Below are 54,904 nucleotides of genomic sequence, written 5' to 3'. Positions count from 1 at the left end.
TATGAAGATGATGGGGAGAATGATGATGAGCCTGATCATGCGACACCCCTGCTCGAAGCGATTGCACCTTCCCCATATGTAGGAAGCGATTTGGCGGTTTTCAGGATGCCCCTCGCCGACAGTCCTGTGAGATGCCGGGTAACTGAAAACAGAGTTTTGTCTTTACTGGCGCAACAAATATGCTAACCGAAGCGCCGTGCCCTTGTAGCTCAGCTGGTAGAGCAGCGGTTTTGTAAACCGAAGGTCGGCGGTTCGATTCCGTCCGGGGGCACCAGTTTCCCAATGTGGAAGTTTCAAACCACTTTTCAGCGCTTTGAGCCATCCAGCAGCACCTCGATCAAGGCCTGCGCCCGATTGGTGTCGCGATGGGTGGCGCGTAGTCAACGTGCCAATGCGGCCCGCCAGTTGCGTCCCCTTCCAGGATGACATGCGCACCCCAACTTTCAAGCGCGCGCTGCACTTCGGCTTGCTGGTGATGATTTCCAAGCGGAATGGAAATATCGCGGGCGCGGTCATCCAAATGGTTGCTGACAGCAGCCCCGCGACTGCGGGCTCGGTGTATGATCTGTTCGAACGCCTCGGTGGTTTGCGATGGAGTAGCGCGAGGATGTTGAATGACCCACGCGTCCATCTCGCTAATATGCTGGGCTTGTCGGTATACCGTTAGAAACTGCGTCCGGTTCGAAAGCCGTCGTTCCGCCATCAATTCAGCTTGTCGGCGGACTGTCCTCACTCGTCCGGTAACACGTATGGCCGTGCGGGGAAATTGGCGCTGGAGTTCTCGAATAAGCCCGTCAAGGGTCGTCGGCGGCGAGACACGTTCCCACGTTTCAAGACTCGGCGTTTGAGCACCGTGTCGAATATGGCCGCCGCCAAAATCGGGACGAACCTCAACCGGTGCACGGGTTGAAGCGCCTTTGAGAAGAGTTCCCGAAATTCTAAGCATTGCTGAAATGGCAGCGCGGTTTGATTGCTGCTTATGCTAGCGTTTTGCGACGGGAAAAACAAATATTCATTGCTCTGCTCGGCATCAGCGAGCGGTTTAAGGTCGGATTTTTCTCGACCACACCGTCCGGGGGGCACCAGTTCCTATCAGGAATGGTCGAGAGCGCTCACGCTCCAAAATGTTCGAATTGCCCTGCTTCTATAACGCGCTCGCGACCTGGGCGGATGCCCTCACCCTGGTGAACGTGTTGCGTACCCTGACGGATTTGTAGACGTAAGCGACCCAGAGTCCGGTGAGAACAAACGAGACTATCGGCGCCGCAAGCGCGTCTCCGGTGACCACTTGCCCAACCGGAACCCCGAGAGCCGTGGAAACCCAGGCCGCGTCCAGGATGAAGACCACCGGGATTGCAAGCCATGGATGAGAAACAACTGCTTGAACCGACGGCTCCGCCTCAGCATGGCAACAAGCACGACCAGTTGAAGCACCAAAAATGCCAGCAACAGCGCAACCTCGCCATAGACCACCACGGGTCCATTCGGCACCAGCATGAGCTGGTTGTATCCATCGCTCGAGGAACCCAATGTGGCGAGCGTGCGCAACGGCGACAGGGTCTGGCCGATCGCAAGAAGCATCAGCCACCCTCCGAAGCCGACGAGCTCCGCCGGATTCTGCGAGGGCTTGCGGGCAGATCGGAGTGCAAAGAAGACAGGCACCCCGATGAACAGCAGAACTATTGCCCAATGCCAGACAGAAAACTGCATTCACCCCCCCCTTAGAAATGCACTCATGGGTTGTAACAGATGTCAGATTCGACTCAAGAGGGTTGAGCCGCGGCTTGGTCCAAAAATCGATGCTGCTGCCTGCTCCTGACAATCACACTGCAATCGCCGCCACCAATATCCGGTTCTGCCTGCGTATCGCCGCACGCAATTCGGCAATCCTCGCCTCGTCGCGTTTCACGAACTCGATGAACATCATGTTCATGTTGTTGAAGATCAATTCGCCCAGCGCTGCTCCGTCGATATCCTGGCGCACCAGGCCGAGCACCTGCAGCCGAGCGATCAGCGCTCGGATCTGTTCGGTCAGCGCCCGGTCGAGCGCGGTGTAAGCCTGGCCGAACGGGCTGTCGGGCAGTTGCGTCGAGATCGCCATCGCCTGCCGCCACATCTCCTTGCTGAGATAGTGCAGCGAGTGCTCGATGTAGATGCCGATCAGGGTGTCCAGCGCATCGCCGACATTGGCTGGCGGCCTGGCGACGACGCCTTGCCCGGCATTCAGCACCTCGTTGACTTCCAGCGAGACGATGGCGCCGAGGATGTCGCCCTTGTTCTGGTAGTAATTGTAGATGGTGCCGACCGAGACTTCGGCCTGCGCGGCGATCGTCTCGATCTTGGCGCCTTCATAGCCGGCCTCGCGGAAAAGCTCGGCCGCCGCCTCGATGATGCGCCTGTGCCTGTCCGCCTTTTGCCTTGCCCGCAATCCGCTCATATCAGCCTCTTGCCATAAAACAGAATTGACTCAATTTTAGAATTGGTTCAATTTTTTGCAAGAAGCCACAAAGGCAAGGGAGAACACTCGATGTCCGCAATATCCGCATCCAGGAATCCGCTTTCCATCCTGAAGAGCCATCTGCATGCGGCGTGCGCCGCCACGGCACTGCTGCTCGGCGCCGGCAGCGTCGCCCAGGCCGCCGATCTCAACGCGCTGATCTGGTGCGATCATTCCGATCCCGCACTTCTGCAGCCCTTCGAGGAGGCCAACAACGTCAAGGTCAACGTCAAGGAATTCGAGGGCACCGGCGCTGGGCTCGCCATCGTCGAGCAGTCGCAGCCCGGCGACTGGGACGTGATGGTGATCGACAGCATCGACATACCGCGCGGCGTCGAAAAGGGCCTGTTCGAGCCGCTGCCGGACGACAAGCTACCACTGGCCGACATGTTTCCGCAGGTGAAGATGGACGGCTCCACCGTGGTCGGCGGCAAGCGCTACGGCATCACCGAAAAGTTCGGCTACAACACGATCGGCTACAACAAGACCAAGGTCGATCCGGCCGACATGCAGTCGATGGCGGCGCTGACCGGCGACAAGTACAAGGGCAAGGTCGCCATCTACGACTATTATCTGCCGGTCATCGGCATGGCCGCGCTCGCCATCGGCAAGAAGACGGCGGATCTGACCGAAGCCGACCTGCCCGCCCTCAAGGAAGAGCTTCTCAAGATGAAGGCCAATGCCAAGCTGGTCGGCGAAGTGACCGCCAGCCAGACGGCGCTGGCGACCGGCGAGGTCGATATCCTGGTCGGCGGCGGCGAATGGGTGACGGCGGGGCTGGCCAAGGAGAACCCGGCGCTGGACTTCTCCATTCCCAAAGAAGGCGCTGTGCTATGGTCGCAGTCGCTGGCCATGTTCAAGGATTCCAAAAACAAGGACATGGCGCTGAAATTCATCCAGTACGTCATGAGCCCGGAGGGCCAGGCGCGGCTTGCCACCTCGTCCTGCTATTGGGGCATGCCGGCGAACACCAAGGCGGCGCTGACCGACGACCAGAAGAAGATCCTGCGTTTCGACGAGCAGCCGGGCTTCCTCGCCCGCGCCCAGGCCTACCCTGCGCCAAACGCCGATCTCGACAAGAAGATGCAGGACATGTGGACCGAAATGCTGCAGGCCAAGTGAGCTGCTGATGAGCACAGCCGGGAACAACGGGCGTGCCCTGCCCCGGGCGGGCCGAGCCCTGCCCTGGGCGCTGGTCACGCCGGCGCTTGGCTGGACGCTTTTGTTCTTCGTGCTGCCTTTCATCGCCATGGGGCTGTCCAGCCTGACGGCGCATGAGGGCGGTGGCTTCACGGCGTCCAACTACAGCCAGTTCTTCACCAACCCCGCCTACTGGCAAGCGATGGTGAACTCGCTAGAGGTGACGGCGATCGTCACTGTCGTCTCGGTGCTGCTCGCCTACCCCTTTGCCTGGATCCTCGCCGAACAGGTGCCGGAACGCTGGCAAAGGCTGGCGCTGATGCTGGCCGTCCTGCCGTTCTGGACCTCCTATGTCGTGCGCTCCTATTCCTGGCTGCTGGTGCTGGCGCAGAACGGCGTCATCAACCGGGCGCTGACGGGCTCCGGTCTGTTCAGCGAGCCCCTGCAACTCGCCAACACACGCTTCGCCACCGTCACCGGCTTCGTGCATTTCTTCGTCATGCTTTTGACGCTGACGATCTTCGCTAATCTGAAGCAGTTGAGCCCCAGCTATCGCAAGGCCGCCGCCGATCTCGGCGCCGGGCCGGTGCGCACCTTCCTGCATGTCATCCTGCCGCTGACCTTGCCCGGCATCATGGTCGGCGCCTTCCTCACCTTCGTGCTGTGCATCGGCGACTACATCACGCCGCAGATCCTCGGCGGCAACAACGAGCTTCTGATGCCGCAACTGGTGATGATGCAGATCGGCCGCCGCGGCGACTTTCCGCTGGCATCGGCGCTGTCGATCATCCTGATGGCGGTGGTCACCATCGCCTATCTCGCCTGCGCCCGCTGGCTGAAGATCGAGCGGGCCTGAGATGCGTCGGATTGTCCGCATCGCTTCCTGGCTCTACGCGCTTGCGGTCTACGGTTTCATCTTCCTGCCGGTGGTCGTGCTGGTGCTGTTCTCGCTCCAGGCGACGTCGTTCCCGATCCCACCCTTCACCGGCCCGTCACTGCGCTGGTACGACGCGGTTCTCTCGGACACGCGGCTGACCTCGGCGCTGGTCAACTCGCTGCTGGTTGCTTCGATCTCGTCGCTTGCTGCCGTCACGCTCGGCTTCCTCTCCGCCTGGGGTTTTGCGCGCTTCGTTCTGCCGGGTTCCGGCCTGCTGCGCGGGCTGATCACCCTGCCCTTGACGGTCAGCTATCTCATCATCGGCATGGGGTTGCTGGTGCTGTTCAACTGGGCCGGCGTGCCGAAGTCGCTGCTTGCCGCCGGCATCGGCCATGTCGTGATCAACCTGCCGCTGTGCTTTGCCATCATCTACAGCCAGATGGGCGACCACCAGATCAACATCGAACGCGCCGCGCGCGACCTCGGTGCGCCGGAATGGAAGGTGCTGCTCCTGATCACCGTGCCGGTCATGGCGCCGGCCATATTCGCCGGATTCTTCCTGTCGATGACCTTCTCCTGGGACGAGTTCGTCATCTCCTTCCTGCTGACCCGCTTCGATACCACACTGCCGGTGGAAATCTGGAACCTGCTGCGCTCCGGCCTCAATCCAAAAACCAATGCCGTCGGCTCGCTGGTCTTTGCTGTTTCCATCGTGCTGGTCGTGCTGTTCGAACTGACATTGCTGCGCAGGAGAAGAGCATGACCGCGCCCTTGGTCGACATCCGTGCCGTCTGGCATCGTTTCGGCCAGCAGACTGTGCTGAAAAACGTTTCGCTGCAGATCGAACCCGGCAGCTACACCATCCTGCTCGGCCCTTCCGGGTCAGGCAAGACGACGCTGCTGTCCATTCTGGGCGGCTTCGTCACCCCAAGCGAGGGCAAGGTGTTCATCCGCGGCGAGGACTGCACCTCGATGCCGCCGGCGAAGCGGCCGACGACGACCGTGTTCCAGGACTATGCGCTGTTCCCGCATATGAGCGTCGGCAGCAATGTCGGCTTCGGCCTGCGCATGCAGGGCGTCGATGGCTCGACACGGTCGGCAAAAGCACGCGAGGCGCTGGCGCTGGTTGGCCTCGCCTCCGCCTTCGACAAGAAGCCGCACCAGCTTTCCGGCGGCCAGCGGCAGCGTGTGGCGCTGGCGCGTGCGTTGGTGATCGAACCGGCGGTGCTTTTGCTCGACGAGCCGCTCGGCGCGCTCGACCTCAAATTGCGCCGGCAGATGCAGGGCGAGTTGAAGGCGATCCAGAAGCGCGTCGGCACCGCCTTCATCCATGTCACGCATGACCAGGAAGAAGCGATGGCGCTGGCCGACCACTGCGTGGTGATGAATGACGGGCGCATCGAGGATGAAGGCCCGCCCGAACGCGTCTATGCGCGGCCGGCGACGCGCTTTTCCGCCACCTTCATGGGCGAAAGCACGATCCTTGCCGGCACGGTCACTGAGACCAAGGACAGGGCAAGCACTGTCGCGACGCCGGTCGGGCCGGTTTGCCTGCCCAGCGCGTTGCCGGTGGGCTCGGCTGTCGGGCTCGCCATACGGCCGGAGCACCTTGTCCTTGGAGCGGCCGGCGGCGGTGTCAGGCTTGGCAGGGCTGAGGTAAGCGACGTCGTCTTCCAGGGCAGCTTCAAGCGCGTACTCGCCGTTTCCGTCGATGATCCCTCCCTACAGTTCATCGCCAGGCTTCCGGCGACAGCCTCCGTCCAGCCGGGCGACATGGTCGCGGTTTCGTGCGATACCGACCAGATCATCCTGCTGACGGATTGAAGATGGGCACGCTTCCGGTCATCGACGCTCCAGACTGGTACGAGACCATCCGCATGAGCGATGGCGTGACACTGATCCACGAGCCGTGGATCAAGCCGTTCTTCCGCTGCAACATGTGGCATGTGCGTGGCCGCGACCGTGATCTCCTGTTCGACACCGGCCTCGGCCATTTCAGCCTCAGGCGTCACGTGCCGCTGGTGACGGAGCGAAAGCTCACCTGCGTCGCCAGCCACACGCATTTCGACCATATCGGCTGTCACCACGAATTTCCCGACCGCTGCGTGCACGCGGCCGAGGCGGAGATCCTTGCCGATCCGCGCAACGAATGGACGGCCGCCGGCACCTATGCGACCGACGAGATGTTCGACGGTATGCCGCAAGGCTGGGACACGGCGCGCTACAGCATCCTGCCTGCACCGGCCGGCCGCCTGCTCGCGCATGGCGATGTCGTCGATCTCGGCGACCGCGCCTTTGAGGTGATCCACACACCTGGCCATTCACCCGGCGGTATCGCGCTCCACGAGAAGAAGACCGGCATCCTGCTTTCCGGCGACATCATCTATGACGGCCCGCTGATCGACGACGTCTACCATTCGGATATTTCCGATTATATGGCGACGCTGCTCAGCATGCGCGACCTCGATGTCGCGGTCGTGCATGGCGGCCATTTTCCGAGCTTCGGCAAGGTGCGCTACCGCCAGCTTGTCGACGAGTATCTGGCGCAGAAGCGGCAGGCCGGCTGCCATCTGCGGCCGGGTCCCTGAGGCCGATTAAGGTGTGTTGATATTCAGGTCAGGCCGAGTCGAAAACGGTGGCTTCCGAGAACCGGAGCGGAGCGTACTTTTCGTACGTGAGCACCGGAAGCGCAGAAAGCCATCGTTTGCAGGCCGGCATCACCTGAATAACAACACACCTTAGCGCATCAATTCGAAATGCCGCGGGAACGACTGATGCAGCAGCATTAGCATCGTCTTTCTCAGCACATCGGAATTGCCCGCCGGTGGGTTGAGGTGATCCCAGATCCATGCGCCATGGACGAGATAATTGAGGCTTTCAGCCAGTGTATCCGGGTCGACATCGGTGTAGCCACCGCTACGCTTGATTTCGATGAGCAAGTCGCGCGCCTCGGCATTGTAGCTGAGATCGCTGGGCAGGCCGATCTCGTTGTAGATCTGCATGCTCTTGCGGTCGCTGGAGAACACGACAAAGACCGAAACCCATTTCGGATGCTGCCGCGCGAATCTTTGTGCGCATTCGACCGCGCCCATCAGCCGTTCGACCGGCGACAGAGCGGGCACACGTACCAGCGTCGCCCACAATTCATCGTACTGATCGCTGAGATACTGCAGCACGGCGCGAAACAGGTTCTCCTTGCTGCGAAAGTGGAAAACCACCAGTGCGTTGGAAGAGCCGACATGCTCGGCGATCCGCTGCATGGTGACGCTCGCCAGGCCTTCGTCGGCGATGAGATCGATCGTGGCGTCGATGATGCGCTGAATGCTGGCTTCGCCGCGCTCGCGCCGGCGATCCCTGGGGGCCGGCTCGAGCCGCTTGTCGCCACCTTGGGCCACCATCGCCCTGGGTGTCTCCGGTGCCGCGGTAGCCTTGCGTTGCGCCATTCCTGTCCAGCCTTTCAAACCTTGCGGCGGAGATTTCCAACCCCGCGCGCCGGCTCACCATAAGCGAAGCGAGAGATCAAGCACCAGCGCGGCAAGGGCCACATGGCTGATCACAGCGACGGGCGCGTTTCGGCATTTCCGTACCATTGACCCTGTGACGTCTCATAGGCCAGCGCTGCCCGGAAAACATCGGCGTCGCAATAGGTGCGACCGACAATCTGGATGCCTGTCGGCACGCCGCTCGCCGCCCGGCCCGACGGTATGGTGAGAACGGGACAGCGGCTCAGCATGTTGAACGGCGTCGTCATCACCCAGCCAAGCGACGGGTTCACCTGCTTTCCGTTGATCTCGACAGTGTCCCTGGTGTGGTCGAACTCTGCCGGCACCGAGGGAAGCGCGTTGGTCGGGCAGATCAGCACGTCATATGTCTCCAGCAACGGCCCGAGCGTCTGGTACATCCTGGCCGCCACGTCGAGGGTTGCGACAAAGTCCGTGGCCTTCGATTTTTGCCCATCCTCGGCGAATTGCCGTGCATAGCTGGTCATGTCCTTGCCGTGCTGCTTGAGCAGTTGCGACAGCGAGGCGCCGAAGAGGTGCTCCAGATAAGCCATGCCGGCCTTGAGCACCTCGTCGCCCCAACCCAGATCGACCTCCTCGACGGTGGCGCCGAGTGAGCGGAACACATCGCAGGCAGCGAGTGTGTTTTTCCGCACCTCCGCGTCCACTTCGAAGGAGCCGAGGTCCATCGAGAAAGCAATCTTCCAGCCCTTGATCGGCTTGTAGTCGAGCGGCAGGCGCAGTTTCGGGCGCAGCGTGGCGATGTCGAGCGGGCTCGGTCCTGCCATGACATTCTGCAGCAGGATCGCATCCCGCACGTTTCGCGCCAGCGGGCCGGTATGGCAATAGAAGTCGAGATTGAACGGCGGCTCGTCCGGATTGCGGCCGTAAGGCGGCTTGAAGCCGACAAGACCGCAGGCCGAGGCGGGAATGCGGATCGACCCGGCAATGTCCGAACCGGTGGCAATCGACGATGTGCCCGAGGCAAGCGTTGCCGCCGCACCGCCGGACGAACCACCCGGCGTGAAGTCCGGATTCCACGGATTGCGGGTGACACCCCAGCGCCTCGACCAGGTGTAGCCGGCGCAGCTGAATTCGGGCGTTGCCGTGCGCGCATGGACGATGCCTCCGGCCTTCATGATGCGCTCGTTCATCGTCGAGGTGTGGCCGCCAATGGCATCCTTCGACAGCAACGAGCCGTGTGATGTCGGCTTGCCCTTGATGTAGCTCTCGTCCTTGATGCCGATCGGCAGGCCCTCGAGCGCGCCGGTCCTGGCGCCCCTGGCGTATTTCGCCTCGGCTTTTTTGGCCAGCTCCATCGCCTCGTCGAAATGCGTGAAGGTGAAGCAGTTGATCGCCGCTTTCGTCGCTTCGGCGCGGTCGATGGTCGCCTGCATCAATTCGACGGGCGATAGTTTCTTCGCCTTGAACAGCCGCAGCGCCTCGCTGGCCGGCAGATAGCAAAGATCGAGATCGGTCATGGGAAGTCTCCTGCGATCGCCAGATCGCCTTGGCATCAACAGACGCGAGGTGGCCGCGCCGCGATATCGCGGCGCGAGAAAACCCGGGCTGGGCTATTTCTGGAGGTCGGTCCAGATTTTCGTGTAGAGCGCCTGCACGTCCGGCGGACAGGCCTGCATGAACTGTCCCTTGGCCGCGAATTCAGCCGGAACGTTCACTTCCGGCGCGTTCTTCATGTCGTAGGGCATGAAGGCTTCCGAGCCTTTGATGCCGTTCGAATAGCGCGCGAAGGCCGAGATCAGTGCTGCGTTCTGCGGGTCCATGATGAAGTTCTGGAAGAGCTTGGCGTTCTCGACGTTCCTGGCGTCCTTGAGGACGGCGACGTTGTCCATCCAGATCGGGTAGCCTTCCTTGGGATAGCCATAGACGATCTTGTCGTTCTGCAACCGCTGGCGGAGCGAAATGCCGTTCCAGTTGACGCCGGCGGCGATGTCGCCCTTGCCCAGGCCATCGACGGCGCCGTAGTCGAAGGACAGCCATTTCGCCTTGGCCTCGACCAGCTTGTCGCGCACCTTCTTCAGCACCACCTTGTCAGCCGTACAGTATTGGCCGCCTTCGTAGGCGATGGCGAGAAACATGATGTCACCCATTTCGGGCACGACATTGATCTTGCCGACGAGCTCGGGCGGTGGGTCGAGGAAGATTGCGGACGTGTTCACGTCGCCGGAATAGACCGACTTGTTGACCGACACGCCTGTCGTGCCCCACTGCCACGGAACGGTATATTTGCGACCCGGATCGAAGGGGACATCGACCCATTTGGGATCGACGTTTCTGAAATTCTCCATCTGGTCCGGGCGCGATTCAAGCAGCAGCCCCTCGCTGATCCAGATCGGGACGACGCTAGCCGAAGGCACGACGATGTCGAAACCGGCACCGCCCTGGCGGATCTTGGCCAGCGCGGTGTCGTTGGAATCGAAGTCGGTGACGGTGACCTTGACCTTGTAGGTCTCCTCGAATTTCTTGATGAGATCGGGGTTGGTGTAATTGCCCCAATTGTAGATGTTGAGTTCGCCCTCGGCGCGGGCGACACCCGTCACGGCCAGCAGCGACAGCCCGATCGCCGTCGCGGTCAGTTTCCAGTTCATGCTCCATGCTCCCATTGTTGGGACCGTCGGCGTTGCCGCCTCAGGTCCGTTTCCTGCTGATGAAAAAGAAAGCCGTGACGATGCCGATCGACAGCACGAGGAAGGCCGTCGAGATCGCATTGACTTCCGGCGTCACGGTGCGCCGGAGCTGGCCGAGCATGTAGGTCGGCAGCGTGTCCTGGCCGCCCGATTTGACGAATTCGGTGATGACAACGTCATCCAGCGAGACGACGAAGGCGAGCATCAATCCGGCGAGAATGCCTGGCCAGAGCAATGGCAAGGTCACGTGCCGGAAGGTCTTCCACTTCGGCGCATAGAGATCGGCCGCTGCGGTCTCGAGCGACAGGTCCATGCTTTCAAGCCGCGCCCGGATCGGCAGATAGGCGAACGGGATGCAGAAGGCGGTGTGCGCGGCGACGAGGTAGCCGAGCCCGGAATAACCGGTCCAGATCTTGATGCGCGAGAACACGATCAGCAGCGCCACCGCGGTGACGATCTCCGGCACCATCAGCGGCTGGTTGATGAAGGCGTATTTGAGGGTCAATCCCGGATACGGCTTGGTCCTGGTCGTCGCCAGCGCCGCCATCGTGGCGGTGATGGTCGCCAGCACGGCGGCCACGGCGGCGATCTGGAACGAGCGGATCGACGATTCTATGACCAGCGCATTGTTCCAGGCGATGTGGAACCAGCGCAGCGAAAAGCCTTTCCAGATCACAACGGAATCATTGTCGTTGAAGGCGTAGACCACGAGCGTGGCGATCGGCAGGTAAAGCAGGAAGAAACACAGCATCGCCACGCTGACGAAGCCGTTCTGCCGCCGGACGTCGAAGCGATTAGCCATGAGCGCCATCCGACCTCGTCGTGTTGCGGACGTAGAACAGCAGCGCCATCATGACGATCGCCATCAAGGTGATCGACAGCGCCGCACCGAGCGGCCAGTTTCTGCCCTGGCCGAATTGCAGCTCGATCAGGTTGCCGATCATCAGATTGGTGCCGCCGCCGAGCACGCGCGGCGTCACATAGGCGCCGAGCGAGGGGATGAAGACGAGGATCGAGCCGGCGACGATGCCCGGCGTGACCAGCGGGATGATGATGCGCCTCAACACCTGGAACTGCGTCGCGTAGAGGTCGTAGCCCGCCTCGACAAGGCGGAAGTCGATCTTCTCCATGCTGGCGTAAAGCGGCAGCACCATCAGCGGCAGGAAGACGTAGACCATGCCGGCCAGGACGGCGAAATTGGTGTACATGAGCTGGACAGGATGGTCGGTGATCCCAAGCAGCTGCAGCACCGAATTGACGATGCCGTCATTGCGCAGCACCTGCTGCATGGCGAAGGTGCGGATCAGAAGGTTGGTCCAGAACGGGATGGTGATCAGGAACAGCCAGATGTCGCGCCGGTGATCCGGCCGTGTGGCAATGAAATAGGCGGTGGGAAAACCGAGGATCAGGGTCAACAAAGTGGTTGCCAGCGACAGCGACACCGAGCGCCAGAAGATCGACAGATATGCAGTGGCGAACGACAGCGTGTCGTCGAAGACGTCACGCTCGAACAGTACGCTCACCCAGGCATCGGTCGAGAACTGCCATTTCACGTCGCCGTAATTGCCTGGCGTCAGGAAGGAATAGACGACCACGATCAGCAGCGGCCCAAGGGCCGCGAGGAAGACGATCAGCAGTGCCGGGGTGGAAAGCAGCCAGCGTGACCTGATGTCGTCGCGTTCGGCCTTTTCGGCTACCTCTCTCGCGGTCGCCATGGCCCTAGTCCTTCAGCACTTGAGCAGCGTCGTCGCCGATCGAAATGCCGACCTTGTCGCCGTTTTCGAAGCCGCAGCTGGCGCTGCGTGAGTTCTGCTGGCGCACCATGAAGACGTCGCCTTCGTCCAGCCGGACATGGATGTGCGTGTCGGTGCCGAAATAGACGATGGTCTCGATCGTGCCGGTCAGGTCGCCGCGGCCTTTGACGAGCTTCGCATGCTCAGGCCGGACCATCAGCGTTGCGTTGCCGCCTGCGCGGAAACCCGCGGCGGCGGTCGCGCAGATCTTCGCACCCGAGCGCAAGGCAATCCGCGCCTGGCCATTGCCTGCACTTTCGACCATGCCGGTCAGGAAATTCGTCTCGCCGATGAAGTCGGCGACGAACCGCTCCGCCGGGTGGTCATAGACGTCCCAGGGCGTGCCGACCTGCAGGATGTTTCCCGCCGACATCACCGCGATGCGGTCCGACATCGTCAGCGCTTCTTCCTGGTCATGGGTGACGAAGATGAAGGTGATACCGGTCTCGTGCTGCAGCCGCTTCAGCTCGATCTGCATCTCCTTGCGCAGCTTGTAGTCGAGCGCCGACAAGGGTTCGTCGAGCAGCAGCACCTTGGGCTGCGGTGCGAGCGCCCTTGCCAATGCCACGCGCTGCTGCTGGCCGCCGGAGATCTGGCTGGTGCGCCGATTTTTGAGCTCTTGCATGTGGACGAGCTTCAGCATCGCGTCGACGCGCGCCTCGATCTCGGCGTTCGGCTTGCCCAGCATCTTCAGGCCAAAGCCGATGTTGTCGGCGACCGTCATGTGCGGGAACAGAGCATAGGACTGGAAGACGGTGTTGACCGGCCGCTTGAACGGCGGCAGCGGCGCGATGTCCTGGCCATAGAGCAGGATTTCGCCGTCAGTCGGATAGTCGAAGCCGGCGATCAGCCGCAGCAGCGTCGTCTTTCCACAGCCGGACGGACCGAGCAGCGTGAAGAATTCATTCTCGCGGATCGCGACGGAGACGTTGTCGAGCGCTCTAACCGATTCCTGACCGGTTCCCCGAAAGATCCTGGTGACACCCTTCGCCTCAACGGCGGGCCGTATGGCTGTCAAGATATTCCCCTCTCCTGCGTGGTCATTCACCGGCGGAAGCCGGCTGACCAACTTGATCCTCACCATCAGGGATAACTATGACTAAACATACAGTCAATATCTTTTTGCGGTCACGAGCAGGCACCGGTCATTGATGATGCGGCCGATGCGTCGGTGAACTCGTCATGATATGGCCAAGGACGAGGCCATTGATGAATTGGGGCAAGTCGTGGTGTGATTGCAGCGGCCTGCAGGGTTTGGTGCGCAAGCGCTTCTATGAAACCGGCGACCCGACCTATCTTGCCTATACATTCTACGGCGACGCCAATTTGCAGGTGGTGGCGCAGTGAGCGGTCGATTTTTGCGTCACATCCTAATGCATGTCGCCCAAAAGTGGCACCGGTTTTGGGGCAACGACATGCATAAAACAAAGACCTAAAGCGCGTCGCCTGAATCCGTTCAATCGCGACGCGCTTTAGACCGCATGGTCGCCGCGATCTGTTGGCGAAACCACTCGAACGTCCGCTCGATGCCTTCCTGGTAGCCGGTTTTCGCTTCCCAGCCAGGAAGGACATGCCTCGCCCAAGTCAGGTCCGGGCATCGGTTGGTTGGATCCTGGGGAACCGGAGGCTGGTGCTCGATGCGGCTGCCAGGAACAAGCGAGCTGACGAATTCAGCGATGCGCAGAACCGAAACCTCGTGATTGTTGCCGATGTTCAGCGGACCACGGTGCGAGATGCTGTCGCGCCAGAAGAAACGTTCCAGTCCTTCGACGATGTCGTCTACATAACCCCAGCTGCGCGATTGGGAACCGTCGCCGTAAACCGTCAGGATCCCTGTCGTCAGAGCCTGGATGACAAAGTTCGAAATGGCGCGGCCGTCGTCGATGCGGGTTCGCGGCCCATATGTGTTGAAAATCCTGACGACACGAACATCAAGCCCGCTGACGCGCTGCTGCTCGAACAGCAATGCCTCGGTGCAGCGCTTGCTTTCATCATAAGAGGCCCTGGGACCGGTGCAGTCCACCGATCCCCTGTAACTCTCGGGTTGCGGGGAAATCTCGGGATCGCCATAAATTTCCGAGGTCGAGGCAAAGCAGAAACGACCGCCGGGCTTGAGCAGCATCAGAAGATTGAGCGCGCCGCCTATGTTGGCCTTGATCGTGCGAACCGGCTCGCGCATGTACCATATCGGCGAAGCAGGCGATGCGAGATGGATGATCTCATCAAAGCGCTGACTGGATGAAAAGCTTTCGGCGTCGGCAATCTGGAGACTGAAACGCGGGTCGGTGACATGCGCAATGTTTTGTCGCGCCCCGGTCCATAGATTGTCGACGACGACCAGCTTTTCCAGATCGCTTCGCCGCAGCAGACGGTCGATCAGATGTGAGCCTACGAAACCGCAGCCACCTGAAACCAACACGCTGCGCGACATGGAAAATTCCCCTCCAGACACTCGGCCAGTCAACGAGCCGCAGGGCTTGTTTCCCAAGAACAACGGATATGAGGCTACCGCCACCGATCCAAAAGCCTATCCGCCGATCAATGCTCTCATCTACGCCGCGAAGGGCCGCAAGTGCAACGAGCAAGCTTTGGCGCACGCCATCGACGCGCGGTGGCCGACCGGCCCGTGCTGAGGAGAAAACTGCTGAGCGATGAATCTGTCGCGAACCGAAGCAGGGCGCCAACCCTGTCGGCCATCGGGCAGATGATCGGTATGTCTTTGGGAGTTACAGCGCCCTTTGCGGGCATGGCGTTCCGGCTGCATCGCCGCAGCGCGACGCGGTGGGCTGAGGCCGGAAGCTCATCTCTTCGGACTGGCGCACGAGTGCGGCGAAGACAAGAGCGAAACTTCCCAGCATCAGAAAGACGATGATCAGGCGTGCTACCGGCAATATGTCGGCCTCAACTGGCTAGGCCCCACGCCACCCATCCACTGTCGGCTAACATGACCGATGCGGCTTTACGAGAGCTTAAGCCCGGTCTTAACCATCACATTCGCGTCGCCTTTGACATGATGCGCGAACGGCAGGTCCGCATCTCGCCGTTTTGCCACCGCCTCGCCGGCTGCAACAACGGCTCTCTTTGCAGACGTACCCTGCCCATGCTACCCCGGCGTTGGCGCGGCCCGGTAACCGGCCGCCGCCAACCGGTCGTCATCGGGGAGCCATGAGCCAAGCCGTCAGCCGCATCGCCTTCGTCTCGTCCGACACTGCTGACGCCAAGACGGCGCTGGAAAGCCTGTCGGCGCGCTATGGACAGTCCTCCATCGAGGATGCCGGGATCGTCGTCGCCCTTGGCGGTGACGGCTTCCTGCTGCAGACCCTGCGCGACACGATGGGGACGGGCAAGAAGGTCTACGGCATGAACCGTGGCACCATCGGTTTCCTGATGAATGAATATCGTTCCGGTGGCCTCACCGAGCGTCTCGCGGCCGCCGTCGCCGAAACGATCCGCCCGCTGGAGATGCTGGCGGTGACTTCGGAAGGCGAAACGGTTTCGGCGCTGGCGATCAACGAGGTGGCGCTCTGGCGCCAATCCTATCAGACGGCCAAGATCCGTATCACCGTCGACGAGCAGGTACGGCTCGAGGAACTAAGCTGTGACGGCGTGATGATCGCGACGCCGGCCGGGTCCACCGCCTACAATCTTTCCGCGCATGGGCCGATCCTGCCGCTCGACGCGCCACTCTTGGCGCTGACCCCGGTCAGCCCGTTTCGCCCGCGCCGCTGGCGCGGCGCGCTGCTCTCCAACAAGGCGACCGTGCGCTTCGACATCCTCGAGCCGGAAAAGCGGCCAGTTAACGCCGCCGCCGACCATACCGAGGTCAAGGCAGTGACCTCGGTAACGGTGCGGGAATCACCAACCGCGACCGCAACATTGCTGTTCGATCCCAATCATTCCTGGAACGAACGCATTCTCGCAGAGCAGTTCCGCTACTGAGCCGGCGCAGCTACCGACACCTCGATTAAGCATTGCGATTAAGGTTACAACTTCACAATCGTGCCATTGCCGCCCGTTTCTGTTGACAAATCGTGGGCTTGCGCCTAATCGCAATACCAATCTTGCAGGCGCGTGGCGCTTGCCGCGACAGACGCCGTTGCGCTTCCCCGAACCAGCCAAAGACAACAACACTTGTCCTCAGACACCACGATCGCTCCAGAAGCGTTGACATTTTCAGACCTCGGCCTGTCGCCGAAGGTCCTTTCCGCAGTCACCGATGCCGGCTACACCCAGCCGACTCCGATCCAGGCCGGCGCCATACCGCACGCCTTGCTCGGCAAGGATATTTTGGGCATCGCCCAGACCGGCACCGGCAAGACGGCTTCCTTCGTGCTGCCAATGCTGACCCGCCTCGAAAAAGGCCGGGCCCGCGCCCGCATGCCGCGCACGCTGATCCTGGAGCCGACCCGCGAGCTCGCCGCACAGGTCGAAGAGAATTTCATCAGATACGGCAAGAACCACAAGCTCAACATCGCGCTCTTGATCGGCGGTGTCTCGTTCGACGAACAGGACAAGAAGCTGGAGCGTGGCGCCGACGTGCTGATCGCGACACCCGGCCGCCTGCTCGACCACCGCGAGCGCGGCAAGCTGTTGCTCAACGGCGTCGAGATCCTCGTCATCGACGAAGCGGACCGTATGCTCGACATGGGCTTCATCCCCGACATCGAGCGCATCTGCGAGATGATCCCGTTCACCAGACAGACGCTGTTCTTCTCGGCGACAATGCCGCCGGAAATCACCAAGCTCACCGAGAAATTCCTGCACGCGCCGGTGCGCGTCGAAGTCTCGAAGGCTGCGTCGGCCGCCACCAACATCATCCAGCGCCTGGTCAAATCCGGTTCCAAGCCCTGGGACAAGCGCGAGACGCTGCGCAACCTGATGAAGGCCGAGGACGCGGAGCTGAAGAACGCCATCATCTTCTGCAACCGCAAGGTCGAGGTGTCCGAGCTGTTCCGCTCGCTGCTGAAGTATGATTTCGACGCCGGCGCGCTGCATGGCGACATGGACCAGCGTGCGCGCATGCAGATGCTGGCCAATTTCCGCGACGGCAAGCTGCGCTATCTGGTCGCTTCCGACGTCGCCGCACGTGGCCTCGACATCCCTGACGTCAGCCACGTCTTCAATTATGACGTACCGATCCATGCCGAGGACTATGTCCACCGCATCGGCCGCACCGGCCGCGCCGGGCGCTCGGGCAAATCCTTCACCATCGCGACCAAGTCGGACACCAAGTATATCGACGCCATCGAGCGGCTGATCGGCAACAAGATCGAGTGGCATGATGGCGACCTGTCGACAGTGGTCGCCAGCGAAGGCGGCGAGGACGATGCTCCGCGCCGTGGCAAAGGCGCACCGCGCCGCGCCGGCCGCAAGGACGACGATCGCAAGGACAGGGGCGAGCGCAAACCACGCGAACGCCACGCCAGGCACAGCGAAGATGCGGCACCGGCAACGGTACGCGAGGATCAGCCCGTGGTGGCTGAGGTCGAAGTCGCCGACATCGGTGAACGACGCGCGCGCAAGGATGCGATCCGCTCGGAAAACACCGAGCGCAAATCGTCCGATCGTAACGAACAGCGCGCTCCGGAACGTGGTGACACCAGGCCGCAGCGCGACAGCAATCGCCCTGCCCGCCACCGCCAGGAAGACAATGACACCACCGTCGGCTTCGGCGACGACATGCCGGCCTTCATGCGGATCGTCGCCAAGGTCTGATACCATAGAGCCGCGCGTCCCGAGGATGCGCAGCTTTCTTGGAGCCCGCTCCGGAGCCATGCGCGGTAACCGCAAAACAGGCCCGGTCACTCTTAACCTGGGCAATTCAAATAGCCGGTCGATGCTACAGGCTTTTGAGTTCCAGGCGGGATGCCAATAAATCCAGAAACGCGCGAACCTTGGCCGAAGATGACCGGCCTTCCTGCCACAAGGCATGGATCGGCACGGGCGCCGGCTCGAATTCCGTCAAAACCAGCTCGACGCGACCATCGTCCACCAAATGTCTGATCTGCCAAAGCGGCGAGAAGCCCAAACCCAGTCCGTGGATTGCGGCGGCATAGACCGAGGTCATCAGATTGGAGCGAAAAGCGCCTGCGACCTTCACGGTCCGGGGTTTCCCGTCGATCTGAAACGTCCATTCACCTGGACGCTCGTTAACGGTTCTGATGATACAACCGTGCTCACTCAGTTCGAAGGGATGGGTCGGCCGGCCGCACCGCGCAAAATAGGAAGGCGCGCCGAACACAACGCGCCGCAACGCCCCCAGGCGTTTGGCTTTCAAGTTGGAATCCGGCAAGTCGCCGATGCGTATTGCCAGATCGAGACCTTCGGCACCAAGATCGGCAAATCCATCGGAAAGTTGAAGATCGACCTCGACCCGGGGATACGTCCGCATGTATTCGGCGATGACAGGCATCAGGACGTTCGGGCCAAACAGAACTGGCGCCCCGACGCGCAGGACGCCTGATGGCTCCGATCGTTGATTGATCGCTTGAAGTCTTGCGTCGTTTATTTCGTCGACCGCGGGTTTGATCCGATTGAAAAAGGCTGCCCCGACTTCACTCGGTGTCGAGCGACGCGTTGTCCTGTGGACCAGCTCGACGCCGACTGATTCCTCCAGCGCCGCCAAGGACCGGCTGACCGACTGCAGCGAGCGGTTCAGCCGGCGCGCGGCAGTCGTCAGACTTCCATGCTCGATGATCGCGATGAAAGCCTCGAAATCGTCTATCCGGCTCATACATTCTCCCGGCAATCGACATAATCTATCGCAAAATCGGACAATTGTAACGCCGATTGCGACATCGTACCTCCCTGTAAGTTGTCCCGCGAGGACAGGCTTGTGGGAAGGGAGTTGTCATGCAAGCACTCAATCCAACCGTGCTGGTTGTTGGCGCCAGCGGTCGATTCGCCGGACTGGTCGTGCCCGAACTTGTGCGCCGCAATGCCACGGTTCGAGCGCTCGTCCATGATCCGGCGAACGCCGAGAAGGCCCGAATGCTAGGCGCATCCGAGGTCGCCACTGGCGATTTGCGCAATCGCCGGAGCCTCGAAAGAGCCGTCGAGGGCGTCGCCGGGGTCTTCCATATTGGACCGGCCTTTGCCCCCGATGAAGCCGCCATGGGGGTTGCCATGGTTGAGGCTGCGGCGCAGGCGGGCGTTCAAAAATTCGTCTTCTCGTCGGTGATCCAGCCGACCAATACGAAGCTGGAAAACCATGCGAGCAAGGTGCCCGTCGAGGACGCTCTCTACTCGACAACGATGGAATACACGATCCTGCACCCGGCCAATTTCATGCAGAATATCGCAGCGGCCTGGCCGTCCGTCGTTGAGCATGGTGTTTTCTCGGAACCGTTTCCAAAGACAGCGAAGGTGGCGCGTGTCGACTACCGCGATGTTGCCGAAGTGGCAGCGATCGCATTGACCGAAGCGCGACTGTCCTATGCGACGATCGAATTATGCGCGGGTATGCATAGCCGGGAAGAGATCGCGTCAATAATGGGAGAGGAACTTGGCCGCCCGGTCTTCGCGGGCGAGCCGACATTTGCCGAGTGGGCCGCGAATGCCCGCCTCCCCTACAGTGACCGCCAGATGCAATTGTTGGCCAAGGTATATGGCCACTACGCCGACTATGGCCTTGGCGGGAACAGTCTGACATTGCGCACCGCCTTGGGCCGGGAACCGCGTTCGTTGCGCAGCTTCATTCGGAACCTGGCCCTGCGAACGGCGCATGCCACCTGATCGCGCTCAGCCGCGCATACGTCCACTTTCTGAACAGGAGATACTTGATGCGAGCGTTATCGGACAAGGTTTTGAAATCGAGGAAACTACCGCCCTCCTACAATGCGCTGGTAATGCCATTCGTTCTTTCCATCCTGATGTCGTGCATTGTATCCGCGGTATCGACGCTGATCAATGCGGGCTGGACAACCGGTTTCGTGGCGACCTGGCCGTATGCATGGGGAGCATCATGGCTTGTGGCGTTTCCAAGTCTGCTGCTGGTCTTGCCGATCGTGCGCCGGATCGTTGCGGCAATTGTCGATCAGCCGACCTCGTCCTGACGGCATCGCCAACAAAGGCAAGCCGGCCATCCGGCTTGCCCCTGCGTATGCTCCAAGCCCGGCTCACCCGTTACATCGGGCCAGGCATCATCTTGGTCGGTTTCTCCAGCATCGGAAACTCGGCCTTGTTGCATTTCACATTCGGGTTCGTCGGACTGAACATGCCGTTCGGATTGTCCCCGAGCCAGGCGTGAAGATCGTAGTGGACGAACTCCCTTGGGATGAGCGGATAGTGTCCCTCCATCGGGCCCATGAAGGTTTGGCCAAACAGCTTCGGCGGCGCTTTGATGTCCGGCGTCAGCGGCACCAGCCATTCCACCCCGACCAGGCGCAGGCCTTTTTTCGTCGGTTCGTAGATCAGCACATTGGGGTGCATCGGATCGAGTTTCTGGCCGATACTTGGGACGTTGACGAAATGGATACCCATGGCGCCTTTCGGGTAATCCATCGCGCCGGGTATCTTTTCTCCGCTGTAGTAGACGCAGCCGACTGTCGACAGATAGAGGTCGCGGACGGCGGCGGTGTAGTCCTCATATTTGGCGAGCGACTTTTTTAAGGCGTCGATGTCGGCTTTGTTGGCGTCCTCGGCCCCAGCCGTAGCGACGCCCAACCATGCGCCTATAAGACTTGTTAAAGCCAGGACGCCGCAACGCCCAAGGCTGGCTGTTCTTATCATGCATTCCTCCCAGATTTTCTGATCTGGCCGTGCAAGACCGAGGCGGGGAAAAACTGCTGATTGCGCGGCCAGTTGTACCGCCTCATCCCTCCGGAACAGGGACGATGCTATTCCTTTCCATGGTTGCGGGAAACTAGTTAATTAGAACTAGCTAATTCTCTAAATCGCGTCGCGTCGAAACGGATTCATGCGACGCGCTTTGAGCCTTTGTTTCTATGCATGTCGTTGTCTCGAACCGGCACCACTTTTGAGCGACATGCATTAGTGCGCCAATCTGCGCCGACGTCCGTTCAAACAAAAACGGCCCCACGTGGGGCCGTTTTGCATTCGCTTGCCAACAGATCAGGTGAGCGGCGACAGCTGGATCTCGACGCGGCGGTTCTGGGCGCGGCCTTCGGCCGTCGCATTGGACGCGACCGGGCGCGTCTTGCCAAAGCCGGTGACGGCGAAGCGGCGCTGATCGACGCCCTGGCCGGACAGGTAGTTGGCCACCGCCAGCGCGCGACGCTGCGACAGATCGAAATTGTGCTGGTCGCCGCCGGTCGAATCGGTGTGGCCGAAAACGTCGACCGTGGTCTGCTTGAACTTCTTCAACACCAGCGCGACCGAGTTCAGCACTTGGTAGAAGCCGGGCTTCACCGCATCCTGATCCGTGTTGAAGGTGATGTCGGACGGCATGTTGAGGATGATCTGGTCGCCGCTGCGGGTGACGCTGACACCAGTGCCCTCGAGCTGCCGGCGCAGCTCGGCCTCGTTCTGGTCCATGGTAGCGCCGATGGCACCGCCGGCAAGCGCGCCGATGCCCGCGCCGATCAGCGCGTTGCGGCGGTCGTTGCCGCCGGCAAGCAGGCCAAGGCTGGCACCCGCCAGGGCGCCAAGGCCGGCACCAGCGGCGGTGTTGGAAATCTTCTGATCGCCCGTGTACGGATCGGTGGTGGTGCAGGCGCTCACAAGCAAAGCCGTCGCCACGACGACGAGCACAGTCTTTTTCATAGGATCGTCCCTCTCCAAGTCACGCCATTGCGATGGCGCCAAATCAGCCCTTCCCGCGACTTGTAACATGAAATGCGGCGAAAAACGGAACGGCAAAAGCTGCCGCCGCGGCTTTTCCCCGGCGCCAATTGGCCGGTCGCCCTCCTGCCGAGGTTACCAGAGGTTCTTGCCGTCGATGACCACCACTTCGACCTTGTCGAGATCGAAATCATCGAACAGCCGCGAATTGACGCTGATCTTGGGATTGTCGAAATCCGGCTCGCCTGTCGACCAGTCCGGCGTCTCCGTGAAAGTGCCGCAGCCGCACGTGGCGCAAAAACCGTGCTTTACGGTTTTCGACCCCCACTGGTAGACAGAAACGTTGTCCGGCGGGCTGGTGAGCTTGAATTGCGACGGGAGGTAGTAGGCCCACAGCGAGCCGCGTTTCGAGCAGAACGAACAGGTGCATTGCGTTACCGTCTGCGGTGCCTGCGAAACCTCGAATGTCGTCGCCTTGCAGTGACAGCTTGCCTTGATGGTCATCAACGAACTCCCTCCTGTCGCCCGCCGCCTGGTGCGGCAAAAGCAGCATAAACAGGCGCTCCTGACAACTGTCTGTCAGCAGACCACCAGACACGCTGGCGCAGCGCAAAAAATGACGCGTCGGCCTAAACTTTCTGGCCAGGCCTAAAGCGCGTGGCGTCGAAACGGATTCATGCGACGCGCTTTAAGTCTTTGTTTCCATGCATGTCGTTTTGAGCGACATGCATTAGTAGGATGACGGTGGCACGAACAGGCAGATGGTCTTGCCGGCATCGAGTCCGGCTTCATGCGCGCACCAATGGAATTCGCCGTCGGGCGAATCCTTGATCCGTCTGTCGCTGTAGGCCAACACCTCCCCGGTGTCCTTGATGACATAGCCATCCGGGCGCTCGCTGATCGAGGTCTGCGACACTTCATGGCAATCGTAGTTGGCGCAGCAGGCGAACGGATAGCTCCAGCCTTGCGGCTTCGCCGCGGTCGGCTTGGCGTCATGCGCCAGCGCCGGCGCCGACAGCATTGCTATCATTGGAATTGCGAGCAGGGAAAACAGGAGTCGGCCGGCCGGGTGAACGGCTTTGGCCGATCTGGGTGTGGCAGCAGACATGGAAACGTTCCTTTCAAACGAGCATCAAGCGTTTCGCTTGCCCGTTCCCGGAACGTGTCTTCCCAGCGGCTGGATCATCAGCTAGCAGATATGCCGCGCCCAGCCATAAATGCTTTTTGTCTCCCCTCAATGCCGTGATGGTGAGCGCAAATGTGAGTCGGCGCAAGAAATTGCTACGTGGCCGGCCGACGCCTATTCGTCGACAGCTCCGACGACATGCTCTTGATATTGCGGCAGGTCGTCGGTGATGGTGAACCAGCCCGCCTTGGAGCCGACGAAGATATGAGCGGACGGGCGGATGGACGGATCGTCGGCAAGGGTTCCCATCGCCACGTGGACAAAAGCCCCCTCGCGAACGAGCGAGTAGAGTAACGAACCGCACAGCCCGCAATGCGCATCATGGCCGCTTTGATCACCAAAGATCAGAAGCTTGTCCTCGCCTTCGGTGAGGACAAATTTCTCGCGCTCGATACCGGCGAATGGCTTGAAGGCCGAACCCGTGGTTCGTCGGCAATTGGAACAGTGGCAGTTGGCCGCGTAAACAAATTCGTCCCGAACGGCGTATTGCACAGCGCCGCACAGACATTTTCCGACAAGCTTGCGAGCCATCGCTTATCCCGGTCTATATGAGGTCGCGGTTCTATCTGTTTGTTTGAGCATGATTTCTGGACAAACGGTTTCCGTTTGTCCGAGAAAACCGGTACCCACTTTTCGGGATCATGCTCCAAGGATTAATCCAGATCCGCCACCGCTTCACCCGCGCCGCCTTCGATACGCTGCGACAATGAGGCTTCCATGAAATCGTCGAGGTCGCCATCGAGCACGCTCGACGGGCTGGTGCTCTCGACGCCGGTGCGAAGATCCTTCACCAGCTGGTAGGGCTGCAGCACATAGGAGCGGATCTGGTGACCCCAGCCGATATCGCTCTTCGACGCTTCGGTGGCGTTCGCAACCGCCTCGCGCTTCTTCAGCTCTTCCTCGTAGAGGCGCGAGCGCAGCATCTCCCACGCCTTGGCCTTGTTCTTGTGCTGCGACCGTTCGGCCTGGCATGCGACCGCGATGCCGGTGGCAAGGTGGGTGATGCGCACCGCCGAATCGGTGGTGTTGACGTGCTGGCCGCCCGAGCCGGACGAGCGATAGGTGTCGATGCGGACATCGGATTCGGAAACGTCGATCTCGATCGTGTCATCGATGACCGGATAGACCCAGATGCTGGCGAACGACGTATGCCGGCGCGCATTGCTGTCATAGGGCGAAATGCGCACCAGGCGATGAACGCCCGATTCCGTCTTCAGCCAGCCATAGGCGTTGTGGCCCTTGATGAGCAGCGTGGCGGACTTGATGCCGGCCTCTTCGCCGTCATGCACTTCCAGCACTTCGACCTTGAAGCGGCGCCGCTCGGCCCAGCGCGTGTACATGCGCAAAAGCATCGAAGCCCAGTCCTGGCTTTCGGTGCCGCCGGCGCCGGCATGGACTTCAAGATAGGTGTCGTTGGCGTCGGCCTCGCCCGACAGCAGCGTCTCGATCTGGCGGGCCTTTGCTTCGCCGCGCATCGAGCGGATCGCTGCTTCCGCCTCGGCGATGACGCCTTCGTCGCGCTCTTCCTCACCGAGCTCGATCAGGCCGATATTGTCTTCCAGCGCCTGCGTCAGGCCTTTCACCGAGGCGATGCCTTCCTCGAGGCCCTGGCGCTCGCGCATCAGCTTCTGCGCTTCCAGCGGTTCGTTCCAGAGGCTGGCCTCCTCGGCGCGCACGTTGAGGTATTCAAGCCGCTTTATGGCCTGATCCCAGTCAAAGATGCCTCCTCAGCAGGGTAATCGCCTGCCTGATCTCGTCGACAATATTCTGCGTTTCCGCGCGCATGGCTGGCTGTTCTGTCCTGTTTGCTGAAATCGGTCGGCGCGATACATAGGCAGGCCGCCGCCGGCTGTAAAGCAAAATGGGCTGGCGCAAGGCCAGCCCATCCGCTCATGAAAATCGTCAGTAGAGGCCGCCGCCGCCGGACTGGATGGCCTGGTTGGCCTGCGGCGACAGCGCACCGCCGGTGGCATTGGAGCCGTCGGCGCCCATGCCGATCACCCAATAGCTGTCGGCGGGTCCGGTACCCGGCTTGAAGGCTTCGATGATGGTGCCGGGATCGCCCGAAGCGGCACGCATGCCGGTCTTGCGATTGATGGCGACCAGATTCATGCCTTCCGGCACCTTGAAGTCGACATTTGGCGTGCCATCCAGCGCCACCCGCATGAAGTCCTTGAAGATAGGTGCCGCGAGACCACCACCGGTAGCGCCATGGCCGAGGCCGCGCGGCGTGTCGTAGCCCATGTAGAGGCCGACGACGAGGTTGGGCGTAAAGCCGATGAACCAGGCGTCCTTTTCGTCGTTCGTCGTTCCGGTCTTACCGGCGATGTGGCGGCCGAGTTCGCCGATGGTGGCGCCGGTGCCGCGCTGCACAACACCTTCCATCATCGAGGTGATCTGATAGGCGGTCATCGGATCGAGCACCTGCTCGGAATTGTCGACCAGTTCCGGTTCCGGCTGGTTCTGCCATTCGGGCGCATTGCAGCCCTGGCAGCCACGTTCGTCCTGCTTGAACACCGTCTTGCCGTAGCGGTCCTGGATGCGGTCGATCAGCGACGGCTTGATCGACTTGCCGCCATTGGCCATGATAGAGTAGGCCGACACCATGCGCATCACGGTCGTTTCGCCGGAGCCCAGCGCCATCGGCAGATATGGCGCAAGATGGTCGTAGACACCAAAACGCTCGGCATATTCGACGACCAGCTTCATGCCCATGTCGTTGGCAAGCCGCACAGTCATCAGGTTGCGCGACTTCTCGATGCCGGAGCGCAATGTGGCCGGACCAGCAACGGTGCCGTCATAGTTCTTCGGCGTCCAGGTTGTGTTGCCGCTCTGGATGGTGATCGGCCCGTCCATGATCACCGAGGCCGGTGTATAGCCATTGTCGAGTGCTGCCGAATAGACGATCGGCTTGAACGAGGAACCAGGCTGGCGCATGGCTTGCGTCGCGCGGTTGAATTCGGACTGCGCGTAGGAGAAGCCGCCGACCATGGCCAGCACGCGGCCGGTATGCGGATCCATGGCGATCAGGCCGCCCTCCACCTCGGGAACCTGGCGCAGGCTGTAGGCGCCATCGGCGCCATCGTTCTTCTGCACGAAGATGACGTCGCCCGGCTTCAACACGTCGGCCGGCGACTTGGCCTTGACGGTCTTGCCGTCGACCACATGGCGCATGGCGAACCCCATGTCATCCTTGCTGACGGTGCCTTCGACGCGTTCCTTGACGATCTCGCCCGACGCCTGGCGCGCCGGCTGGAGGCCGATCGACAGGCCGGCCTCCGAACTGTCGAGCACGACGGCCAGCGACCATTCGGGGACATCCTCCAGCCCCTTGACGTTGCCCAGCGGCACGCCCCAGTCGCCGGACACGTCGATGGTCGTCACCGGTCCGCGATAACCGCGCAGCGTGTCGTATTTCATCAACCCGTTCTGCATCGCCTTGCGGGCGATGAGCTGAACCTTCGGATCAAGCGTCGTGCGGACGGAAAGGCCGCCTTCGTAAAGCGCATTCTCGCCGTAACGGGCGATGATCTGGCGGCGCACCTCCTCGGTGAAGTACTCGCCGGCAAAGAGATAGGTGCCGTTGCGGCGCGGCGTCACGCCCAGAGGCTCGGCCTTGGCCTTGGCGCCTTCCTCACGCGTCACGTAGCCATTCTCGACCATCTGGTCGATGACCCAGTTGCGGCGCTCCAGCGCGCGATCGGCATGCTTGAAAGGATGGTAGTTGTTCGGTCCCTTCGGCAGCGACGCCAGATAGGCAGCCTCGGCCACGGTCAGTTCGTTGACCGACTTGTCGAAATAAGTCAGCGCCGCACCGGCGACGCCATAGGCGCCGAAGCCGAAAAAGATTTCGTTGAGGTAGAGCTCGAGAATACGATCCTTGGGATAGGCCTGCTCGATGCGGAAGGCGAGGATCATCTCCTTGATCTTACGCTCATAGGTCTGGTCCGAGGACAACAGGAAGTTCTTCGCCACCTGCTGGGTGATCGTCGAGGCGCCGACCTGGCGCTTGCCAGAGCCAAAATTCTGCAGGTTGACGATGATGGCGCGGCCAAGGCCGGTCACGTCGATGCCGGGGTGATTGTAGAAGTTCTTGTCTTCGGCGGACAGGAAGGCCGCCTTGACGCGATCCGGTATAGCCTGGATCGGCAGGTACAGGCGCCGCTCGCGGGCATATTCGGCCATCAGCGCGCCGTCCGAGGCATGGATGCGGGTGGTCACTGGCGGCTCGTATTTGGCCAGCACCTCGTAGTCGGGCAGATCCTTCGCCAAATGGCCGATGTAGATCGCAACGCCCGCCGCGACCAGAAGGGCCAGCGTCGTGCCGATGCCGAAAAAATAGCCAATGAGACGAATCATACCCGCTCCAGTCCTTGGTTCGGGAATTTCCTAAACGAAGCCGCCTTCCACGCAAGCTTTCGAGCCGGTCCCAATCCGCAATCGAAAACCCATGTCGCCACCATGTGGACAAAATACGGCAATGCCTGAATTCGTGACCGCAAGCCGGAAATAAATGGCACAAGCTGTTGTCGCCGCGCAACGCTGCCTCTGGTCGTGGGCGACGCCGAGCATGTCAGCCTCCGGTTCCGGCCCCGGCCCCGGCCTTGGCTGAAGCGAAAAGCGCGACGGCATTGGTTATACTTTGAGCCGCCTTGCCGCGCCAGTCGGCATTGAGCAATTGCGCCTCGTCCTTGGCATTCGAGAGATAACCGAGTTCGACCAGCACGGATGGCACGTCAGGTGCTTTCAGCACCTTGAACCCCGCCGAACGCTGCGGATTGTTGATAAGGCCGACGCTGGTCGAAAGCTGGCCGACCAGCGTGTGGGCGAAACTCATCGAGAAATTGTGCGTTTCGCGGCGGATCAGGTCGATCAGGATGTCGGTGACTTCCTTGTTGTCGTTCTTGATTTCCATGCCGGCGAACTGGTCGGAGAGATTTTCGCGGTCGGCAAGCGCCTGCGCCTCGGGATCCGAAGCCTTGTCGGAAACGGTGTAAACGGTGGCGCCGCGAATGCCCTTGACGCTGATTGTGTCGGCGTGGATCGAGATAAGCAGGTCGGCCTCGTGCTGTCGTGCAATGCGCACGCGATCATCCAAACGCAGGAATTCGTCGGTACTGCGCGTCATGAACACATCATATTTGCCGACGGCCGCCAGCTTGTCGCGCAACTCGGTGGCGAAGGCGAGCGTGACGTTCTTTTCGACGGTGCCGTTCAGGCCCTCGGCGCCGCCGTCGACACCGCCATGGCCTGGATCGATGACGACGGTGAAGCGATGGCCCGGATTGGAGACCGGTCCGGTGCCGACCCGCCCTCCCTTGTCGGTCGAAACTGTCGATCCGGTGGTCAGCGCCTGATTGGCAAGTGCCGCGTCGAACTCGCGTTCGGAGACTGCCGACATGTCGATTGCGATGCGGTAGCCGGTTCCGTCCTCGTTCTTGAGCACATCGAGCTTGTCGACGGCAAACGGTCCCTTGCCGGTGAGGATCAGCCGCGAAACGCCCTCGCCGAGCTCGCCCAGGCGCACGCCCCTGACCAGGCCGCGCGCCTTCAAGTCCTTGGCGTTGATGGCGAATCTCGTATTCGCAAGATCGATCACAAGACGATTGGGGCCGCGCAGGAGGAACCATTTGACGTCAGGTTCGCGATCGAAATCGATGACGATGCGCATCTTGGTGGCATCGCCCGCCATCTTGTAGCCTTTTGCCACGAGCGGTGCGTCGGCGGCATTGGCAACTGAGGACGAAGCGGAAGAGACCGCCAGCAACAGCAGAAGGCAAAAGGCACTGATGATCTGGCCGCCAACACGACATCCCTTGTCTGTGAAGTCTGCCAGTCCCATTTCTCTTCCAGTCGCTCCCGGTTTGGCGCCAGGCGCCCGCTGTTTCGCCGAAGTGCCGGTTAGGCCGCGAACTCGATTAACGATTGGTATCCAGAGAAGGTTAACCAAGCCTTTTCATGCAAGGGTCGGACCTGTACTTACGTTACGGAACTGCTTTTTGCCGGCATCGGAAATCGGGGTTGCCTTCCACCCCGCCAAATCATAAAAGCGATAGTGGATCACTGCAATCCTGGAACCGCCCTCCTCCGCAGCTTCCTGCTACAGGGTCAGATGAAAAGGCGGCTCCTTTCGCTTCAAGCGAAAAGGGTTCAGGTGATCGCGACGAATTTCGCAGGTGTGCGCCCGTGGCGGGGGAATCGCCTGCGTGAGGAAAACGGCCGGGTTTGTTCCCGCGCCGGCTCTGTATGAGCAAACAAGCTGGTCCGGTTCGTCCGGGCTTTGGTTCAAAAGGTTCTGCTGGTGACGATGGCTTCAAGCGCAATCATGGAAAGGTCCGCATCAAACCGCGCCATTATGGCTGCGGGCGGCACCGCCATGGCGCTCAAGCGGCGGCCGGCGGACATTCAAATATCCGGCACCCACACTCCAGACACGCAGCAGCAGGCATTGCCTCGCAAGCTGCGGCTGACGGCTGCCGGGGGGAAACGAAATAATGCCCAACAAAATGCTGATAGACGCCTCCCACCCGGAGGAAACACGCGTTGTCGTCGTTCGCGGTAACCGTATTGAAGAATTCGACTTTGAATCCCAGGACAAGAAGCAGCTTAAAGGAAACATCTACCTAGCCCGCGTAACGCGCGTAGAGCCCTCCCTTCAGGCAGCCTTTGTCGAATATGGCGGCAACCGTCACGGTTTTCTCGCCTTCAGTGAAATACACCCCGACTACTACCAGATTCCGGTCGCCGACCGTCAGGCACTGCTGCGCGCGGAAGCGCAGGAGGCTGAAGACGAGGACGGCGACGGCGACGGCGATGATCGCCAGAGCCGCGATCGCGGGCGGCGCGGACGCCGGCGCGGTGGCAAGAGCCGCGACCGCGGTGACCACAGGCGCGATGCAGGCGCGGCCGGCGAGAGCGAAGGCTCCGGCGAGGCAAGCGAAGGCGCAGACAATGGCGGCGATGTCGTTGTCGAGGAGATCTCTCACACTTCCGAGATCATCGAACACGCCGCCGATACGTCCGAACATGTTGATACGTCCGAACATGCCGATGCTTCGGAACATGCCGATGTGTCCGAACATGAGGAAGGTTCAGACGAGCAGGGCGAAACGCGCGAAGGCGGCCCGACGTCGATCGCCGCCTCGATCGAAGCCGATGTGATTTCCGAAGCCGTCCCGCAAGCGGAAGGCAGCGAAGCGACGTCAGGCGACAATGATCGCGGCATGCTCGAGGAAGTGCAATCCTCGCATCCGGACGACCACGAGGTCGAATCGGTCGGCGCCGAGGATGCGCTGGAAGAAGTGCGCAACCGCCGCAAGCCGGTGCGCCGCCAGTACAAGATCCAGGAAGTGATCAAGCGCCGGCAGATCCTGCTGGTGCAGGTCGTCAAGGAAGAGCGCGGCAACAAGGGTGCTGCCCTCACCACCTACCTGTCGCTTGCCGGCCGCTATTCGGTGCTGATGCCCAACACGGCGCGCGGCGGCGGTATTTCCCGCAAGATCACCAGCGCGGTCGACCGCAAGCGCCTCAAGGAGGTCGTTGCCGATCTCGAAGTGCCGCAGGGCATGGGCGTCATCCTGCGCACCGCCGGCGAGAGCCGCACCAAGGCCGAGATCAAGCGCGACTACGAATACCTGATGCGGCTTTGGGAAAATGTCCGCAGTCTCACCTTGCAATCCACGGCCCCTGCCCTGGTCTATGAGGAAGGCAGCCTGATCAAGCGCTCGGTGCGCGACCTCTACAACAAGGATATCGACGAGATTCTTGTCTCCGGCGAGGAAGGCTACCGCGAAGCCAAGGACTTCATGCGCATGCTGATGCCGAGCCACGCCAAGGTGGTTCAGCCGTTCCGCGACACGACGCCGATCTTCGTGCGCAATGGCATCGAGGCCCAGCTCGACCGCATGCTGCAGCCGCAAGTGACGCTGAAGAGCGGCGGCTACATCATCATCAACCAGACCGAGGCGCTGGTCGCCATCGACGTCAATTCGGGCCGTTCCACCAAGGAGCACTCGATCGAGGACACCGCGCTCCACACCAATCTGGAAGCGGCCGAGGAAGTCGCCCGCCAGCTCAGGCTGCGCGATCTCGCCGGCCTGATCGTCATCGACTTCATCGACATGGAGGAGAATCGCAACAACCGCTCCGTCGAGAAGCGGTTGAAGGATCACCTCAAGAACGACCGTGCGCGCATCCAGGTCGGCCGCATCTCGCATTTCGGCCTGATGGAGATGTCACGCCAGCGTATCCGCGCCAGCGTGCTGGAATCGACCATGAAGCCCTGCCCGCATTGCGGCGGCACCGGCCATGTGCGGTCAGATTCATCGGTCGCGCTGATGGTGGTGCGGGCGATCGAGGAATTCCTGCTGAAGGATTCGCGCAGCCACATCACCGTGCGGACGCCGGCGGCGACCGCACTCTACGTGCTCAACCACAAGCGCGGCACGCTGGTGGAACTGGAAAGCCGCTTCGGCCTGACCATCACCGTCGAGGCCGACGATGCGGTCGGGGCGCAGCATTATGCGATCTTCCGCGGCGCGCTGGCTGAGAAGCCGGAAGGCTTTGTCGAGGCACGCAGCTTCCCGGCCTATGTCGAGCCGGAAGAGCCCGAGGACGAGATCGTGGTCGTCGAGGAAGACGACGAGGCGCCGGTGCAGGCCGAGCAGCCACGCCAGCAGCAGCCGCAGCAACAACAGCCACGGCCTGCCGCCGGTGGTGAAGAAGGCGAAGGCCGCGACCGCAAGCGCCGCAAGCGCCGGCGGCGGCGGGGCGGCAAGGACCGCGACCGCGAACACGGCGCACCTGCGGACGGGTCTTCCGTCTCCGCACCGGCCGCTGAGTTTTCCGGCTCGGCAGCCACTGCCAGCGACGGCGACGCGGAGGCAGACGACGACGCTCCTCTCGGTGTGGCCGAAACGTCTGAAACGGTTGAGGCTTCGGATGAAGGCCAAGGCAAGAAGCGCCGGCGTGGCAAGCGCGGCGGCAAGCGCAACCGTCGCGAAGACGGTGAAGGCGAGGTCGAGACAAGCGCTGGCGAAACGGTCGAAGCACTCGACAGTGAAGTGGCGGAAAGCGTGACGGTCTCCAGTGAGTCGGTAGTTGCCGCACCGGCCGAAGAGCCAGTGGCGCTTGCTCCGGCCAATGACGACGCGCCGAGCACGGAAAAGCCGAAGAAGCCACGTCGTGCCGCCAAGCCGAAGAAGGCCGCGGCCGAGGTCGTCGCCGAGGAGCCGGCTGCTGCCGAAGCGGTCGCGGAAGCACCGGCCGAGACGCCGGCCACCGCGTCCGACGAGGCAGCGGCAGCGACTGTCGAGGAGACGCCGAAGGTCCGCCCGTCACGGCGCAAGCCGGCGGCCGTGGATGCGCCGGTCGTGCCGGTGGTGTCTTCGACCGTTGCCGACGAACCGGCGGCCAAGACCGAGGACAAGCCGAAGCGCGCCGGATGGTGGCAGCGGAAGGGCTTTTTCTAAGCCTTTCAGCCGCTTGACTTGATTTCTTGATAAAAAATCCCGCGTTGTCCTGAAGGACGGCGCGGGATTTTTTCTGACACGAAGTCTCGAAGACATTCATGCCAACGTACATTCTTGACGAATGGTCGGAAAATAGAAACCTGTATCGAACACTGTAGACAAAATCGTCAATCGCAGCCGGCCACCGAGAGGACGAAAATGACCGACGATGAGGCCGATGAACATTATGAGAAATTTCGTGCCACATATGCGCATCGAGAGCGTCTAAGGCGAGAGAAAAGGTATGACGAGCTCAGATCTGTCCTGGATGAGGAATTCAGGAAAGACACAGATGTTCGGCATGCCCATGAGTGCGAGGTCATCTGGGATGAGGGGCAAAAAGATAGGGCGCTGAATGAAGTTATCACCAGATTTAATCAGGGGATTATGTAATTAACCACCAGTTTTTGGGCGCTTCCTATGCCTGCAAATTAAATAGGATTGATGTCTCTGACTATCTGAAACATTCTTTTGTATCCAAATACCTGGAAATTTCTTCCTTAGATCTTATAGATTTTGTTCACTTAACCTTGCATGGAATAGAGCCGTCAGAGGAACTAAAGAGAACTGCAAAAATATTTTTGCATGACTGACCAGCTTTTCGGATGGCACATTCGAGGTGGCTACGGCGCGAAGATCGACCAGTTCATCATCCTGGCCAGCTTTTCCAGCGCGATCGACCCCAGCTTGGAATTGCCGTTGGCGTTGAGGCCGGGCGACCAGACGGCAAGCGAGGCTACGCCCGGCACGATGCCCAAGATGCCGCCGCCGACGCCGCTCTTGCCGGGAATGCCGACGCGGAAGGCGAAATCGCCGGAGCCGTCATAGTGGCCGCAGGTCAGCATCATGGCGCCGATGCGCCGCGCCCGTTCGGCCGACACCACGGAATGCCCGGTCGCCGGGTTCTTGCCGCCATTGGCGAGGAAGCGGCCGGCGAGCGCCAATTGCCGGCAGCTCATGGCGATGGCGCAGTGGTGGAAGTAGACGCCCAGCGCCAGCTCCGGCGCATGGTTTAGATTGCCGAAGGATTTCATGTAGTTGGCAAGCGCGAAGTTGCGATAGCCGGTGGCCCGTTCGGAGGCCGCGACCTCGCGGTCGATAATGATCGTCTCGTCATCGGCCAGGAATTGGATGAAGCGCAGGATTTCGCCGATCGCCTCGCGCGGCTGGTGGCCGGCAAGCAGGATGTCGGAAACGACGATGGCGCCGGCATTGATGAACGGATTGCGCGGAATGCCGTTCTCATGCTCGAGCTGGACGATCGAGTTGAACGGATTGCCCGACGGCTCGCGTCCGACGCGCTGCCACAACGCGTCGCCGACATTGCCGAGCGCCAGCGTCAGGGTGAAGACTTTCGAGATGCTCTGGATCGAAAAGGCCTGATCGGCGTCGCCCGCCATCAGCACGCGGCCGTCATTGGTGACGGCGGCAATGCCGAACTTCCTTGGGTCGACCTTGCCGAGCTGCGGAATGTAGGTGGCGACATCGCCACGATCGGTGCGTTGCGCCATTTCAGCGGCGACTTCAGCCAGCGCCTGTTCGAGTTCCGGCATGATGCTACCTCAACCAGCGTTCAATGCGCGCCATCGCCTCGACCATGTCGTCGTGGCTGCCGGCATAGGAGAAACGCATCGTGCGGTGGCCGGCATGAGTGTCGAAGTCACGGCCGGGCGTCGCCGCGACATGCGCCTGCGCTAGCATCTTTCGCGCGAAGGCCATGCTGTCATTGGTGTGCCTGGTGACATCGCAAAAGGCATAGAAGGCGCCGTCCATCGGTGCCGCCAGCGGAAAGCCGAGTTCCGGCAGGCGTTTCATCAAGAGCTCGCGATTCCAGGCGTAGCGGCCTTTCACCGCTTCCAGTTCCTCAGTCGCCTTGAAAGCCTCGATCGCGGCGATCTGCGACAGTTCCGGCGGCGAGATGTAGAGGCTCTGGGCGACGCGCTCGACCGGCCGCACCAGTTCTTCGGGCAGCACCATCCAGCCGATGCGCCAGCCGGTCATGCAGTAATATTTCGAGAACGAGTTGATCACCGTTACGTCGCCGCCATAGGCAAGCGCCGTGGTGTCGGGGGCGGCATAGGCCAGCCGATGGTAGATTTCGTCGGAGATGACGGCGATGCCGAGTTCCTGCGCCGCCCTCACCAGGGCCGCCAGCTCATCGGCCGGTATCACCGCGCCGGTCGGATTGGCCGGACTTGCGAACAGGACGCCTTTCAGCGGTTTTTCGCGATGCGCGGTTTCCAGATGACCGGCATGCAGATAGGCGGCGTCGCCGAGCTCGATCTCGACCACGTCGATGCCGAGTGCGGCCATGATGTTGCGATAGGCGGGATAGCCGGGCGCGGCGATGGCGACGCGGTCGCCCGGATCGAACATCGCCAGGAAGGCGAGGTTGAAGGCGGCCGACGATCCGGTGGTCACCGCGATCCGGCTCGGCGGAATGTCAAGCCCATAGTGATCGCCGTAGTGTTCGGCAATCGCCTTGCGCAGCGCGGCGAGGCCGAGCGTGTCGGTGTAGCCGATACGTCCGTCCTGCAAGGCCTTGGCCGCGGCCACGCGAACGCCGATCGGCGCCGGGTCGGAGGGCTGGCCGACGGCCATGGAAACGACCGGCACGCCCTGGGCCTTCAGGCGGTTTGCCTCGGCCAGAATGTCCATGGCATGGAAGGGCTCGACATTTCCACGACGTGAGAGCGAAACGACCATTTAACCAGTCTTCCCGATGGTTGAGGGCGCCAGGCTCTGGCGCATGCGCCGCACAAATGCCCGATTGATGTGAGGATCACAAGTTGAGGAAGTTTCCGGCGCCGACTTTTCATCTTTCGCCCGCTCGTCTACCAGTGGAACCGTCATGTTGAGCCTACCCAGATCGACGATTGCCCAGGCAGCGCGCGTCTTCGCGACGCTTTCGCTTGGCGCCGCCGTCGCGGTGGCGAGTTCGGTCAGCGCCTTCGCCCAGAACGTGCCTGTGGTACGCGACGCCGAGATCGAGGCGCTGGTGCGCGACTATGCGCGGCCGATCTTCAAGGCGGCGGGGCTGGCGAATGACGGCATCGACATCGTGCTGGTCAACGACCAGAGTTTCAACGCCTTCGTCACCGGGCGCCGGCTGTTCATCAACACCGGCGCGCTGATGACAGCCGAAACGCCCAACGAGATTATCGGCGTCATTGCCCACGAAGCCGGCCATATCGCCGGCGGCCACCAGCAGAAGCTGCGCGACCAGCTCGAACGCGCCAAGACGATGGCCATCATCGCGACATTGCTTGGCGCCGGCGCCATGGTCGCCGGCGCCACCACCAACAGCCGCGGCCTTGCCGGCGCCGGCATGGGCGTGGCGGCGGGCGGCGGCGAGATGGCGCAGCGCAGCATCCTCGCCTATCAGCGCACGGAGGAGATGACGGCCGACCGCTCGGCGATCACCTATCTCAACGCCACCGGCCAGTCCGGCATGGGCATGCTGAAGACGTTCCACCGTTTCCAGACAGCGCTGTCGCTGTCGGGCGCGCAGGTCGATCCCTACCGGATCAGCCATCCGATGCCGCAGGACCGTATCGCCAATCTCGAAGTGCTGGTGAAACAGAGCCCCAATGTCGACAAGGTCGACCCGCCGGCACTGCAGCAGCGGCACGACATGATGCGCATGAAGATCGCCGTCTACATGGAAGGCCAAGCGGCGGCGGCGCGGCTGATGCGCAAGATGCCCGGCAGCCTCGCCGCGCAATATGGCGAAGCCCAGTCGACTTACCTGTTCGGCAACATCGCCACCGCGCTCGCCAAAACCAATGCACTGATCAAGGCGCAGCCGAAAAATGCCTATTTCCAGGAACTGCGCGGCGATATCCTGATGAAGGCGAACAAGCCCAAGGATGCCGCGGATGCCTATGCCAAGGCGGTCAGCCTCGACCCGGCGCGGTCCGGCTTGCTGCCTGTCTCCCTTGGCCAGGCGCTGATGGCCGTCGGTACGCCAGAATCCCTGAAGAAAGCCGTCGTGCAGATCAACAATGGCCTCGGGCGCGACAAGGAAAATTCCGCCGGGTATCGCTATCTGGCGCAGGCCTACGGCGAACTGGGTGACATACCAGGCGCCGAGCTTGCCACCGCCGAAGGTCATTTCTATTCCGGCAACTACAAGGATGCTAAGATTTTCGCCATGCGGGCACAGCAGCAGATGAAGCGCGGCGAACCGCGCTGGCTTCGCGCCCAGGACATCATAAATTACGCACCATCAACCAAGATCAAGTGAACCTTCCGGCCGCGCGCTGCGACACAGTCGGAACCGGGCCGGAAAACAGGTAGAAGGAACAGGAACGATGAAAAAGGCACTGCTGCTGGGCACCACGGGGGTTGCGGCCGCCCTGGCCATGCTGGCTTTCGGATTCGTGGCCGGAAACCCGCAGATTGCCAAGGCCGGTACGGCACAGCCCGCACAGACGGCGGCGGCCGACACCAAGATCGACCGCACCGAGGTCGAAGGCATCATCCGCGACTATCTGCTGAAGAACCCGGAAGTCCTTCTGGAGGTCCAGGACGCGCTCGAAGCCAAGCAGAAGGAAGAGCAGCGCATCGCCCATCTCGGCGTCATCAAGGATGCCAAGGACCAGATCTTCAACTCGGCCTTCGACGGCGTCGTCGGCAACCCGAACGGCAAGGTCACCATCGTCGAGTTCTACGATTACAATTGCGGCTTCTGCAAACGCGCCATCGACGACATGCGGGCGCTGACCAAGTCCGATCCGGACCTGCGCTTCGTGCTCAAGGAATTCCCGATCCTCGGACCGGATTCGCAGAAGGCGAGCGTCGTTTCGATGGCCTTCCACCTGATGAAGCCGGAAAAGTATGGCGAGTTCCACAACGCGCTGCTCGGCGGCCAGGGACGCGCCACCGAGGCGGCGGCGATCAAGATCGCGCTTTCGCTCGGCGCCGACGAAGCGACGCTGCGCGAGAAGATGAAGGATCCGTCGATCACCGAGGCCTTCTCCAAGACCTACGATCTTGCCAACAAGCTGGCGATCACCGGAACGCCGTCCTATGTGGTCGGCAACGAGGTCGTTTTCGGGGCGCTTGGACAGGAAGTGCTGGCTGAAAAGATCGAGGCGGCGAAAGCCGCGCTCTGATTTTGCTCACGAGCACATTCTCACGGGCACATTTCCGCGCGTTGTGGACAGTGAAAGATCGCACTTGCGCTCTTTTCGCAGGCGTCTATGCCCATTATAGAGGGCCCAGCGCGCCGGCTTGATGTCGGCGCCGGGAAAGGTCGGCTTTTTTGAAAACGGTTTTCGTCCTGAACGGTCCCAATCTCAACGCGCTCGGCAAGCGCGAGCCGGGCATCTATGGCGGCAAGACGCTTGCCGCGATCGCCGACGACTGCAAGCAGGCCGGCGCGGCGCTTGGCCTCGAGATCGATTTCCGCCAGTCGAATCACGAGGGCGACCTTGTCGACTGGATCCAGGAAGCCGGCGACAAGGCTGCCGGTATCGTCATCAATCCGGGTGCCTACAGCCACACCTCGATCGCTATTCACGACGCCATCCGCGCCATCGCGCCGCTGCCCGTCGCCGAAGTTCATCTTTCCAACATCCATGCGCGGGAACCATTCCGCCACGTGTCCATGGTCGCGCCGGTTGCCGTCGGCATGATCTGTGGCTTTGGGCCGCTCGGCTACACGCTGGCGCTACAGGCGCTGGCCGCACGCCTATGACCGGCCAACAAACAGAAGGCTCGAAAATGTCGATAAAGAAGACCGGTGTTGACCAGCAGCTGATCCGCGATCTGGCGGGCATACTGAACGACACCAACCTCACCGAGATCGAGGTTGAACTGGGCGACCTGAAAGTGCGTGTCTCGCGGCAGGCACCGGCCGTGCACGCGATCGCGGCACCCCAGCCGGCCTATGCGCCGTCGGCCGGTCAGCCCATTGCTGCGGCAGCCCCGGCGGTGGTCGACGTGTCGAAGAATGCGGTAACCTCGCCCATGGTCGGCACCGCCTACCTGGCGCCATCGCCGGACGCCAAGGCGTTCATCGAAGTCGGTCAGAAGGTCAAGGAAGGCCAGACGCTGCTGATCATCGAGGCGATGAAGACGATGAACCAGATTCCCTCGCCGCGCACCGGCACGGTGACGGCGATCCTGTTCGAGGATGCGACGCCGGTCGAATACGGCATGCCGCTCGTCGTGATCGAGTAGAGCGGGCCGGATGTTTCAGAAGATCCTCATCGCCAATCGCGGCGAAATCGCGCTTCGGGTGCTGCGCGCCTGCAAGGAACTCGGCATCCAGACGGTGGTGGTGCATTCGACCGCCGACGCCGACGCCATGCATGTGCGGCTGGCCGACGAGAGCGTCTGCATCGGGCCGCCGCCATCGCGAGACAGCTACCTCAACATCCATCAGATCGTCGCGGCCTGCGAGATCACCGGCGCCGATGCCGTGCATCCGGGCTATGGCTTCCTGTCTGAGAACGCCAAGTTCGCCGACATCCTGGCCGCCCACAACATCACCTTCATCGGCCCGTCCGGCGACCATATCCGCATCATGGGCGACAAGATCGAGGCCAAGCGCACCGCAAAACGTCTCGGCATTCCGGTGGTGCCCGGTTCTGACGGTGCGGTTACCGATGAAAAGGAGGCCAGGCGCATTGCCGGCGAGATCGGCTATCCCGTGATCATCAAGGCGTCGGCCGGCGGCGGCGGACGCGGCATGAAGGTGGCGCATACCGAGGCCGACCTCGAAGTCGCCTTGCAGACGGCGCGCTCGGAAGCCGGTGCTGCCTTCGGCGACGATGCCGTCTACATCGAGAAATACCTGGAAAAGCCGCGCCACATCGAGGTGCAGGTGTTCGGCGACGGCTTTGGCCGCGGCGTGCATTTCGGCGAGCGCGACTGTTCGCTGCAGCGTCGCCACCAGAAGGTCTGGGAAGAGGCGCCCTCGCCAGCCCTCAATGCCGAGGAGCGCGCGCGCATCGGCGGCGTCTGCGCCAAGGCGATCGCCGACCTCGGTTATTCCGGCGCCGGCACGATCGAGTTCCTCTACGAGAATGGCGAATTCTATTTCATCGAGATGAACACGCGCCTGCAGGTCGAGCATCCGGTGACCGAAGCGATCACCGGCATCGACCTCGTGCACGAGCAGATCCGCGTGGCGTCGGGCGGCGGACTTTCGGTCAAGCAGGAAGACATCAAGTTCAACGGCCACGCCATCGAATGCCGCATCAACGCCGAGGATCCGCGGACCTTCACCCCCTCGCCCGGCACGATCACCCACTTCCATACGCCGGGCGGCTTGGGCATCCGCGTCGATTCCGGCGTCTATTCCGGCTACAAGATCCCGCCCTACTACGACAGCCTGATCGGCAAGCTGATCGTGCATGGGCGCAACCGCGTCGAGTGCATGATGCGGCTGCGGCGCGCGCTGGACGAATTCGTCGTCGACGGTATCAAGACGACGTTGCCGCTGTTTCGCGATCTCGTCGGCAATGCCGACATCGCCAACGGCGACTATGACATCCACTGGCTGGAAAAATACCTGGCCAAGGAAGAGTAGTCCGGGGAAGCGATGACCCGTCCCTACGCGCCCGGCTATCGCATCCCGACCGACCTTTTGCTCAAGGCCTATGCCTCGGGCGTCTTCCCGATGGCTGAAAGTGCCGGCGACCCGGAGGTGTTCTGGGTGCGGCCGGAAACGCGCGGCATCATCCCGCTTGATGGTTTTCACACGCCGAAAAGCCTCAGGAAAACGATCAAGAAGCATCCTTTCGACATTCGTTTCGATTTCGATTTCGAAGCGACGATCGACGGCTGTGCCGAAAAGCGCGAGGAGCGCCGGTCGACCTGGATCAATGCGCCGATCCGCGAAGCCTATGTGCAGCTGCATCGGATAGGGCATTGTCATTCGGTCGAGGCATGGCGCGAGGATCGGCTGGTCGGCGGCCTCTATGGCGTATCGCTTGGCCGGGTGTTCTTTGGCGAAAGCATGTTCGCCAGGGAGACGGACGCTTCCAAGACCTGCCTTTATTATCTCGTCGAGCGGTTGAAGGCGCGAGGCTTCGCGTTACTTGATACGCAGTTCACCACCGAGCACCTCAAGCGCTTCGGCGCGGTCGACGTGCCGCGCGGCAAGTATGAGAAGATGCTGGCCGACGCGCTGAAGGGCGAGGCCGTATTCTATCCCTGACGATCGAGCCTCTTACTTCCCGGCCGCGGCTTCCAATGGCGTCTGCGAATGGAACATCATCTTCCAGCCATTGACGCGATGGACGTAGCCGGTGCTGACCAGCGCTGCGTAGGGTTCACCGTTCTCCCGCGTTGCATGCGCCTCGTAGGTCAGCATGATGATGTCGCTGCCGGGTTCAATTATTCCCTTGAGCTCGATGTCGAGATCGCGCCAGCGATTGGGTTTGGTTGCGGTCTTGGCGAGATCGGCATTGTCCATCGCCTTGGCCATCTGCGGAAATGCCACCAGGCATTCGGTGTCGGCATTTGCCGCGTAGTAGGCCGCGTCGCCCGTCCAGAACCCCTTTTCGAGTTCGAGCAATTCCGCCTTGCCGGCGGTGATCCGCTTGCTGTCTGACATTGGAAGATCCTCCATACGCATGAATGCGCCGTCATCCGTGCCAAACGCATGGTGGCCAGGACGGTTCCAGAGGATCAATTGGCTTCGGTGGTATCCGGTTCGGTGGTGTCCGGCTCCGTGGAATCGGGCTGTGCCACATCCGGAGTGGCAGCAGGCTTCGGATTGGCCGCGGCAGGCTTCGAAGCGTCGGCTTTGGTCGCGTCAGCCTTGGCGGCGTCGGGCGCCGGCACATCCGACTTCTGCTTGCATTCCTTCAGCCAGACGTCATAGACGGCATGTTCGACGGCGTTGAGGCCGGGGCTTTCGGCAAACATCCAGCCGGTGAAGATGCGGCGGATCTTTCGGTCGAGCGTGATCTCGTCGACCTCGACGAAGGAATCAGTCTTCGGCTCTTCGGTCTGCGGCCGCGAATAGCAGACGCGCGGCGTCACCTGTAAAGCACCGAACTGCACCGTCTCGTCGATATAGACATCGAAGGTGATGATGCGGCCGGTGATCTTGTCGATGCCGGCAAACTCGGCGACGGGATTGGTGACCCGGTCCGCTCCCGCGGGCGCCGCCGGCGCCGGTGCAGCGGGTGCGGGTTCAGGCGAAGCGGCAAAGGCCGCGGTGCTGACGGCAAGACCGGCGGCTAGCGTCAGGGCGCCCGTCGATATTCGGTTGAAAAAGCTCATCTAGGGGTACCGGTGGTTCGCGCCCGGGTGATTCTGTCGATCGCCAAGGCTAGTCGCCGTTTTCTGATCAGCAAGCAGCTAAACACCAATTGTGGCGATAAAGGACCGGCCTGCACCCACCCGTTACGACCCGGGTGTCCAGGCGTCATAGTCGCCCGTGACCTGCGGCCGATGCTGATTGGTCAGCACCGAGCCCTTCGGGCGATAGGCTGAAGGCGTGCCGGTCAGATTGGGCTGATGTGGCTTCTGCCAGTCGCGCGGCTGGTAGTCCTCGCTGGTCGGCGCGACATCGACACGGTGATGCATCCAGCCATGCCAGCCGGGCGGTATCGCGGAGGCTTCCGAATAATTGCGGTAGATGACCCAGCGGCGCGTGCGGCCTTCCGAATCGATGCCGCCTTCGTAATAGACGTTGCCCGTCTCGTCCTGGCCGACCTTCTTTCCATGCCGCCAAGTGTGCAGGCGCGTTCCCAGCGTCTGGCTGTTCCACCAGGTGAAAAACTGCGTAAGGAAAGTCTTCATCTCAGAACCCTCGCGCTGGCAGCGCCCGTTTCCTGCTTATGGCGTCAGGCCTTCGGGAAGGCAAGGGTTTTGCCGCAGGGAGCACGCAAATGGCTTGCCGGGAAACCCGACACAAGCGCGTGATCTTCTCGACCGCAAGATGCGCGCTTGCCAAGCCTTTGCGGTCTTTCTAAAGCTTTGCGCGCCCAAGCAGGTATCCAACCCGCCGCAGGCCGAAGGGGGTGACGATTGGCCACGGAATTGCCGACCACCGACATTCGCATCAGCGCCGACACGATTCGCCGCCGCAAGGGCGGCACACCGATTGTCTGCCTCACGGCTTACACCTATCCCATCGCCCGCTTGCTCGACGACCATGTCGACCTGCTTCTGGTCGGCGACAGCGTCGCCATGGTGCTGCACGGGCACAAGACGACGCTGGGTGCCTCGCTCGAGATGATGATCGCGCATGGGCAAGCGGTGATGCGCGGTTCGGCCAAGGCTTGCGTTGTCGTCGACATGCCGGCCGGCAGCTATGAGGAATCGGCAGCACAAGCCGTCGCCTCGGCGCGACGGATAGTCGACGAAACCGGCTGCCAGGCGGTGAAACTGGAAGGCGGCGTCGACATGGCCCACCAGATCGCGGCCATCGTCGCTGCCGGCATTCCGGTCATGGGACACATCGGCCTGCTGCCGCAATCGGTCGAGAAGGACGGCGGCTACAGGATCAAGGGCCGCACGGACGAGAATGTGGCAGCGCTGTTTGGCGATGCGCAAGCGGTCGAAAGCGCCGGGGCCTTCTCGGTCGTCATCGAAGGCACGGTCGAGACCGTCGCCGCCGACATTACTCGCCGCATCGCCATTCCAACCATCGGCATCGGCGCCAGCGGCGACTGCGATGGCCAGATCCTGGTCATCGACGACATGGTCGGTCTGACCGTCGACCGGGTGGCGAAATTCGTCAAGGAATATGCCGACCTGCGCAGCGTGATCTCGCGTGCCGCCGAGCACTATGCAGCGGAGGTACGAAGCCGGACATTCCCTGGCCCCGACCATGTCTTTTCGGCGACAAAGCGCGGGGATGACGCATGAGCCGGCCCGTCGTCGTCGACAGCGTTGCCGCACTGCGCGCGCAAATCCGCGACTGGCGGCGCGACGGCCTTCGTGTCGCCATGGTGCCGACTATGGGCGCGCTGCATGACGGGCACATCTCGCTGGTCAGAATCGCGCTCGAAAGAGCCGACCGCTGCGTCGTGTCGATCTTCGTCAACCCGACGCAGTTCGCGCCGACGGAAGACCTAGACAAGTACCCGCGCCAACTCGCCCACGATCTCGACCGGTTGGGAATGGCCAGAGCGGACCTTGCCTTCACGCCGACGGTTGGCGAGATGTATCCCACCGGCTTTGCCACCAGGATCTCGGTGGGCGGCCCTTCCGCCGGGCTCGAATCGGACTTCCGGCCGACGTTTTTCGACGGTGTCGCCACCGTGGTGGCAAAGCTCTTCCTGCAGGCAACGCCTGACTGCGCGATCTTTGGCGAGAAGGACTACCAGCAGCTTTGCGTCGTCAGGCAACTCTGCCGCGACCTCGACCTCCCCATAGAGATCATCGGCGCACCGACGATACGCGACGCACATGGTCTCGCCATGTCGTCACGCAACGCCTATCTCGGCGAAGCCGAACTCAAGATCGCCCGCCAGTTCAACGTGATCCTGAGAAAAACGGCTACTGACCTGGCAGCCGGCGCGGATCAAGGCGACGCGACCGGCAGAACCAGCCGTGCCCTGATCGCGGCCGGTTTCCGCGAGGTCGACTATGTCGAGGCCCGCGAAAGCCTGACGCTCGCGCCATGGCGTCACGACCGCGATGGGCGCCTGCTTGCGGCCGCCTGGCTCGGCAAGACCAGGCTGATCGACAATGTGGACGTTCCCTCCGCCTAGCGCGGTTCATCGTTTCACGGAAACGCCGAACCGCTCTATCTCTTTGTTTTGACGCAATTCCCTAAGGGAAAGCGCTACGCGCTTTTCCCGGGAAAACCGTTTCACACTTTTCCTGGAATTGCTCTAGCGCGGCGGTTTGCTGCCGCGCCTACCTCTCTCTCATTCGTCCGCTGGTCCTGACGAACAGTTGCCCCGCAACGATCCCAATAACCCCGGCTGATGCTTTCACGAGTGCATCGGCAAACTGCGCGTGGCGGCCGGGATCAATGATCTGAAGCAGTTCCAGGACGCCGGCGGTCGCAACCACAAAGATCGCTGCTTGATACAGACGATTGGGGAAGCCGAGCGCCAGGACGAAGCCCAACAGCACATACGCCAAGGCGCGCTCAACATTCGCCTCGGCTATGTGCGGCCGCATCTGGATCGGCGACAGGGTTGCGAAAATGATGATGGCGAGCAGCGCCGACGCTGCAATGCGGGACAGTTTGATCATGTTCCTGCATATCCGTCGTAAGCCGGCACAGCAAACGCTGAGATGACGCATGGCCGGATACGGAACCGATGACGGCCAGCATCGACGGCGCTTTGACGTTTGCGATGGACCCACGGGTGACTTTTTTCGGACCGGACCTGACGCACCCTGATTGTCGCCTATTCCTCGGTCGGCATGTGCAGATACATCGACTGGATGCCGATCCGGCCTGGACCGGTGAAGCGGTTGACGATGAAATTCATGTTGGCGCCGAAGAAGCCGCTCGACAGGCGATCGATCTTGGTCTCCATCCTGACCGAGACATCCTTGAACAGCCAGCCGCCGGGCTCGATGTCGATGGTCTCGCCAGCGGCGAGCGTCTTTTCAAAGACGTTGCCATAGCCATGCAGCCAGACGATGCCATCGCCGGCATCGCCGCGAAAGCGATCGATGAAGAAGCCGCTCTGGCCAAACAGCATCGTCGCCAGGCCGCGCACGCGCTCGAAGCTGTAGTCGACATTGCCGGTGGCGGCGAGGAACTGGTGCTCGCGCACCTGGATCTCCTCGCCACGCCTGAGATGGATCGGTACGATGTGGCCAGGCCCATCGCGGCTGAAGGCGATGATGCCCGCCCCCGACGCTTCGGTGACGAAGATCTGCATGCCGGCCATCATGCGTTTCAGCGCACCCTTCAGCGATTTCAGGCCGATGCTGATGGTGGAATTCTTCCACAGCAGGATGTGGTGCTCGAAATAGACTGGCATTCGCGTCACGTCGACCGAAAGCACCGGCACCAGTTCGCCCGCGATATGATAGGTGACATCGCCAAAGGTTTCGTCCGACACCTGTGTCGGCATCAGTTCCGGTAAGCTCGGCATGAAAATCCCCCGCGCGCCGCCTGCGTACCGGCTCGTTCCAGCTTCCGCATGGTCAGCTAAAGCAGCTTTGGTGCCGGACCCTCGGGCCGTCAAACGAAAACGTCCCCTCCATCGCACCGCTCGCGCGAAGGTGATCATACGTATGCCAGCAGACGACGGTCAGCCGACAAGAGGCCTGTTGTAGACGAGCGTCGGCTTTCCCGAGGCATCGGTGTGTTTGCCGACATCGGCGGATCGCACGAAGCCGTTCGCCTCGTAGAAGGCGATGGCGCGCGTGTTCTGCTCCTCCACCTCCAGACGGACGGCGCGGGCTTCTGGGAAACTCTCGATGATCTCATCGAGGAGCATACCGCCGATACCTCGTCCCTGCAGGCTAGGAAGCACGTGGAGCTGTTTCAGGACAACCAGTTTGCCGCTGTCGACGCATTCGGCAAGAGCCATGCCGCCGATGCGCTTGCCATCATCGGCAACGAGGAACTCGCTGACCGGCTTGGTCAGCCGCGACCGCAGCGACGCAATCGAGTGCCAGTCGTCGGTGATCTCGGTCACCTTGGCAGCGCCGTAGATAGCGTCATAGGTCGCATGCCAGGTCTCGACCAGCAGCGCGCGGACGGCAATAAGATCGCGCTCGCTGGCGGTGCGGACGAACACCGCCTTACTCGATGCCCAGCTTGGCCTTGACGAGGTCGTTCACCGCTTGCGGGTTGGCCTTGCCGCCGGTCGCCTTCATCACCTGGCCGACGAACCAGCCTGCCATGCTCGGCTTGGCGCGAGCCTGTTCGACCTTGTCGGGGTTGGCAGCGATCACCTCGTCGACTGCCTTCTCGATGGCGCCGGTGTCGGTGACCTGCTTCATGCCACGGCTTTCGACCAGCTGGCGCGGATCGCCACCCTCGTTCCAGACGATCTCGAACAGGTCCTTGGCGATCTTGCCGGAAATGGTGCCATCCTTGATCAGATCGATGACCGCGCCGAGCTGATCGGGCGAAACCGGAGCGTTTTCAATATCCTTGCCGGCCTTGTTCAATTGCCCGAGAAGATCGTTGATGACCCAGTTTGCGGCAAGCTTGCCGTCGCGGCCGGCAGCCACCTTCTCGAAATAGTCGGCGATCGGCTTTTCCGAGACCAGGATCGAAGCGTCATAGGTCGACAGGCCGAGCGACGCGATCAGCCGCGCCTTCTTGTCGTCGGGCAATTCCGGCAATTCCCCAGCCAGCGCGTCGACATAGGCCTGATCGAATTCCAGCGGCAAGAGGTCGGGATCGGGGAAATAGCGGTAGTCATGCGCCTCTTCCTTGGTGCGCATCGAGCGCGTCTCGCCCTTGACGGCGTCGAACAGCCGCGTCTCCTGGTCGATCTTGCCGCCATCCTCGAGAATGGCGATCTGCCGGCGTGCCTCATAGTCGATGGCCTGGCCGATGAAGCGGATCGAATTGACGTTCTTGATCTCGCAGCGCGTACCGAACTCGCCGCCCGGCTTGCGCACCGAGACGTTGACGTCGGCGCGCATCGAGCCTTCATCCATGTTGCCGTCGCAGGTGCCGAGATAGCGCACGATGGTGCGCAGCTTGGTGACATAGGCCTTGGCTTCATCGGCCGAGCGCATGTCGGGCTTGGAGACGATCTCCATCAGGGCCACGCCGGAGCGGTTGAGATCGACATAGGACATGGTTGGATGCTGGTCGTGCATCGACTTGCCGGCATCCTGTTCCAGATGCAGGCGCTCGATGCCGACCTCGATGTCCTCGAATTCGCCCTGACGGTCCGGGCCGACCGAGACGATCACCGTGCCCTCGCCGACGATCGGCTGCTTGAACTGCGAGATCTGGTAGCCCTGCGGCAGGTCCGGATAGAAATAATTCTTCCGGTCGAAGACGGATTTGTGGTTGATCTGCGCCTTCAGGCCAAGGCCGGTGCGGATCGCCTGCTTGACGCATTCCTCGTTGATGACGGGCAGCATGCCCGGCATGGCGGCGTCGACGAGGCTGACATTGGCATTGGGTGCTGCGCCGAAAGCGGTCGAGGCGCCGGAAAACAGCTTTGCTTCCGAGGTGATCTGCGCATGGACCTCGAGCCCGATGATGATCTCCCAGTCGCCGGTGGCGCCGGGGATCAGGCGTTTCGCGTCAGGGGTACGGGTATCGATGAGGGTCATGGCGGCCTGCGAATTGCGGTGACTGAACTCACATTTGAACGTGAATTTCACGTCGAACGTGGAAGTCATTCGCTAGTGCAAACCGCCAAAAGAGACAAGCGTAAAGCCACAGGCTGGCCTTTTCAGCCGCTTCGCCCCCGCGCGGGCTTGAATTCGTCCGTTCCGAACTCGACAACCGGTAGACTATGGCTCCGCCGGTCGGTTCACCGGCCGGCGGTTTCGTTCATCGCTCAAGCGGTGGCGATGTAGGCCCTGATCTCGTCGGCCTCGCGCTCGACATCCTCTATGCGGCGCTTGACCACGTCGCCGATGGACACGATGCCATCGAGCATGCCGTCTTTTTCCACCGGCAGATGGCGGAAACGGCCCTTGGTCATGATCTCCATCACCTCGTTGACCGTGTGGTTCTCATTGCAGATCTTCACCTTTGGCGTCATTGCCGAGCGCACGGCGATATCGAGCGCGCCTGCGCCTTCCCTGGCGACAACCCGCACGATGTCGCGCTCTGAAAGAATGCCGACGATCTTGTGATCGCCATTGGTGATGACCAGCGCGCCAATCTTGTGTTCGGCAAGGATGCGGATGGCTTCGCTAAGCTTTTCGTTCGGCCCGAGCGTCAATACGTCGTGGCCTTTTTTCTCGAGAATTGCCTTAACCGTCATGGCGTCCTCCTCTGCTTTGACTGCCGGTTTCCTGCCCTGACCGGCTTTCACATAAGAGTGAACATCGTGCGCCGTGATCGGTTGCATTTCAAGTGCGGCGGTCGGTGGTCTCCCATTCAGGCGCCTGCCATCGTCGGTCGAACCAGCGCAAGCCGAAGAAGCCGGCGACGAAGCCGCCAATATGGGCCTCCCAGGCGATCTGGCCCTCAATTCCCGGGGCAAAGCCGAGAAGGCCGGTGGCGAGATTGATGATCATCCACACGGCAAGGAAGATCACGACGCCGCGCGAGCGCAGTACGATGGCGATTGGCAGCACAGGGCCGGCGAAGGCGGCCTTGCCCGCCGACGAGCGGTCGGTGCGGAAACCGAAACGCGCGGCAGCGCCCATCATGCCAGAAATAGCGCCCGATGCCCCGACGAGCGGCGCTTCTCCATACGGATGCATGGCCCAGAAAAGCGCAACCGAAGCCAGCCCGGTCACGGCAAAGAACAGCGCGAACCAGAGCGTCCCCAGGCGATTTGCCAATGGCGAACCGAAAGCGGCGAGCCAGACCATGTTGATGGCAATATGGGCAAAGCTGCCATGAAGGAAGGCGTAGGTGAACGGGCGAGAGAAAAGGAACCAGTCGAAGCCGTATTGCCCGGTGTAGAGGACAGGGATGAAGGCCCCGTCGTAAAGCAGCGTCAGTTGCTGTTCCTGCGTCAGCACGTACTGCTGCAACAGATAGACGACCGCGCAGATGCCGATCACCGCCAGCACGACAGGTGGCAGATTGAACACCGGCTCGCGCCGCTGTTCGGGTGCATCCTCGATCGGCTCGATTTCCGAGGGGCCTTGCGGTTCGCTCATATGAAATTGCACTCAAGCACGGGATTCGGGTTCGAGCATCTAGATCACCCCCGAACGAACCGCAAACGGCGAATCGCCCCATCGCGAATCAAAAAAGAAGCCGTTCAAGGTTTCCCTTGAACGGCTGGTCGAGCCCCATGCTCCCCTAAAACTCTTGACTGAAGTGCTGCCGATCGTCGCGAAACGACCGCTTCTGGAGTGGTTTTTGTGTGCCATGGGGGCCGCTTCGATGCAACGTAAACCACTTGTTAACCTTAACGGCCCCGACCCGTGAACAAGTGTTAACGACGCTGGCACGCTTCCTGCTCCGCAACGCATGTAGGTCATCGGAGGGCGCCCTTCTGTTCACCGATGGGACATCAGACGACAGATTGCGCGGAGCAGCATAGCATGAACCAGAACGGATCGATCACGCTGTTCCAATATTGGAACCGCCTGCGTGACGGACGCCCCGCCCCGAAGCGTTCGGAGGTGGAGCCCGCCGACATCAAGTCGCTGCTGGCCGATACATTCATCCTGGAAAGGGACACGCGCGGGCAAGCCGTCTTCCGGCTGGCCGGCACCAGGCTTTGCGCCTGCTATGGCCGCGAACTCAAGGGGTTCTCCTTTCCGTCGCTGTGGCGCGAGAAGGATCAGCGGCTCGTCTCGCGGCTGATCCATGGCGTCTTCGACCAGAAGTCGGTCGTGCTCATCGCCTTTGAAGGTTTCAGCCGCAACGGCCGTTCCAACAAGTTCGAACTGCTTGCCCTGCCGCTTGACGGCGGCGTCGAAAATCCGCGCTGCCTGGGCGTGATCAGCGCCGTGGAGAAGCCCTTCTGGCTGGGTGCCGATCCGATCACCGACGCCTTGATCGATTCGATCCGCGTCATCGATCCGGAGAAGGAGCTCCTCAACAACCGTCCGGCGATCGATGTTCCCTCGCTCGTTCCCGACGAACTCGAAGCACCCGAGACGATATCGGCGCTCGGCCGCGCGCGCCGCATCCGCCATCTCGTCGTCTTCGATGGCGGGCGCGAGGAATAGACGGCAAATCTCGCAGTAACAGGACCTGCTTTTCCCCTTTGTTAACCCCCATTGTTGTACTTCTCTGATGAAGTTCCTCGCATCGACGCGCGGGATGCCAAACAGGGTGTAGGCAGTCATGAGGTCAGCGGCGATCGACTACGCGCCGTCCCAAGCTGAAAGGCGTAACTTTCAGCGCGTCCGGGTCAAGATTTACGGGCGCTTCATGCTGGAAGACCGCACCGAACACCCCTGCCAGGTCGTCGATATGTCACCGGGCAATGTAGCGTTTCGCACCGACCGCATCGGCATGCCCGGCGAAAAAGTCATCGCCTATATCGACCATATCGGCCGCATCGAAGGTGTCGTCACGCGTACCTTGCAGGACGGTTTCGCGATGACTGTCATCGCGTCCGATCGCAAGAAGGACAAGCTTGCCGCGCAATTGACCTGGCTTGCCAACAAGCACGAGCTCGACCTGCCGGAAGACCGCCGGCACGAGCGCGTCGCGCCACGCAATCCGACCAGCGTGCTGCAGCTCACCGACGGCCGTCAGTACCAGTGCCGTATCATCGACCTGTCGCTTTCCGGCGCCGCGATCGAGATCGACGTCAAGCCGGCGATCGGCATCCAGGTCATGCTCGGCACCATGCGCGGGCAGATCGTTCGCCATTTCGAGGACGGCGTCGCCATCGAATTCGCCGTCATCCAGCGCCCCGAAACGCTCGATTCCGAATTCAACACGCCGCGCGCCTGACGAGGCCGACAGAGCGCTCCAGGAACCGGCCCTTGTGGCCGGTTTTTTGTATTTTCATGCCTAGACGGAGAAGCTTCGACAGTCCGATGCCGTTCCCGACAAGGCCTGCATGCCATAGGGGCTCGCCGAGCCGCGGTCCCAAAAATCCAAACGATTTAATACTCAAATGATTCAAATTTTATGTTTATTCTATTGAGGTTTTACTCAATATCTACTTCGCGCTTTTGCCTCAAATAAATCCACATGTGGCAATGTCTCCTTCGAACGGGGAGACTACAACAATGAAGAAGACGAGGGGCAAGCTGTTGCTGGTGGCAATGGCGATGCAGCTTTCCGCTTGGGGATCAGCATATGCCGCGGGACCGGCCTATATGCACACCGGCGGACGCACCACGCAGCCTGTTGGCCATTATGAATTCTGCCAGCGCATACCTGGCGAATGCAGCGAAAGAACCCCCAAGGGCGCGCCGGTCGAACTGACCCGCAAATTGTGGGCGACGATCGTCAACATCAACAATTCGGTCAACACAAGGGTCAAGCCGCGCACCGACATGGAAAATTACGGTGTCGAGGAATACTGGGCCTATCCCGACAATGGCTATGGCGATTGCGAGGACTACGCGCTGGAAAAGCGTCGCGAATTGATGGATGCGGGCGTGCCGGCCGGCAATCTGCTGATGACGGTTGCGCGCCAGCCGAATGGCGACGGCCACGCGGTGCTGACCGTGCGCACCAGCCTCGGGGAATTCATTCTCGACAATCTGGAAACCAAGGTGCTGTCCTGGACGGACACCGACTACACCTACCTCAAGCGCCAGTCAGACCAGAACTCCGGTGTTTGGGTGACGATCAACGACGGCCGCTCCGACGCGGTCGCCAGCGTCCGCTAAAACAGAGGTCAAGCGCGTCGCATGAATGCGACCGCTTAAGGAGAAACCCGGTCGAGTCCCCACCCTCCCCGTCCCCAACGACCGGGTCAAAGGAGCCGGCCCCGTCCCCGGGCCGGCTCCGCCATTTCTGGCGGAGGCTCGCAGGTTCCGGGACGTCCCTTTCCACGGGCAGGAGATCGAGGCACTATAGGCCGTTGGTTTCGCCTTCTGGATCACGGCGATGTTGGAAATCCCGGAAGATCGATGCGAGCGCCATCGCCTGTTCAAGGCTATCGACGATGCCTTCAAGGCCGGCGATTTCGAGGGCCTCGGCGTGGCCTTGGGCGGCTCGCCCTGCTGGTTCGACGAGCACATGCCGTTCGAGCTCGGCCTCGGGCATCCGCTGGAATATGCGATCTATTGGAGCCCCGTAGGCTTCATCTCGACCTTGCTGGATGCCGGCTCGGATCCGAATTATCAGGATCACGGGGGATTTCCGGCGATCATTGCCGCGCTGTCCGCCGACCGGGCCGACAGACTGGAAATCGTGCGAGTGCTGATCGAGGGTGGCGCCGACCCCAATATGCGGGGCGTGAACGACTGGACGCCGCTTCACTATTCAGTGGCCATCCGCAGTGTCGACGCGATCCGCCTGCTTTTGGCGGCGGGCGCCGACCCGGCGCTCGAAACCCGCATCGATGACGACAGGACAGCCGCCGAGGAAGCCGACATTGCCGGGTTTGAAGCCGGCGCTTCCTTGCTGCGCGATGCGATGGCCAGGCGCAGATCTAACCGACAGTGAGTTGGTGCGCGATGAAACGACCGGCGGGCAAGGCTGGTCTCAAACCCTCTTCAATCCGGCCTTGAAGCGCTTGCCGTTGGCGACGTAATGCGCCGCCGAGCCGCGCAGTCTGGCAACGGCCGCCTCGTCCAGCACCCTGATCGCTTTGGCCGGCGAGCCGACGATCAGCGAATTGTCCGGAAATTCCTTGCCTTCGGTGACCAGAGCACCGGCGCCAACCAGCGAGTTCCTGCCGATCCTGGCGCCGTTCAGCACGATGGCGCCCATGCCGATCAGGCTGTTGTCGCCGATCGTGCAGCCATGCAGCAAGGCGCGGTGGCCGATCGTGCAGCCTTGCCCGATGGTCAGCGGAAAGCCGGGATCGGTGTGCATGACCGTGTGTTCCTGCACATTGGTGTCGGCACCGATGACGATCGGCTCATTGTCGCCGCGGATGACGGCGCCAAACCAGAAGCCGGCATTGCGGCCGACCCGCACGTCGCCGATCAGCGTCGCATCGGGCGCGATCCAGTTTGAGTCCGCGTCCGCGAAGCTGGGCTCTGTTCCATCGATCGCATAAAGCGGCATTTTCGGTCTCCGAATCGTCTCAGGCTGGAAGGCTGGAGCCTAGGAGACCGATCGACCATGAGGCAATGGCAAGCACGACGACGCCCAGCGCCAGTGACCAGGCGATCGCCGTGCAGCCGCAGGACATCAGCGCCAAGGTCGAAATGCGGCGCTCACGCCGGGCATCGAGGGCGTCGTTGACCAGCATGAAGGGCCCGGCACAAGCGGTGGCGAACAGCGAGCGCAGCACATGCGACGGCGTCACGTAGGGCTCGGTGAAGGCGACCTTGCGGCCCGACACCAGTTCCATCATCGATCCAGCCAGACCGCAGGCCGTCAGTCCGACGACAAAAGCGAATACGGTGAGTTCCAGCGGGCCCATCTTTACGTTCCATTTACCATGAAATTGCACAGTCGTTCCATGGAGGCTGCAAGAGCCGTGCCGCGCGATGTGTGCCGCCCAAGGACACCCAAGGCGAACAGCAGCCTAGATCCGAGGACTGAGATGAAGCAGGCAACGATCGCCGACGGCCCCCAACTCACCGTGGTCGATTCCGTGCTGATGAAGCGGGTGTTCTACGCATTCGCGGCGCTGGCGCTGCTGTCGGTAGCGATCAGCGTAGGCGGCAAATGGTTCGGCCATTCGATCGCCATGGCCGGATACACCGACGACGCAACGATCCAGCAGGTGGTGATCGGCAACAATGTCATCGCCGTGCCGGCCAACGCCATCCGTTTCGCCCAGGCCCGGCGCGACGGCATCGCCTCGCGGCTCGACCTCTATCTGCGCTATCCCCAGATGGACGGCTACAGCGAGCCGGCCCGCGACGATTTCAATCACACGGGGGCAAGCAGAAACATCATCTTCCTGTCCCTCGAACAGCAGATGATGTCGCGCGACATGAGTGGCCGCTTCGCGCCGATCTACAGCGCGTTGATCACCCAACCCGGCATTGCGGGCCCCGGCGGCACGACGGTGTACGGCTTCAATGAGAAATCAGGCTACCTGAACGAGGTGCTGGTTGTCGGCAAGCGCCCCGGGAAGGACCCGTTCGTGGCCCGCTGCCTGAGCGGGCCGAGTGCCGAGGAATCGCTGGCGCCTTGCGAGCGCGACATCCACGTTGGCGAGGAACTCAGCCTCACCTATCGCTTCCCCAGGGAGTTTCTGGGCGATTGGCAGGCGCTCGACGCGGCTATCGCCACCGAGACCGCGCGCTTCCTGAAGACAAGGCACTAGCACTACTTTGGCAGGTTTTTAGCGGCGGGCGAGTTTTTGGAATTCCCAAGAGAGAGTTTGCGTGATTCATAGGAGGTCGGCTTGTGGAGGGCCGATCAA

At 61.6% G+C, this 54,904-nt stretch carries 59 protein-coding genes and 1 tRNA gene (1 of these 60 cut by a window edge); 28 read left to right on the top strand and 32 right to left on the bottom strand.

Going from position 1 to position 54,904, the window contains the following annotated elements; translation table 11 throughout:
* Window positions 1–39 carry the 5' portion of a hypothetical protein gene (locus tag ACFFNA_RS40195; RefSeq protein WP_378925962.1) on the bottom strand. Its footprint begins 129 nt before the window's first position, so the window shows 39 of its 168 coding nt (coding positions 1–39); it begins with the start codon at window positions 37–39; its stop codon lies off the left edge, out of view.
* Window positions 40–198: 159 nt separating this feature from the next.
* On the opposite strand from ACFFNA_RS40195, the gene ACFFNA_RS40190 reads away from it, so the two are divergent.
* Together ACFFNA_RS40190 and ACFFNA_RS40185 are read left to right on the top strand one after the other, a co-directional pair.
* A tRNA-Thr gene (locus ACFFNA_RS40190) sits at window positions 199–274 on the top strand.
* 153 nt (window positions 275–427) lie between these two features.
* Entirely contained in the window at window positions 428–667 is a 240-nt protein-coding gene (locus ACFFNA_RS40185; RefSeq protein WP_378925960.1) for a hypothetical protein, read from the top strand.
* Window positions 668–1,254: 587 nt separating this feature from the next.
* Here ACFFNA_RS40185 and ACFFNA_RS40180 read toward each other — a convergent pair.
* A complete protein-coding gene (locus tag ACFFNA_RS40180; RefSeq protein ID WP_378925958.1) occupies window positions 1,255–1,710 on the bottom strand; it encodes a DUF2569 family protein in 456 nt (151 codons plus the stop codon).
* A 112-nt stretch (window positions 1,711–1,822) separates the two neighbouring features.
* Window positions 1,823–2,437, bottom strand: a complete 615-nt coding sequence (locus tag ACFFNA_RS40175) for a TetR/AcrR family transcriptional regulator (protein ID WP_378925956.1) — start codon at window positions 2,435–2,437, stop codon at window positions 1,823–1,825.
* Between the two features lie 90 nt (window positions 2,438–2,527).
* Between ACFFNA_RS40175 and ACFFNA_RS40170 the strand changes: the two genes are divergently transcribed.
* The 5 genes from ACFFNA_RS40170 to ACFFNA_RS40150 are packed head-to-tail and all read left to right on the top strand — an operon-like array spanning window position 2,528 to window position 7,102.
* Window positions 2,528–3,619 carry a polyamine ABC transporter substrate-binding protein gene (locus tag ACFFNA_RS40170; RefSeq protein ID WP_378925953.1) on the top strand — a complete coding sequence of 364 codons (1,092 nt, stop codon included), beginning with the start codon at window positions 2,528–2,530 and terminating at the stop codon, window positions 3,617–3,619.
* 7 nt (window positions 3,620–3,626) lie between these two features.
* Window positions 3,627–4,493 (top strand): ABC transporter permease, encoded by an 867-nt coding sequence (locus ACFFNA_RS40165; protein WP_378925950.1) that lies wholly within the window; start codon window positions 3,627–3,629, stop codon window positions 4,491–4,493.
* 1 nt (window position 4,494) lies between these two features.
* Window positions 4,495–5,277, top strand: a complete 783-nt coding sequence (locus tag ACFFNA_RS40160) for an ABC transporter permease (RefSeq protein ID WP_111548605.1) — start codon at window positions 4,495–4,497, stop codon at window positions 5,275–5,277.
* Window positions 5,274–6,338, top strand: a complete 1,065-nt coding sequence (locus ACFFNA_RS40155) for an ABC transporter ATP-binding protein (protein WP_378925946.1) — start codon at window positions 5,274–5,276, stop codon at window positions 6,336–6,338. The genes ACFFNA_RS40160 and ACFFNA_RS40155 overlap by 4 nt, the downstream gene beginning before the upstream one ends.
* A 2-nt stretch (window positions 6,339–6,340) precedes the next feature.
* Window positions 6,341–7,102 (top strand): MBL fold metallo-hydrolase, encoded by a 762-nt coding sequence (locus tag ACFFNA_RS40150; protein ID WP_111548603.1) that lies wholly within the window; start codon window positions 6,341–6,343, stop codon window positions 7,100–7,102.
* A 150-nt stretch (window positions 7,103–7,252) separates the two neighbouring features.
* Here ACFFNA_RS40150 and ACFFNA_RS40145 read toward each other — a convergent pair whose 3' ends face one another.
* The 6 genes from ACFFNA_RS40145 to ACFFNA_RS40120 form a co-directional block, all read right to left on the bottom strand.
* Complete coding sequence (locus tag ACFFNA_RS40145) at window positions 7,253–7,957, bottom strand: TetR/AcrR family transcriptional regulator (RefSeq protein ID WP_111548602.1); 705 nt, start codon at window positions 7,955–7,957, stop codon at window positions 7,253–7,255.
* Window positions 7,958–8,067: 110 nt separating this feature from the next.
* Complete coding sequence (locus ACFFNA_RS40140; RefSeq protein WP_378925944.1) at window positions 8,068–9,495, bottom strand: amidase; 1,428 nt, start codon at window positions 9,493–9,495, stop codon at window positions 8,068–8,070.
* A gap of 93 nt (window positions 9,496–9,588) precedes the next feature.
* Window positions 9,589–10,623 carry an extracellular solute-binding protein gene (locus ACFFNA_RS40135; RefSeq protein ID WP_378925942.1) on the bottom strand — a complete coding sequence of 345 codons (1,035 nt, stop codon included), beginning with the start codon at window positions 10,621–10,623 and terminating at the stop codon, window positions 9,589–9,591.
* A 40-nt stretch (window positions 10,624–10,663) separates the two neighbouring features.
* The gene (locus ACFFNA_RS40130; protein ID WP_378925940.1) at window positions 10,664–11,464 is read right to left on the bottom strand and encodes an ABC transporter permease; all 801 of its coding nucleotides are present in this window, start codon (window positions 11,462–11,464) and stop codon (window positions 10,664–10,666) included.
* Complete coding sequence (locus tag ACFFNA_RS40125) at window positions 11,457–12,377, bottom strand: ABC transporter permease (protein ID WP_378925938.1); 921 nt, start codon at window positions 12,375–12,377, stop codon at window positions 11,457–11,459. Before ACFFNA_RS40125 ends, ACFFNA_RS40130 begins: the two co-directional genes overlap by 8 nt.
* 4 nt (window positions 12,378–12,381) lie before the next feature.
* The gene (locus ACFFNA_RS40120; RefSeq protein WP_378925936.1) at window positions 12,382–13,473 is read right to left on the bottom strand and encodes an ABC transporter ATP-binding protein; all 1,092 of its coding nucleotides are present in this window, start codon (window positions 13,471–13,473) and stop codon (window positions 12,382–12,384) included.
* 191 nt (window positions 13,474–13,664) lie between these two features.
* Between ACFFNA_RS40120 and ACFFNA_RS40115 the strand changes: the two genes are divergently transcribed.
* A complete protein-coding gene (locus ACFFNA_RS40115; RefSeq protein WP_378925934.1) occupies window positions 13,665–13,802 on the top strand; it encodes a hypothetical protein in 138 nt (45 codons plus the stop codon).
* 109 nt (window positions 13,803–13,911) lie between these two features.
* Here the strand turns inward: ACFFNA_RS40115 and ACFFNA_RS40110 are convergent, their stop codons facing one another.
* Window positions 13,912–14,886, bottom strand: a complete 975-nt coding sequence (locus ACFFNA_RS40110) for an NAD-dependent epimerase/dehydratase family protein (protein WP_111548596.1) — start codon at window positions 14,884–14,886, stop codon at window positions 13,912–13,914.
* A gap of 46 nt (window positions 14,887–14,932) precedes the next feature.
* On the opposite strand from ACFFNA_RS40110, the gene ACFFNA_RS40105 reads away from it, so the two are divergent.
* The 3 genes from ACFFNA_RS40105 to ACFFNA_RS40095 all read left to right on the top strand — a co-directional run bounded on the left by ACFFNA_RS40105 (window position 14,933) and on the right by ACFFNA_RS40095 (window position 18,170).
* Window positions 14,933–15,088: a hypothetical protein gene (locus ACFFNA_RS40105; RefSeq protein ID WP_378925932.1), complete on the top strand. Its 156-nt coding sequence runs from the start codon at window positions 14,933–14,935 to the stop codon at window positions 15,086–15,088.
* A 532-nt stretch (window positions 15,089–15,620) separates the two neighbouring features.
* Window positions 15,621–16,394: an NAD kinase gene (locus ACFFNA_RS40100; RefSeq protein WP_111548595.1), complete on the top strand. Its 774-nt coding sequence runs from the start codon at window positions 15,621–15,623 to the stop codon at window positions 16,392–16,394.
* A gap of 192 nt (window positions 16,395–16,586) precedes the next feature.
* Window positions 16,587–18,170: a DEAD/DEAH box helicase gene (locus ACFFNA_RS40095; protein ID WP_167458800.1), complete on the top strand. Its 1,584-nt coding sequence runs from the start codon at window positions 16,587–16,589 to the stop codon at window positions 18,168–18,170.
* A 124-nt stretch (window positions 18,171–18,294) separates the two neighbouring features.
* On the opposite strand, the gene ACFFNA_RS40090 is transcribed toward ACFFNA_RS40095, so the two are convergent.
* Window positions 18,295–19,188 (bottom strand): LysR family transcriptional regulator, encoded by an 894-nt coding sequence (locus tag ACFFNA_RS40090; RefSeq protein ID WP_378925929.1) that lies wholly within the window; start codon window positions 19,186–19,188, stop codon window positions 18,295–18,297.
* Between the two features lie 119 nt (window positions 19,189–19,307).
* Here ACFFNA_RS40090 and ACFFNA_RS40085 point away from each other — a divergent pair, with 119 nt between their 5' ends.
* Window positions 19,308–20,189, top strand: a complete 882-nt coding sequence (locus ACFFNA_RS40085) for an NmrA/HSCARG family protein (protein WP_378925927.1) — start codon at window positions 19,308–19,310, stop codon at window positions 20,187–20,189.
* A gap of 47 nt (window positions 20,190–20,236) precedes the next feature.
* Window positions 20,237–20,509: a DUF2798 domain-containing protein gene (locus tag ACFFNA_RS40080; RefSeq protein WP_111548591.1), complete on the top strand. Its 273-nt coding sequence runs from the start codon at window positions 20,237–20,239 to the stop codon at window positions 20,507–20,509.
* 70 nt (window positions 20,510–20,579) lie between these two features.
* Here the strand turns inward: ACFFNA_RS40080 and ACFFNA_RS40075 are convergent, their stop codons facing one another.
* The 8 genes from ACFFNA_RS40075 to ACFFNA_RS40040 form a co-directional block, all read right to left on the bottom strand.
* Complete coding sequence (locus ACFFNA_RS40075; protein WP_378925924.1) at window positions 20,580–21,185, bottom strand: hypothetical protein; 606 nt, start codon at window positions 21,183–21,185, stop codon at window positions 20,580–20,582.
* Between the two features lie 342 nt (window positions 21,186–21,527).
* Window positions 21,528–22,178 carry a YiaD family glycine zipper/OmpA-like lipoprotein gene (locus ACFFNA_RS40070; protein ID WP_027045634.1) on the bottom strand — a complete coding sequence of 217 codons (651 nt, stop codon included), beginning with the start codon at window positions 22,176–22,178 and terminating at the stop codon, window positions 21,528–21,530.
* Window positions 22,179–22,331: 153 nt separating this feature from the next.
* Window positions 22,332–22,700, bottom strand: coding sequence for a GFA family protein (locus tag ACFFNA_RS40065; RefSeq protein WP_378925922.1), 369 nt, complete (start codon window positions 22,698–22,700; stop codon window positions 22,332–22,334).
* A 226-nt stretch (window positions 22,701–22,926) separates the two neighbouring features.
* Window positions 22,927–23,304: a hypothetical protein gene (locus ACFFNA_RS40060; RefSeq protein ID WP_111548588.1), complete on the bottom strand. Its 378-nt coding sequence runs from the start codon at window positions 23,302–23,304 to the stop codon at window positions 22,927–22,929.
* 192 nt (window positions 23,305–23,496) lie between these two features.
* Complete coding sequence (locus tag ACFFNA_RS40055) at window positions 23,497–23,913, bottom strand: GFA family protein (protein ID WP_378925920.1); 417 nt, start codon at window positions 23,911–23,913, stop codon at window positions 23,497–23,499.
* Window positions 23,914–24,035: 122 nt separating this feature from the next.
* Window positions 24,036–25,167, bottom strand: a protein-coding gene (prfB, locus tag ACFFNA_RS40050; protein ID WP_378925918.1) for a peptide chain release factor 2 whose coding sequence is annotated in 2 segments (ribosomal slippage) — window positions 24,036–25,100 and window positions 25,102–25,167 — 1,131 coding nt in all. Because the reading frame shifts where the segments join, the coding sequence is not laid out codon by codon here.
* A gap of 117 nt (window positions 25,168–25,284) precedes the next feature.
* Window positions 25,285–27,741, bottom strand: coding sequence for a penicillin-binding protein 1A (locus tag ACFFNA_RS40045; protein ID WP_111548585.1), 2,457 nt, complete (start codon window positions 27,739–27,741; stop codon window positions 25,285–25,287).
* A 214-nt stretch (window positions 27,742–27,955) separates the two neighbouring features.
* On the bottom strand, window positions 27,956–29,224 hold the full coding sequence (locus tag ACFFNA_RS40040) for an N-acetylmuramoyl-L-alanine amidase (RefSeq protein WP_378925916.1): 1,269 nt from the start codon (window positions 29,222–29,224) through the stop codon (window positions 27,956–27,958).
* 652 nt (window positions 29,225–29,876) lie between these two features.
* Between ACFFNA_RS40040 and ACFFNA_RS40035 the strand changes: the two genes are divergently transcribed.
* Both ACFFNA_RS40035 and ACFFNA_RS40030 read left to right on the top strand, forming a co-directional pair.
* Window positions 29,877–32,852 carry an Rne/Rng family ribonuclease gene (locus ACFFNA_RS40035; protein WP_378925914.1) on the top strand — a complete coding sequence of 992 codons (2,976 nt, stop codon included), beginning with the start codon at window positions 29,877–29,879 and terminating at the stop codon, window positions 32,850–32,852.
* Between the two features lie 198 nt (window positions 32,853–33,050).
* Window positions 33,051–33,284: a hypothetical protein gene (locus ACFFNA_RS40030; protein ID WP_378925912.1), complete on the top strand. Its 234-nt coding sequence runs from the start codon at window positions 33,051–33,053 to the stop codon at window positions 33,282–33,284.
* Between the two features lie 230 nt (window positions 33,285–33,514).
* Here ACFFNA_RS40030 and ACFFNA_RS40025 read toward each other — a convergent pair whose 3' ends face one another.
* Together ACFFNA_RS40025 and ACFFNA_RS40020 are read right to left on the bottom strand one after the other, a co-directional pair.
* Window positions 33,515–34,444 (bottom strand): glutaminase, encoded by a 930-nt coding sequence (locus ACFFNA_RS40025; RefSeq protein WP_378925910.1) that lies wholly within the window; start codon window positions 34,442–34,444, stop codon window positions 33,515–33,517.
* Between the two features lie 4 nt (window positions 34,445–34,448).
* Window positions 34,449–35,597 (bottom strand): pyridoxal phosphate-dependent aminotransferase, encoded by a 1,149-nt coding sequence (locus ACFFNA_RS40020; protein ID WP_378925908.1) that lies wholly within the window; start codon window positions 35,595–35,597, stop codon window positions 34,449–34,451.
* 145 nt (window positions 35,598–35,742) lie between these two features.
* Between ACFFNA_RS40020 and ACFFNA_RS40015 the strand changes: the two genes are divergently transcribed.
* From ACFFNA_RS40015 to aat, 6 genes are all read left to right on the top strand, one after another.
* The gene (locus ACFFNA_RS40015) at window positions 35,743–37,137 is read left to right on the top strand and encodes a M48 family metalloprotease (protein ID WP_111542428.1); all 1,395 of its coding nucleotides are present in this window, start codon (window positions 35,743–35,745) and stop codon (window positions 37,135–37,137) included.
* Between the two features lie 67 nt (window positions 37,138–37,204).
* On the top strand, window positions 37,205–38,008 hold the full coding sequence (locus tag ACFFNA_RS40010) for a DsbA family protein (protein WP_111542429.1): 804 nt from the start codon (window positions 37,205–37,207) through the stop codon (window positions 38,006–38,008).
* Between the two features lie 149 nt (window positions 38,009–38,157).
* Complete coding sequence (aroQ, locus tag ACFFNA_RS40005; protein ID WP_378925904.1) at window positions 38,158–38,592, top strand: type II 3-dehydroquinate dehydratase; 435 nt, start codon at window positions 38,158–38,160, stop codon at window positions 38,590–38,592.
* Window positions 38,593–38,618: 26 nt separating this feature from the next.
* On the top strand, window positions 38,619–39,077 hold the full coding sequence (gene accB / locus ACFFNA_RS40000; protein ID WP_111542569.1) for an acetyl-CoA carboxylase biotin carboxyl carrier protein: 459 nt from the start codon (window positions 38,619–38,621) through the stop codon (window positions 39,075–39,077).
* A 10-nt stretch (window positions 39,078–39,087) separates the two neighbouring features.
* Window positions 39,088–40,431 carry an acetyl-CoA carboxylase biotin carboxylase subunit gene (gene accC / locus ACFFNA_RS39995; RefSeq protein ID WP_378925902.1) on the top strand — a complete coding sequence of 448 codons (1,344 nt, stop codon included), beginning with the start codon at window positions 39,088–39,090 and terminating at the stop codon, window positions 40,429–40,431.
* Window positions 40,432–40,443: 12 nt separating this feature from the next.
* Window positions 40,444–41,061, top strand: a complete 618-nt coding sequence (gene aat, locus ACFFNA_RS39990) for a leucyl/phenylalanyl-tRNA--protein transferase (protein ID WP_378925900.1) — start codon at window positions 40,444–40,446, stop codon at window positions 41,059–41,061.
* A gap of 12 nt (window positions 41,062–41,073) precedes the next feature.
* Here the strand turns inward: aat and ACFFNA_RS39985 are convergent, their stop codons facing one another.
* The 3 genes from ACFFNA_RS39985 to ACFFNA_RS39975 all read right to left on the bottom strand — a co-directional run bounded on the left by ACFFNA_RS39985 (window position 41,074) and on the right by ACFFNA_RS39975 (window position 42,656).
* Entirely contained in the window at window positions 41,074–41,460 is a 387-nt protein-coding gene (locus ACFFNA_RS39985; protein WP_378925898.1) for a hypothetical protein, read from the bottom strand.
* Between the two features lie 74 nt (window positions 41,461–41,534).
* Window positions 41,535–42,134, bottom strand: a complete 600-nt coding sequence (locus ACFFNA_RS39980; protein ID WP_378925896.1) for a DUF2155 domain-containing protein — start codon at window positions 42,132–42,134, stop codon at window positions 41,535–41,537.
* Window positions 42,135–42,257: 123 nt separating this feature from the next.
* Entirely contained in the window at window positions 42,258–42,656 is a 399-nt protein-coding gene (locus tag ACFFNA_RS39975; protein WP_111542434.1) for an NADH:ubiquinone oxidoreductase subunit NDUFA12, read from the bottom strand.
* A gap of 228 nt (window positions 42,657–42,884) precedes the next feature.
* Here ACFFNA_RS39975 and panB point away from each other — a divergent pair, with 228 nt between their 5' ends.
* A complete protein-coding gene (gene panB, locus ACFFNA_RS39970) occupies window positions 42,885–43,727 on the top strand; it encodes a 3-methyl-2-oxobutanoate hydroxymethyltransferase (RefSeq protein WP_111542435.1) in 843 nt (280 codons plus the stop codon).
* Window positions 43,724–44,575: a pantoate--beta-alanine ligase gene (gene panC / locus ACFFNA_RS39965; protein ID WP_378925893.1), complete on the top strand. Its 852-nt coding sequence runs from the start codon at window positions 43,724–43,726 to the stop codon at window positions 44,573–44,575. The genes panB and panC overlap by 4 nt, the downstream gene beginning before the upstream one ends.
* 148 nt (window positions 44,576–44,723) lie before the next feature.
* Here panC and ACFFNA_RS39960 read toward each other — a convergent pair whose 3' ends face one another.
* From ACFFNA_RS39960 to ACFFNA_RS39935, 6 genes are all read right to left on the bottom strand, one after another.
* Window positions 44,724–45,068, bottom strand: a complete 345-nt coding sequence (locus ACFFNA_RS39960) for a VanZ family protein (RefSeq protein WP_378925891.1) — start codon at window positions 45,066–45,068, stop codon at window positions 44,724–44,726.
* A 158-nt stretch (window positions 45,069–45,226) separates the two neighbouring features.
* Entirely contained in the window at window positions 45,227–45,925 is a 699-nt protein-coding gene (locus ACFFNA_RS39955; RefSeq protein ID WP_378925889.1) for an AIM24 family protein, read from the bottom strand.
* A gap of 159 nt (window positions 45,926–46,084) precedes the next feature.
* The gene (locus tag ACFFNA_RS39950; RefSeq protein WP_378925887.1) at window positions 46,085–46,576 is read right to left on the bottom strand and encodes a GNAT family N-acetyltransferase; all 492 of its coding nucleotides are present in this window, start codon (window positions 46,574–46,576) and stop codon (window positions 46,085–46,087) included.
* A 4-nt stretch (window positions 46,577–46,580) separates the two neighbouring features.
* Window positions 46,581–48,080: an Asp-tRNA(Asn)/Glu-tRNA(Gln) amidotransferase subunit GatB gene (gene gatB, locus ACFFNA_RS39945; RefSeq protein WP_111542571.1), complete on the bottom strand. Its 1,500-nt coding sequence runs from the start codon at window positions 48,078–48,080 to the stop codon at window positions 46,581–46,583.
* A 230-nt stretch (window positions 48,081–48,310) separates the two neighbouring features.
* Window positions 48,311–48,742, bottom strand: coding sequence for a CBS domain-containing protein (locus tag ACFFNA_RS39940; RefSeq protein ID WP_378925885.1), 432 nt, complete (start codon window positions 48,740–48,742; stop codon window positions 48,311–48,313).
* A gap of 88 nt (window positions 48,743–48,830) precedes the next feature.
* Window positions 48,831–49,592, bottom strand: a complete 762-nt coding sequence (locus ACFFNA_RS39935) for a rhomboid family intramembrane serine protease (protein ID WP_378925883.1) — start codon at window positions 49,590–49,592, stop codon at window positions 48,831–48,833.
* 390 nt (window positions 49,593–49,982) lie between these two features.
* Here ACFFNA_RS39935 and ACFFNA_RS39930 point away from each other — a divergent pair, with 390 nt between their 5' ends.
* From ACFFNA_RS39930 to ACFFNA_RS39915, 4 genes are all read left to right on the top strand, one after another.
* Window positions 49,983–50,615, top strand: a complete 633-nt coding sequence (locus ACFFNA_RS39930) for a PAS domain-containing protein (RefSeq protein ID WP_378925881.1) — start codon at window positions 49,983–49,985, stop codon at window positions 50,613–50,615.
* 118 nt (window positions 50,616–50,733) lie between these two features.
* Window positions 50,734–51,351, top strand: a complete 618-nt coding sequence (locus tag ACFFNA_RS39925) for a PilZ domain-containing protein (RefSeq protein ID WP_378925879.1) — start codon at window positions 50,734–50,736, stop codon at window positions 51,349–51,351.
* Window positions 51,352–51,632: 281 nt separating this feature from the next.
* Complete coding sequence (locus tag ACFFNA_RS39920) at window positions 51,633–52,241, top strand: transglutaminase-like cysteine peptidase (RefSeq protein WP_378925876.1); 609 nt, start codon at window positions 51,633–51,635, stop codon at window positions 52,239–52,241.
* Between the two features lie 220 nt (window positions 52,242–52,461).
* A complete protein-coding gene (locus ACFFNA_RS39915) occupies window positions 52,462–53,022 on the top strand; it encodes an ankyrin repeat domain-containing protein (protein ID WP_378925874.1) in 561 nt (186 codons plus the stop codon).
* A gap of 39 nt (window positions 53,023–53,061) precedes the next feature.
* Here ACFFNA_RS39915 and ACFFNA_RS39910 read toward each other — a convergent pair whose 3' ends face one another.
* Together ACFFNA_RS39910 and ACFFNA_RS39905 are read right to left on the bottom strand one after the other, a co-directional pair.
* Window positions 53,062–53,589, bottom strand: coding sequence for a gamma carbonic anhydrase family protein (locus ACFFNA_RS39910; RefSeq protein ID WP_378925871.1), 528 nt, complete (start codon window positions 53,587–53,589; stop codon window positions 53,062–53,064).
* A 19-nt stretch (window positions 53,590–53,608) separates the two neighbouring features.
* Window positions 53,609–53,950, bottom strand: coding sequence for a DUF6949 family protein (locus tag ACFFNA_RS39905; RefSeq protein WP_378925869.1), 342 nt, complete (start codon window positions 53,948–53,950; stop codon window positions 53,609–53,611).
* A gap of 123 nt (window positions 53,951–54,073) precedes the next feature.
* Between ACFFNA_RS39905 and ACFFNA_RS39900 the strand changes: the two genes are divergently transcribed.
* Window positions 54,074–54,805, top strand: a complete 732-nt coding sequence (locus ACFFNA_RS39900) for a hypothetical protein (protein WP_378925864.1) — start codon at window positions 54,074–54,076, stop codon at window positions 54,803–54,805.
* The last annotated feature ends 99 nt before the right edge of the window (window positions 54,806–54,904 follow it).

The sequence above is a fragment of the Mesorhizobium kowhaii genome, assembly GCF_042431665.1.
Lineage (GTDB): Bacteria > Pseudomonadota > Alphaproteobacteria > Rhizobiales > Rhizobiaceae > Mesorhizobium > Mesorhizobium kowhaii.
This window is presented reverse-complemented; position numbering and strand designations above follow the sequence as displayed.

Coding starts and splice junctions, on each gene's coding strand:
- ACFFNA_RS40075 (WP_378925924.1), bottom strand. CDS start 21,185: ATGATAAGAACAGCCAGCCTTGGGCGTTGCGGCGTCCTGGCTTTAACA.
- ACFFNA_RS39940 (WP_378925885.1), bottom strand. CDS start 48,742: ATGACGGTTAAGGCAATTCTCGAGAAAAAAGGCCACGACGTATTGACG.
- ACFFNA_RS40100 (WP_111548595.1), top strand. CDS start 15,621: ATGAGCCAAGCCGTCAGCCGCATCGCCTTCGTCTCGTCCGACACTGCT.
- accB (WP_111542569.1), top strand. CDS start 38,619: ATGTCGATAAAGAAGACCGGTGTTGACCAGCAGCTGATCCGCGATCTG.
- ACFFNA_RS40185 (WP_378925960.1), top strand. CDS start 428: ATGCGCACCCCAACTTTCAAGCGCGCGCTGCACTTCGGCTTGCTGGTG.
- ACFFNA_RS40155 (WP_378925946.1), top strand. CDS start 5,274: ATGACCGCGCCCTTGGTCGACATCCGTGCCGTCTGGCATCGTTTCGGC.
- ACFFNA_RS40115 (WP_378925934.1), top strand. CDS start 13,665: ATGAATTGGGGCAAGTCGTGGTGTGATTGCAGCGGCCTGCAGGGTTTG.
- ACFFNA_RS40025 (WP_378925910.1), bottom strand. CDS start 34,444: ATGCCGGAACTCGAACAGGCGCTGGCTGAAGTCGCCGCTGAAATGGCG.
- aat (WP_378925900.1), top strand. CDS start 40,444: ATGACCCGTCCCTACGCGCCCGGCTATCGCATCCCGACCGACCTTTTG.
- ACFFNA_RS39980 (WP_378925896.1), bottom strand. CDS start 42,134: ATGAGCTTTTTCAACCGAATATCGACGGGCGCCCTGACGCTAGCCGCC.
- ACFFNA_RS39900 (WP_378925864.1), top strand. CDS start 54,074: ATGAAGCAGGCAACGATCGCCGACGGCCCCCAACTCACCGTGGTCGAT.
- gatB (WP_111542571.1), bottom strand. CDS start 48,080: ATGACCCTCATCGATACCCGTACCCCTGACGCGAAACGCCTGATCCCC.
- ACFFNA_RS40125 (WP_378925938.1), bottom strand. CDS start 12,377: ATGGCGACCGCGAGAGAGGTAGCCGAAAAGGCCGAACGCGACGACATC.
- ACFFNA_RS40180 (WP_378925958.1), bottom strand. CDS start 1,710: ATGCAGTTTTCTGTCTGGCATTGGGCAATAGTTCTGCTGTTCATCGGG.
- ACFFNA_RS40020 (WP_378925908.1), bottom strand. CDS start 35,597: ATGGTCGTTTCGCTCTCACGTCGTGGAAATGTCGAGCCCTTCCATGCC.
- accC (WP_378925902.1), top strand. CDS start 39,088: ATGTTTCAGAAGATCCTCATCGCCAATCGCGGCGAAATCGCGCTTCGG.
- ACFFNA_RS39930 (WP_378925881.1), top strand. CDS start 49,983: ATGAACCAGAACGGATCGATCACGCTGTTCCAATATTGGAACCGCCTG.
- ACFFNA_RS40010 (WP_111542429.1), top strand. CDS start 37,205: ATGAAAAAGGCACTGCTGCTGGGCACCACGGGGGTTGCGGCCGCCCTG.
- ACFFNA_RS40035 (WP_378925914.1), top strand. CDS start 29,877: ATGCCCAACAAAATGCTGATAGACGCCTCCCACCCGGAGGAAACACGC.
- ACFFNA_RS40110 (WP_111548596.1), bottom strand. CDS start 14,886: ATGTCGCGCAGCGTGTTGGTTTCAGGTGGCTGCGGTTTCGTAGGCTCA.
- ACFFNA_RS40145 (WP_111548602.1), bottom strand. CDS start 7,957: ATGGCGCAACGCAAGGCTACCGCGGCACCGGAGACACCCAGGGCGATG.
- ACFFNA_RS39910 (WP_378925871.1), bottom strand. CDS start 53,589: ATGCCGCTTTATGCGATCGATGGAACAGAGCCCAGCTTCGCGGACGCG.
- ACFFNA_RS40170 (WP_378925953.1), top strand. CDS start 2,528: ATGTCCGCAATATCCGCATCCAGGAATCCGCTTTCCATCCTGAAGAGC.
- ACFFNA_RS40085 (WP_378925927.1), top strand. CDS start 19,308: ATGCAAGCACTCAATCCAACCGTGCTGGTTGTTGGCGCCAGCGGTCGA.
- ACFFNA_RS39960 (WP_378925891.1), bottom strand. CDS start 45,068: ATGATCAAACTGTCCCGCATTGCAGCGTCGGCGCTGCTCGCCATCATC.
- ACFFNA_RS40040 (WP_378925916.1), bottom strand. CDS start 29,224: ATGGGACTGGCAGACTTCACAGACAAGGGATGTCGTGTTGGCGGCCAG.
- ACFFNA_RS40015 (WP_111542428.1), top strand. CDS start 35,743: ATGTTGAGCCTACCCAGATCGACGATTGCCCAGGCAGCGCGCGTCTTC.
- ACFFNA_RS40135 (WP_378925942.1), bottom strand. CDS start 10,623: ATGAACTGGAAACTGACCGCGACGGCGATCGGGCTGTCGCTGCTGGCC.
- ACFFNA_RS39925 (WP_378925879.1), top strand. CDS start 50,734: ATGAGGTCAGCGGCGATCGACTACGCGCCGTCCCAAGCTGAAAGGCGT.
- ACFFNA_RS39955 (WP_378925889.1), bottom strand. CDS start 45,925: ATGCCGAGCTTACCGGAACTGATGCCGACACAGGTGTCGGACGAAACC.
- ACFFNA_RS39920 (WP_378925876.1), top strand. CDS start 51,633: ATGAAGAAGACGAGGGGCAAGCTGTTGCTGGTGGCAATGGCGATGCAG.
- ACFFNA_RS40065 (WP_378925922.1), bottom strand. CDS start 22,700: ATGACCATCAAGGCAAGCTGTCACTGCAAGGCGACGACATTCGAGGTT.
- ACFFNA_RS40090 (WP_378925929.1), bottom strand. CDS start 19,188: ATGAGCCGGATAGACGATTTCGAGGCTTTCATCGCGATCATCGAGCAT.
- ACFFNA_RS40045 (WP_111548585.1), bottom strand. CDS start 27,741: ATGATTCGTCTCATTGGCTATTTTTTCGGCATCGGCACGACGCTGGCC.
- ACFFNA_RS40150 (WP_111548603.1), top strand. CDS start 6,341: ATGGGCACGCTTCCGGTCATCGACGCTCCAGACTGGTACGAGACCATC.
- ACFFNA_RS39905 (WP_378925869.1), bottom strand. CDS start 53,950: ATGGGCCCGCTGGAACTCACCGTATTCGCTTTTGTCGTCGGACTGACG.
- ACFFNA_RS39935 (WP_378925883.1), bottom strand. CDS start 49,592: ATGAGCGAACCGCAAGGCCCCTCGGAAATCGAGCCGATCGAGGATGCA.
- ACFFNA_RS40140 (WP_378925944.1), bottom strand. CDS start 9,495: ATGACCGATCTCGATCTTTGCTATCTGCCGGCCAGCGAGGCGCTGCGG.
- ACFFNA_RS40175 (WP_378925956.1), bottom strand. CDS start 2,437: ATGAGCGGATTGCGGGCAAGGCAAAAGGCGGACAGGCACAGGCGCATC.
- ACFFNA_RS40060 (WP_111548588.1), bottom strand. CDS start 23,304: ATGTCTGCTGCCACACCCAGATCGGCCAAAGCCGTTCACCCGGCCGGC.
- ACFFNA_RS40130 (WP_378925940.1), bottom strand. CDS start 11,464: ATGGCTAATCGCTTCGACGTCCGGCGGCAGAACGGCTTCGTCAGCGTG.
- panC (WP_378925893.1), top strand. CDS start 43,724: ATGAGCCGGCCCGTCGTCGTCGACAGCGTTGCCGCACTGCGCGCGCAA.
- ACFFNA_RS40030 (WP_378925912.1), top strand. CDS start 33,051: ATGACCGACGATGAGGCCGATGAACATTATGAGAAATTTCGTGCCACA.
- ACFFNA_RS40160 (WP_111548605.1), top strand. CDS start 4,495: ATGCGTCGGATTGTCCGCATCGCTTCCTGGCTCTACGCGCTTGCGGTC.
- ACFFNA_RS39985 (WP_378925898.1), bottom strand. CDS start 41,460: ATGTCAGACAGCAAGCGGATCACCGCCGGCAAGGCGGAATTGCTCGAA.
- ACFFNA_RS40055 (WP_378925920.1), bottom strand. CDS start 23,913: ATGGCTCGCAAGCTTGTCGGAAAATGTCTGTGCGGCGCTGTGCAATAC.
- ACFFNA_RS39915 (WP_378925874.1), top strand. CDS start 52,462: ATGTTGGAAATCCCGGAAGATCGATGCGAGCGCCATCGCCTGTTCAAG.
- ACFFNA_RS40165 (WP_378925950.1), top strand. CDS start 3,627: ATGAGCACAGCCGGGAACAACGGGCGTGCCCTGCCCCGGGCGGGCCGA.
- ACFFNA_RS40080 (WP_111548591.1), top strand. CDS start 20,237: ATGCGAGCGTTATCGGACAAGGTTTTGAAATCGAGGAAACTACCGCCC.
- ACFFNA_RS39975 (WP_111542434.1), bottom strand. CDS start 42,656: ATGAAGACTTTCCTTACGCAGTTTTTCACCTGGTGGAACAGCCAGACG.
- ACFFNA_RS40070 (WP_027045634.1), bottom strand. CDS start 22,178: ATGAAAAAGACTGTGCTCGTCGTCGTGGCGACGGCTTTGCTTGTGAGC.